Genomic DNA, 57671 nt, shown 5'->3' with positions numbered 1-57671 from the left:
TTTCTTTTTTCCGTGGTCATCCGCATGGGGTTTTAAAAATAACGCACATAACGCCGGACTTAAGGTTAATGCATTGATTGCAGATAAGATAATTGAGATCGCAAGTGTTAAACCGAACTGTTTATAAAATACACCTGAAGATCCCTGGATAAAACTCACCGGGATAAATACCGCGGCCATAACTAAAGTGATCGAAATAATCGCACCACTGATGTCGTCCATCGCATCTATGGTTGCTTTTTTGGCATCGGTATAACCCTCATCCAGTTTAGCATGCACCGCTTCCACTACCACAATCGCATCATCCACCACAATACCAATGGCGAGTACGAGGGCAAATAAGGTTAATAAGTTAATCGTAAAACCGAATAGACTTAAGAAAAAGAAGGTACCAATAATTGCTACCGGAACACTGATTGCCGGTATTAAGGTTGAACGGAAATCCTGTAAGAAAATAAATACAACCAGGAATACGAGGATAAATGCTTCGATTAAAGTATGAATAACCTTTTCGATTGATGCATCTAAGAAGTCATTAACGTTTACCAGTGTTGAATAATGAACGCCTTTTGGAAAAGATTTTTGGGCTTCATCCAGCGTTTTAATAGAGTTTTCGATTACTTCTTTTGCATTTGAACCTGCCGTTTGATTAATGGCGATACCCAATGCCGGCTTACCATTAAAATTCACCGCACTGGCATAGCTTTGTGCACCTAACTCAATTCGGGCAATATCTTTTAACCGAAGGATTTGTCCGTTAGCTGCTGTTTTGATAATGATGTTACCAAACTGCGCTTCATCTTTTAACCTGCCGGTATATTTTAAGGTATATTGAAATGCCTGATCGCCCTGCTCTCCAAACTGGCCTGGAGCAGCCTCCACGTTCTGATCTGCAAGGGCCGTATTCACGTCACTTGGCACTAAACCATAAGTAGCCATCACATCAGGCTTTAACCAAAGGCGCATGGTATAATCAAGCGTTCCGAAGGCACTTGCATCACCTACACCATTAATACGCTTAATTTGCGGGATGATATTGATGTTGGCATAATTTTGCAAGAATTTTTGATCATAAGATGGGTCATCACTATAAAGACCAAAGATCAATACGTTACTGGCCTGTCTTTTGGCCGTAATTACACCAGATTTTGTAACCTCTGCAGGTAGTAAACTGGTGGCGCGCGCCACCCTGTTTTGAACGTTTACTGCAGCCAGATCGGGGTTGGTTCCCAGTTTAAAGTTGATGGTAATGGCTGCTGTTCCATCATTACTTGCGGTCGAAGTCATGTAAGTCATGTCTTCCACTCCATTGATTTGTTCTTCCAGCGGCACAACCACGCTGTTCATCACCACGTCGGCATTTGCGCCCTGATATGACGTGGAAACCTGCACCGTTGGTGGCGCAATTTCGGGATATTGTGAAACCGGTAGGGTAGCTAAACCTAAAACACCGAGAATAACGATGATAATGGATATAACCGTTGATAAAACCGGCCTTTCTATGAATTTCTTAAACATAATTAATATTGATTACACTGATGATCGTGTGATTGCACTGATGATATTACTATTACTTAATCTCCGCGTAAACTGAATCGGCACTTGTTTCCTGTGGTTTAATTTTAACGCCGTCTTTTAACGATTGGAAACCTTCCAGTACGATTTTATCTCCGGCCTTTAGTCCTTTGGTTACCACATAAAATTTATCTTTCGCTAAATCCATGATCTGAATTTCGGTGCTGACAATTTTAGCTGAATCGCCTAAAACATACACGAATTTTTTACCCTGCAAATCAATAGTTGATTTCTGAGGAACTAAAATGGCATTTTCTACTTTCTGAGGAATCCTTACCGATGCACTTCCACCGGATTTTAATAAGGCGATCGGGTTGGGGAAAGTTGCTCTTAAGCTGGCCGAACCTGTATTGGTATTAATCTGACTATTAATGGATTCAATTTTACCATTTTGAGCGTAAACTGTTCCATCAGCCAATACCAGGCTTACTGCCGGGATATTCGCCATTTGTTGGGCCAGGGTATTTCCCTTATAAGTTTTAGAGAAATCTAATAGCTGTTTCTCATTTAAAGAAAAGTAGGCATAAACTTTGGATGTGTTGGCAATGGTTGTCAAGGGTTCTGTGCTGGAGCTGCTTACTAAGCTTCCATTTCTAAATGGAATGCTACCTACGATCCCATTAACAGGACTGGTAATGGATGTATAGCCTAAGTTTACCTGTGCGTTTGCTAAGGTAGCTCTTGCCTGTGCTAAAGCTGCTTTTCTGCTTTGAAGTGTCAGTTGAGCAGCATCTAGGTCATATTTACTGATGATATCTTTTTCGACCAGCGGTTTAGTTTTGTTCACCTGCAATTGAGCGGCATGTACATCCGCTTCTGCACTGCTGATGGCAGCTCTCGCTGTTCTAACTTCCTGTTCATATTGTGGTGCCATGATCGTAAAAAGCAACTGGCCCTTTTTAACCACAGCGCCTTCATCAACCAATATTTTATCAATAAAACCATCAACCTTAGGGCGGATATCAATATTCTGAATGCCTTCGATTGTTGCGGGGTAATCAGAGTTTAATTCTGTAGTTTGCGATTTAACGGCAAAAACAGGATAGGCCTGAGGGCCGGCCGCTGCAGCCGCAGCTGCTTTTTTGGCATCATCATTATTTCCGCAGGATGCCAAAAGCATTCCCATGCTCAAACTGAAGAAGAGAGTTGTTCCTTTTCTCATGGAGTATTCGTGTGTGTGTTTAATATTAAATTTCCGGGTTGAAGCTTTGTCAAAATATAGATTTTGAATTTGCAACTGATGCCCAAAAATAGCGCCTAAAAAAGAATAAATCTGTCCAATTTCTGTCATTTAATCAATCGATTGATTTATTTTTGAGCCTAAATCTGTTTCTGATTGGTCTAAATCGCTGTCAGAAGCCTGTTTAAGTCATTATTTGAACTTAAATAAATGCTGTGTAATTATGTTGAGACAGATGTTAAATAGTGTATATTTTATGATTTCCCAGCGAATCATGTAGCTGAATTGGCCACCAATATACACTACAATAGTGTATATTGTACACACTTATTTATTCATGTAATAATTTGATTATTTATGGTCAATCCGGTAAAAGAATAAGGTACTGATCTGACCACCTCAGCATCATCAGTTTAAAAGTGATTAATTTATATTGATTGATCTGTTTCTCCTTCAAAAACCAATTTTGCCGGACCACATAAAAATACGTTCGTAAATTTTTGTCCATCATAATCGAAGTCGATTTTAATATCTCCACCTAAAACTTTAATGTTGGTTTCAATATGTCCGCGCTGATTTTTATGTTTGGCCATAGCCATGGCTACGGCAGTTACACCAGTGCCACAGGCATACGTTTCATCTTCTACGCCACGCTCATAAGTACGAACAAACAAGTAATTGCCAAAATCTTCTACAAAATTTATATTGATGCCCTTCTCGCTATAAATTTCATTGTAGCGAATATTTCTACCTTCATTAAATACATCGAAATTTTTTAGATTTTCCTGTATTTTCACAAAATGTGGGGATCCGGTATTCAAAACATAGGCATCACCATCACGCATGATCATCTCTACATCAATCATTTGAAGATCAATCCACGCGCCGCTTTCTGAAATTCTGGCATAATGCGGACCATCCACTGCCAAAAAGTTAGTTTCCTTATTGATGATCCCCAGGTGTTTAGCAAAAGCTACGATACATCTTCCGCCATTGCCACACATACTTCCCAATTGGCCATCCGCATTGAAGTAGTGCATTTCAAAATCATAATCATCGTGCTTTGTTATAAACATTAACCCATCTGCCCCAATACCAAATCTGCGGTGGCAAAGCTGTTTAATCAGGTCGTTATCAATATTTTTTAAAGGACTGTCCGTATGGTTAATTAAAATAAAATCGTTTCCGGCACCCTGATATTTAAAGAAATTAATTTTCATTGGATCTTCATTTTTTAATGCAATATTTGAGTTGCAGATGCTAAAAGTAATCTGGTGTAAATCATTTTAACATTTTTTAACACCGATGTCAATGCTTTAGTGATGCAAATATCGTTGATATGGTATTAAATTTGAATAAACTTACAAAAGAAAATTTAGGCAGATAAATAACTGCTGGAGCGTTCTGCTTAAACAAAGAAAATACAGCGCTCTTGTCAAACATTAAAGCACAAGTGGTTATAGGTAAACCAAACAATTTGCCGGCAATGGAACTTATAATCAGTTGTGAGGAGTAAGAAACAATATACACACTCATGAAACCATTAAAAGCTTTTGGATAGGATTCAGAAGGCAGCTTTTGATAGCTTCATGGCCATTAAAAACAATATATAAACACATGAAAAAAATATTAGGCATTACCGTGTTAGCTGCTTTTATAGGTGGGGCAGCAGCAATTGGAGGTTATAAGCTATTTGAGCGTAACCAAACCGGAAATACGATTTCAGAAAAACAGAATCTATATTTTGCAAACAATCCGCTTAAGGTCACTTCGGCCGGTGCTACTGATTTTACGCAGGCTGCCGCAGCGGTTGCTCCGGGTGTGGTTCACATTAAGACCACCTATTCAGCCTCCGGCAAAAGTGAGGGAAGTTCTTCGCCGTTTGATATGATGGAAGATTTCTTTGGCGGTGGTGGCCGTCAGATGCAGCGTCAACCCAGAGCCGCTTCAGGATCAGGTGTAATTATCAGTCAGGACGGTTACATCGTTACGAACAATCACGTGGTTGAAAATGCAGAGAAAGTGGAGGTGGTTTTAACCGATCGGCGTAAAGTTGAGGCAAAGGTGATTGGTCGCGATCCGAATACAGATTTAGCATTAATCAAGGTAAACGCTACTGGTTTGCCTGTTGTTAAAATGGGTAATTCTGATAATGTTCAGGTGGGTGAGTGGGTTTTGGCCGTTGGTTTCCCACTGGATTTACAGACGACAGTAACAGCCGGTATTGTAAGTGCAAAAAACCGTAGTATTGGTATCATAGGAAGAGAACAACAGGGAAACGAGATTACTGAAGAAGAATACAGGGAATATCAGCGTACAGGTAAAAGGCCAGAACGTCCGGCAAACACCAGTATTGAGTCCTTTATTCAAACTGATGCAGCCATTAATCCGGGTAACAGTGGCGGGGCATTGGTGAATACTAATGGTGAACTGGTAGGTATCAATTCTGCAATTGCCTCTCAAAGTGGTTACAACCAGGGTTATGGTTTTGCTATTCCGGTTAACCTGGCACGTAAAATTGTAGATGATTTTATGAAGTATGGTTCGGTTAAACGTGGTTATATAGGTGTAAACTTCGTTCCGCTTAGCGGTGATGATAAACCAGAAGGTATCAAAACGAGCGAAGTTAGCGGCCTATATGTAAACGATGTGGTAGCAAAAGGTGCTGCAGAGGCTGCTGGTTTAAAACCTGGTGATGTAATTAAAAAGGTTGATGGTATTGTAATCAATGATTCTCCTGATTTACAGGAAAGGGTTGGTCGTCTGAATCCGGGTGATAAAGTTAAATTAACGGTATTGAGAGATGGTTCACTAAAAGACTATACGGTAACCTTAAAAGGGGAGTCGAGTATAAACCCTAATGCCAATACTGCTGCAACAAAATCTGTAGAGGTATCAAAACTGGGCGCAACGTTTGCACCTGCAACTCCGGCTCAGAAATCTAAACTGGGCATTAATAGCGGGGTAGTTGTTACTTCGGTTACTACGGGAAAAGCATTTGATAACATTGGTGTAGAGAAAGGCTTAATCATTACTAAAGTAAACGGACAAGCTGTAAACAGCGTGACCGATGTTCAGAAAGCCTTGCCTCAAACCAGAAATGGAATGGTTTACATGTCTGGTGTAACCGGTCAGGGTACATTTAACTTTAGCTTTCCGGCACAGTAGTTAGAAACTTAATTAGCATAAAAAAAAGATCCTGATTCGCGTCAGGATCTTTTTTTTGCTTTTTAATTTTTAATCTCGTTGGACAGCTTCATGAGTCATATTGGATATACCAGCTTAACTGTTCATGATATCTTCAATTTCTTCCGCTTCCAGCGGGATGTCAGCCATTAAGTCAATATTGCCATTTGCTGTTATTAGGATGTTATTTTCCAGACGAATGCCTAATCCTTCTTCGGGAATATAAATTCCGGGTTCAACAGTTAAAATGTTTCCATCAGCAAATGGGGTGTATCTGCCAGCAAAATCATGAACATCTATACCCAGGTGATGGGAGGTTCCATGCATAAAGTATTTTTTGTAGGCCGGGTAAGCGGGATTTTGATTTTTAACATCACCGGCAGAGATTAATTTTAAATTAATTAAGTGTTCTGTCATCAGTTCGCCCACTTCTTCATGATAGGTATTCCATACGGTACCGGCAGTTAATAAGTTGGTGGCTGCTTTCATCACCTGTAATACCGCATTGTAAACTTCTTTCTGCCGCGCTGTGAAACGTCCGCTAACCGGAATTGACCGGCTCATATCTGCGTTATAGTTGGCATACTCCGCACCAAAATCAAAAAGAATGACATCGCCTGCATTGCAGGTTTGGTTATTATCATTATAGTGCAGGATGTTGGCATTATGCCCCGATGCAATAATAGGCGTATAGGCATGTCCTGTTGCTCCCTGGCGAATAAATTCATGAATGATTTCTGCTTCTATTTCATATTCTTTTACGCCGGGCTTCGTAAACTTTAATACTTTAATAAAGGCATCCCTTGTTATGGCACAGGCCTTTTTAGTCAGTTCAATTTCCACATCAGATTTAACGGCCCGTAAATGACGCATAATCGGTGCGGATCGTTCGTAGCGATGTAAAGGATATTTAGAACGCATTTGATCAATAAACCTCAGGTCACGATGTGGCACCGTATGGGCATAGCGATCATTTTCATTAGAATTAAGATAAATATGGTCTGCATAATGTACAATGCTGTGCAATATATTATCAAAATCTTCCAGCCAGTAAATATTGGTGATGCCTGATGCCGATTTAGCCTGTTCTTTGGTATATTTATAGCCTTCCCAAACTTTGATGTGATCGTTGGTCTGTCTTAAAAACAGGACTTCTCTATACAAAGGATTAGGACAATCAGGATAAATGAGTAGTATAGTTTGCTCCTGATCGATTCCTGATAAATAAAATAAGTCGGGATTTTGTTTAAAGATAAAGTTCTGATCGCCACTTCTGGGGAATTCATCATTGGCATTAAATATAGCTAATGAATTGTCTTTTAGTTGTTTGATAAAGTTTTTCCTGTTTAAAATGAAAAGCGACTGATCAATTTGTGGATATTTCATAAATGGTGCATTAAGAATTGTAAAGAGATCAAATGTAATAAAATCCCTATTTCTCCTGAAGTTTGGAACGGAGTTTGTGTAAATGTTTGAAAATTTAAAAATTTGTTTAATTTTGCGATTACAAAAAATTAATCAATTAAATTGTTTAACCCTTAAAAAAGAAAAAAGATTATGAATTATTCTACTTTAAAGAAAAGTGTTGCACTTTCTTTAGTGGCATTAACAGGAGTTGCTTCTCTTGCTGTCGCTCAGGATGCTCCTGCAACTACTTCTTCTACCAAGGTATTTGGTGGAAGAGGACAGTACAGAACTTGGTCAATTGGTGTTAACGCTGGTGTATTAGCTCCGGTTGTTGCCATTGGTGGTTCGAATGACTTTAACAAATGGGACGTTAACTTAGGTTATGGTTTAAATATCCGTAAACAATTAGGTCACTCTTTCGCATTAGAATTAGCTGGTGTACGTGGTAAAGTTTCTGGTTCAAATGATGCAACTGCAGGTCCAGTAGCTTCAACTGCTAGTGATTTTGAAACTCAGTTACAATATGCTGTTGATTTACGTGGTGTGGTTAACTTAGGTTCTATCGATTTCTTACGTCGTGAGAATTCAGTAGGTTTCTTCTTAACAGCTGGTGCTGGTTATTTAGCTTATGCTCCAAAAGTAACTACAGGTGGTCAAACTATTGACTGGAAAGGTAATGCTATCGGTCCAGTAGGTGACAGACACGAAGCTAAAGACTATGTAAAAGGTTTCTACATTCCAGTTGGTGCCGGTGTTAAATTCAAAGTTTCTGAGCGTGTTAACTTTAACTTAGGTTACACAATGAACTTTGTTGACGCTGATAACTTTGATGGAGTTTATGCAAAAGGTACTACTAAAGATAAATTCTCTTACGGTTATGCTGGTTTAGAGTTCTCTTTAGGTTCTTCTGCAAAACCAAGCTTAGAGTGGTCTAACCCATTAGCTACAATGTATGATGAATTAAAAGATCCAACTTTACGTCAAGAAGTTGAAGCATTGAAAAACCGTGTATCTAACGTAGAAAAATCTGTTGAAGATTTGAAAAAAGATACTGATGGTGATGGTGTTGCTGATCAATTCGACAAATGCCCAGGAACTCCTGCAGGTACTGCTGTTGATGGTTCAGGATGTCCACTTCCTAAATTCACTGCTGATTCAACTAACACTAACGTAACAGGTTTCGAAAAAATCGGTTTCGATTTTAACTCATCTGTATTAAAAACTGAATCTTATCCAACTTTAGATAAATTATCTTCAGTGTTACGTGAAAACGGTGGTAAAGTAACTGTAAACGGTTACGCTTCAAGCGAAGGTACTGCTGCATATAACATGAAGTTATCTAAAGACAGAGCAAATTCTGTTAAAACTTACTTAGTAAACTCTGGTGTTAACGCTAGTCAAGTTGCTACTAAAGGTTTAGGCGAAGCTAATCCAATTGCTTCTAACGATACTGAAGAAGGTCGTATCCAAAACCGTCGTGTTGAAACAGCTAGAAACTAGTCTTTCAATATAAAGTTTAAAAAAAAGTCCCGATTTGCATCGGGACTTTTTTTGTGCCTTTTAGTTTTTGATGTTAGGCTTTTTAATTAAGTTTGTGTGATGTACTTCTTCCGTAAAAAAGATCCAAACCGACCTGATAATATTAACATCAGGATTATGCATTTTATTAATGCATTGGCCATTATCATCTTTCTTGCAGGGATCATCTACAAGCTTATACAATGGCTTGCTAAATAAATCTATTTTATGAAACAAATTATTACCACAACTAATGCGCCTGCACCAATCGGGCCATACAGCCAGGCCGTAAAAGCAGGAAACTTTCTCTTTGTTTCCGGCCAGGTTGCCATTAACCCTGAAAACGGTGAATTAAACATTGGAAATATGGAGGAGGAAACCCATCAGGTCATGCGGAATCTTAAAGCTGTTTTATTAGAAGCAGGATTAACTTTCGATCATGTAGTTAAATCAACCATCTTCTTAAGTGATATGGGTACCTTTGCACAGGTAAACGAAATTTATGGTCAATATTTTACAGCAGATTTTCCTGCGCGTGAAACGGTACAGGTATCGGTATTGCCTAAAAATGTAAATGTAGAAATCTCAGTCATTGCCATCGCAGGATAATTGGAAAAAGGCAAAAGCAGATTTTTTATAGCAGGTATTGTTCCTTATATCATATGGGGAACAATGTCTATTCCACTTCGCAACCTGAAAGCATTTCCTCCGCAGGAAATCTTATACTACAGGATATTTGTATCTGTCATTGTAGTATGGGCCAGTATTTTACTTTTTAGACGAGAAAACCTGCAAAAAGATTACTTGCATTTCAAAGCGCTGCCATCTGCTAAACAACGCAGATTATTACTCTTGACCGTTCTTTCTGCTGTGCTCATTACCGGTAATTGGTTTACTTATATTTATGCAGTAAACAGCGTAAGCTTAAAGGCAGCCGCATTTGCCTATATGGTTTGCCCGCTTATTACAGCACTTTGTGGTTTTATCCTGCTAAAGGAGCAACTCAGCAGAATTAAGGTGATTGCACTTGGAGTTGCGCTGATCAGCATCATCCTGTTGGCAACAGGCTCTGTTCATGAAGTTTTATGGGCCATATTAATTGCCTCATTTTATGTCTTTTATATTATCTTGCTGAAAGTGATTAAGGATGTAGATAAGTTTAATTTATTAGGCATCCAGCTGATCTTATCAGGTCTGATCATTTTACCGCTATATTTCACAAGTTCAGCTCCTTTTCCGGTTGCAACATCTTTTTGGTTACATATCTTTCTTATTGCAATCGTATTTACCATTATCCCGCTGTTTTTGAATGCCTATGCACTTGTGGGGATGCCATCGTCTGCGCTTGGTATTTTAATCTATCTTAATCCCATCGTTGCGTTTGCTGTGGCATTTGCTTATTTTAAAGAAGATATTGATGTTCACCAGCTCTTTGCCTATTTGCTTTTACTCTTATCGATTGTTATTTTTAATGCACATTTGTTAAAGGGCATGATGGCTAAAAAAGTATAAAAGTTTTGTCGAATCCGATTTTAGATACACCTGTTGAGTTTATAAAAGGCGTAGGGCCTAGTCGGGCAGATGTTTTGAAAAAAGACCTGGGTCTGTTTACTTTTCGGGACATGCTGTCGCACTATCCTTTTCGCTACATTGACCGTACCAAGTATTTTAAAATCAATCAGCTTAGCCCCGACTCATCCTATATTCAGATTATTGGTCGGGTGATTCATAAAAAGGTAATTGGTGATAAACGGGCCAAACGGATTGTGGCAGCCTTTAAAGATGAAACCGGGATTATGGAACTGGTTTGGTTTCAGAGTTTAAAATGGGTAGATGAAAATATTATAGTGGGTACAGCTTATGTTGCTTTCGGCAAGCCAACTCTCTTCAATGGAACATTCAGCATTTCGCATCCCGAAATGGAGCTGTATCAGCATAAACCTGCCGGAAGAGGCAATCTGACTTTACAACCCGTTTATCACTCTACGGAAAAGCTCAAAAAATTCACACTTGACTCTAAAGGTATCCAAAGGCTGATTGCCGGACTGCTGGATCAGGTGATCCCTCAGGTTCAGGAAAACTTACCGGCATATATCATCGATAAATATCAACTGACTGATAAAAAAAGGGCATTGCTGAATATCCATTTCCCCAAAAACCAGCAGGAATTAAATGATGCGGAAAGGCGGTTAAAGTTTGAGGAATTATTTTTTATCCAGCTCCAGTTATTGCATAATAAGCAACTTCGGCAGTTGAAATTTAAGGGTGCCCGTTTTGATAAAGTTGGAGAAAAGGTAAACCGGTTTTATAAAGAGTTTTTGCCTTTTGAACTTACCAATGCGCAAAAAAGAGTAGTTAAAGAGATTCGCTTAGATACGCAAAGGGCCGTTCAGATGAACCGGCTTGTTCAGGGCGATGTGGGCAGCGGAAAAACCGCTGTTGCACTGATGAGCATGCTTCTGGCAAATGATAATGGTTATCAGGCCTGTATGATGGCGCCAACAGAAATCCTCGCCCGTCAGCATTATGCATCTGTTACCGAACTGGTAACAGATGATCTGGTTAAGGTGGCTATCCTCACCGGAAATACCAGAAAGAAAGAGCGAACCATTCTACATGAGCAGCTGGAAAATGGCGAAATTGATATCTTAATTGGTACACATGCTTTAATTGAAGACAAGGTTAAGTTCAGTAATTTAGGCTTAGTGGTGATTGATGAGCAGCATCGTTTCGGGGTAGAACAACGCGCTAAACTTTGGCGTAAGAATGTTATCCCACCACATATTTTAGTGATGACGGCTACGCCTATACCGCGTACGCTGGCCATGACCTTATACGGCGACCTGGATGTTTCGATTATTGACGAGCTTCCGGCGGGTAGAAAACCTATAGAAACAAGGCATTTGTTTGAAGGGCAGCGGCTCCGCATGTTTGGATTTATGAAGCAGGAGATTGCAAAGGGCCGGCAGGTATATATTGTTTACCCGCTGATTAAAGAAAGTGAAAAACTTGATTTGTTACATCTGGAAGCCGGGATCGAGCAATTAAGTTATCAGTTTCCGCGTCCGGATTACCAGATTAGCATTGTACACGGGCAAATGCCCAATGCCGACAAGCAATTTGAGATGCAGCAATTTATTGAGGGTAAAAGTCAGATCATGGTCGCTACTACAGTTATCGAAGTAGGTGTGAATGTACCAAATGCATCGGTTATGGTAATTGAAAATGCGGAGCGCTTCGGGCTTTCTCAGTTGCATCAGTTGCGTGGCCGTGTAGGACGCGGTGCGGAGCAATCTTTCTGTATTTTAATGAGTGGTAATAAACTCAGTAAAGAAGGTAAGGTCAGGTTGGAAACCATGGTGAGAACCAATAATGGTTTCGAAATTTCAGAAATTGATTTACAACTTCGGGGACCTGGTGATATTACCGGTACGCAGCAAAGTGGCGTACTCGATCTGAAACTGGCTGATCTGGCAACCGATCAAGTTATATTAGCCGAAGCCAGAAATACCGTAATCGAAATTTTTGAAGCTGATCCAAAACTGGAAAAGCCAGAAAATGCTATTCTGAAAACTCACCTGAATAAGTTGGAAAAGGGCATTTCTTTTGATAAGATTAGTTGATCAGTTATTAATACTTATCATCATTTCTTAAGGCTTTATACATAATTAAAAGTCTGTGTATGATTAGTTTGGCAGTTGAATGAAAGTATCTTTCAATCTCATTTTTTTCGCAAAATAGTTACGCTTACTTTTCCGATTTAATATATAATATGTTTACCTTGCGTTAAAACCAGATATGAACTATTAGTCGGGAATATGATACAGTTGCTTCGGTATGTATCAGTTTTTCTACCCAAATACAGTGTAAAGCTGTCTGCAAATAAATCATATGGTTGAATGATGATTGATATAATTCTATAAGGGGGCTTATTTTTTTGGTGGTGTGGTGTAAGTAATTATATCAATTAGTCATGAATGGCATTTGCTTATTAACAAATCATTCATATTAGATTGCATTGTAACTATTCCCTAACCAAATAAATCAAATCCCATGAAAAAAAATCTATGGAAGAATTTTGCCAGAAAAAGCATGTTTCTTGCGTATGGTAGCTGTTTCGTTTTTTCACCATTTATGACTTTTTCTGCTGAGACATTACCGGAAAAAAAACGTCTCTACCTTTACAAGCCTTTACTACAGGATATTGTAGTGAAAGGGCAGGTGAATGATGCCAAAGGACCTATCCCAGGTGTAAGTGTCAAACTAAAGGGAGGTACAGCAGCTACGGTAACAGATGGCACCGGTAAATTTAGTATAAAAGTTCCTGAAGATGCTACCTTGATCTTTAGCTACGTAGGTTATACCGATCAGGAAGTGCAGGTTAAAAATCAAACCAGTATTACCGTTCGTTTACTGGAAAATAATCAGAACTTATCCGAAGTAATTGTAGTAGGTTACGGCACACAAAAGAAAGCTGTTGTTTCCGGTGCTGTGGCATCTGTAAAAGGTACAGAACTGGCCAAATCATCGTCTGTAAATTTATCTAATTCATTGGCCGGACGTTTACCCGGTGTAACGGCTCTGCAAGGTAGTGGTGAGCCTGGTTACGACGGATCCACGATCCGGATTCGTGGTATTAATTCCCTTGGGAATAACAATGCCCTGATTGTAATTGATGGAATTCCTAACCGTGCGGGTGGAATTGAAAGGATTAATCCAAACGATATTGAAAGTGTATCCGTGTTGAAGGATGCTTCTGCCGCTATTTATGGTTCACAGGCAGCAAATGGGGTAATCCTCATCACCACCAGGTTAGGGAAATCAGGGAAACCTCAGTTTTCTTATGATTTTAGCTATGGCCTGCAACAGCCTACACGGATTCCAAAAATGGCCAATTCCACTCAATATGCTGAAATACTAAATGAACTCAATATTTTTGGTTCTGACCTTAATCCAAATGAATGGTCGGCGGCCTGGAATAGTTTTAAATCAACGGGTACTTATCAATCAACTGCAGGGAAAACCATCAATGCTACGTATAAGCCTGATGAGATCCGAAAATTTGGTGATGGTTCAGATCCATTACGTTACCCAAATACTGATTGGTTTGATACTACATTTCAAAAATGGTCTCCGCAACAAAGGCATAATGTTCAGATCAACGGCGGTACTGAAAATGTAAAATACCTGGTTTCCTTAGGTTATCTTAATCAGGATGGCTATTATAAGAATTCTGCCACAGGTTATAAGCAATACGATATGCGTTTTAACCTGGAAGCAAAATTGAATAAATACATTACTACTACATTAGGTGTAACTGCCAGAGAGGAAGACCGTAATTTTCCAACAGTTGGTGCGGGAGATATCTTTAGATTTTTAATGCGGGGAAGGCCAACTGAAATTGCCATATGGCCAAACGGATTACCGGGCAGAGATATTGAGTATGGCTATAACCCGGTGGTTTCTACTACCGATTTAACCGGTTACAACAAGGATGTGAGAGATTACTTCCAGACTACCGGTAAGGTAGAGGTTAAAATACCTGGAGTAGAGGGCTTAAAAGTAACCGGAACGGCTGCCATTGATAAATATTCCGGACGGCAGAAAAACTGGCAATTGCCATGGACCCTTTATGATTGGGATAAGAAAACATTCGAGGCAGATGGGGTAACACCGGTTTTAACCGGATCGGTACGTTCTCAGTATACCGATCCAAGGCTTAGAGAAACCGCAGGTGGGCAGCTGGCGACTAACTTAACCGGAATGATTAACTATGATAAAAAAATAGGCGAACATACCATTGGTTTAATGGCTGGTACCACAAGAGAACAAGTTGCTAATGATGGTTTTACAGCTTTCAGAAGATATTTTCTATCATCAGCTATTGAGCAATTATTAGGCGGCGATGAGAGAGAGCAATCATTGGGTAACAACCCTGGTGATCCTAATAATTTATATAACAGGGCACGTTTAAGTTATTTTGGAAGAGCGGGATACAACTATAAAGAAAAATACCTGGCTGAGTTTCTTTGGCGCGTAGATGGTTCTTATATTTTTCCAACCAACAGGCGGTTTGGTTTCTTTCCTGGCGTATCAGTGGGCTGGCGTTTATCAGAAGAAGATTTTTTTAAAAACAATGTCAGCTTCATTAACAACTTAAAAATAAGGGCTTCATATGGTCAGATGGGTGCGGAAGCCTATTTTGGTGATGTACTGCAAGAGTATCAGTATTTAAGTTTAATGAACTTTGGAAGTTATATTTTAAATGATGCAGTAACCAAATCCATTTATGAAGGTAAGGTTCCGAATTTAAATTTTGGATGGGAAGTTGCGAATAACACCAACATTGGTTTAGACGCCTCTTTCTTGGATAATAAATTAGCACTGGAGTTTGACTATTTCTACAACAAAAGAACAAATATTTTAATTAGTCGTGGTAGCTCCGTTCCAGAAAGTTCGGGGATTACGGATCAGTTGCCTCCTGTAAATTTAGGGAAGGTAAATAATAAAGGTTTCGAATTTAAATTAAGTTACAATGATCAGGTAGGTGACTTAAATTTTGGTGTAAGTGTAAACGGAGGTTATGCCAAAAACAAAATTATTTTCTGGGATGAAACACCAGGTGCTCCGGAATGGCAACGCACTACAGGTAGGGTAACCAATGCCTGGCTGGTATATGATTATGACGGTGTATTTAGAGATCAGGCGGAAATTAACGCGAATACGCTTAATTATAGTGCATTAACCAATAATCTGCGTCCGGGAGATATGAAATTCAAAGATATTAACGGAGATGGAAAAATTAATGCTGATGATAAAATTCGTTTAGATAAGAATGGGACGCCTACGTTTACTGGTGGTTTTAATTTAAACCTTCAATATAAAGGGTTCGACTTATCGATGCTCATTCAGGGAGCTACCGGTGGGATGCAAATTGTAGGCGTAACAGAATCTGGTGATATTGGAAATTTCTTAGAATGGTCATACCAGAACCGTTGGAGTATTGATCACCCAAGTTCAGTAGATCCACGTTTATCAAACAGAGGATCCAGCTATTATACAGATAGTAATAATGCCTTAAACAATACCTATTGGTTAAGAAGCAATAATTACATCAGGCTTAAAAATGTAGAACTGGGTTATACTTTACCAAACAAGCTGGTAGAAAAAATTGGATTAAATGCCGTAAGGGTGTATGCAAACGGACTTAACCTGGCTACTCTTGATAAGGTTAAAGTCTGGGATCCAGAATCAACAAACTCTAGTGGACAGTATTATCCTCAGGCAAGGGTAATTAACATGGGTATTAAAGCCTCTTTTTAGCTATACTGTTTATCATTAATCATTAAAAATATGAAAGCAATAATTCAATATAAAACTTTATATATATTAGTTTTGATCACCTTTTTTGCAATGTCTTGTAAAAAAGATTTTATGGATGTTACACCACCGGATAAAATATCTGCTGATCTGGTTTGGAGAGATCCGGCGCTTGCGCAGGCCTTTGTCAATGATATCTACAATGGTTTAAGTAATGGTGGCTTTTCTGAGCAAATGCTGGCATCGGTATCAGATGAAGCCCTGTTTACACACCCCACCCGTGGTATTGATCTGGTTAATAATGCAACCATAAACCCTTCTACTTTAGGGTGGGTAGATGATACCTGGGGGTATAAACAAATGTACAATAGAATAAGGGCCTGCAATATCACCATTGAAAGAATTACTGGCGGAGATAACGGGTTGAGCAGCCAAAGTTTAAAAGATCAGCTATTGGGTGAAGCTTACTTTTTAAGGGCTTATTTTTACCAGCAACTCTTACGTTATTATGGTTCAGTAGCCATTATTACAAAAACCTACGGTTTGAGCGATGATTTTAATGTTAAACGTAATACCTATGAAGAGTGTGTTAATTTCATTGTTAAAGATTGTGATGAAGCCAGTAAATTACTTACCGGCAAAACATTAGATAAGGGCCGTACAAATGCTTTAGCCGCGCTGGCACTAAAATCAAGGGTCTTAATCTATGCGGCCAGCGACCTTCATGACCGGGCAAAAATTACAGCAAAAATCAGCGGAATACCAGCACAGAAATTAGATTTTCTGTCTTATGCTTCCGGTAATCAAACAGAGCGTTATCGTTTGGCTCAAACAGCTGCAAAAGCAGTGTTGGATGCGGGTACAGGTTATAAGCTAACACTTTCTGCACCGGCTGCTGACGGGCAATTAAACTTTAAAAGCATCGCCATGGGCGGAGGTAGTAAGGCACCAGGTATTGATGCATCAGCCGCTTCAGAGTTGATTTTTGGAAGATATTTCATCACCCTGAGCAATAACAGGCATGCACAGCAGAATGGCCCCAACGGTTACCATAACTGGGCCGGTAATACCCCGATTGGTTTGCTGGTTGATGATTATGAAATGAGCGACGGAAGTAAATTCAGCTGGAACAATGCGGCACAGAAGGCAAACCCTTATCAAAACAGGGATCCACGCTTTTATGCCACCATTTTATATGATGGCGCTGGCTGGAAACCACGCGATAAAGCATCAGGTAATGTAGATCCGGCCAATCAGATTCAAACCGGCGTATATGATTTGGTGAGCAACGGCAGCGTCATCGATTTTAAAGGTTTAGATACCAGGGCCAGTTCAATTGAAAACTGGAATGGCAGCTGGACAGGTTATTACTACCATAAATTTATTGATCCGGATCCGAATATTGTAGATGCTTCTGCACCTCAAACCATTCCATGGCCATTTTTCAGGTACACCGAAGCCGTATTTAATTATATTGAAGCGAGTATAGAACTTGGAGAATTAACCAATGCTACTACCTGGTTAAATAGAATCCGTTTCAGGGCAGGGATGCCGGCTGTAACTGCAACCAGTCAGGCAGATCTTCGTACAGCTTACCGTCACGAACGCCGTATTGAGATGGCTTATGAGGAACAACGTTATCACGATACCCGCCGTTGGTTAATTGCAGAAGAAACATTAGGCAGAAAAGTTACTTATATTAAGGTTACCGGTAAATTTAAGGCAGGTAAAACCATGTCGGCACCTTACCATTATGATGCTACGGTATACGACTATACTTATACCCCAATTACCGAAAATGCACAGGAAAATCGCAGTTGGGACAATAAGCTTTATTTCAGGCCATTTAGCCGTGATGAGGTGAATAAAAATAATTTACTTGAACAAAATCCTGGATACTAAGATTCTCATCTAAAATTCGACCCGATGGATAGTTGTAAGGCTATTCATCGGGTTTTTTTATTCAGGTAAGGCGGGAATTTAGTAAGGTTGCATGTTTATGCATTTAATTTACCGGCTAACCTGTGCTACGCCTCACGAACTTATCTGCAAAATAATCTATTTTCAGTATTTATCTATTCCAATAATTCCATTTCAAAGCTTAATTTTGCAGATAAACTCTTCTCCGTGTCAGATTCAAATTCTAACTCCGTAATCGTTAAACCAGATCCATTCGCCGCATTGCGTTATAAAGAATTTCGGTCCTTTCTGGGGATGCGATTTTTTTTTACACTGGCTTACCAGATGCAGGCAGTTGTTATCGGTTATCATATTTATGATTTAACTCATGATCCGCTAAAGTTGGGGTTGGTAGGACTATGTGAAGCTATTCCTGCTATCGGAATTGCACTTTATGGCGGTTACATTGCTGATAAAAGTGAAAAGCGTGGCTTACTGATTAAAATTTTCTCTGGTGTTTGGCTGGCTTCGGTTTTAATGCTGATCATTACCAGCCGGTACCTTCACCTTAAAGAAGATTTGATCGTACTCGTGATGTATAGCCTAGTCTTTTGTATTGGTATCGCACGAGGTTTTTTTGGTCCGGCAACATTCTCATTAATGGCCGAAATTGTACCTAAGGAATTATACCCCAATTCCAGTACCTGGAGCAGTAGTACCTGGCAGTTAGCCACCATTATCGGCCCTTTAACAGGAGGTCTGGTCAATTGGTTATGGGGTATTACTGCAGCTTATAGTGTGATTGTTATCCTGGTTTCTATCTCCTTAATTTGCATCTTCACATTAAAAAAACACCCTTCAAAATATGTTCCAAAGGAAAATATCTTTCATAGTTTAAAAGAAGGAATTCAATTTGTATTTAAAACCAAGATGATGGTCTGGGCAATGAGCCTTGACCTCTTCTCTGTATTTTTTGGTGGTGCTGTAGCACTATTGCCCATCTTTGCAAAAGATGTATTTCATTTGGGATCATTTGGTTTAGGGATGATGCGTGGTGCGGCATCTTCAGGTGCTGTAATCACCATGCTGCTGATGACCAGATTTTCGCCTATGGGAAAACCCTGGCGTAATTTATTAATTGCAGTTACCGGATTTGGGCTCAGTATTATTTGTTATGGGCTTTCAAGAAACTTTTACTTCACCCTATTCTTCTTGTTTTTGGAAGGATCATTTGATAGCGTTAGTGTGATCATCCGTCAAACCATCATGCAATTGCTTACACCTGATGAAATGCGTGGGCGGGTTTCTGCCGTAAACAGTATGTTTATTGGTTCATCTAATGAAATTGGAGAGTTTGAATCAGGTTTGTCTGCTAAATTATTAACCCTGGTTCCAGCAGTTGTTTTTGGTGGCAGCATGACGATTGGAATTGCATTTGTTACCTGGTTAAAAACTAAATCATTAACGAAGCTAAGCTTGCAGGATATTAATGAACAAACTGCGAATGCGGTTTAGTTTTTGAAAGGCTGTATTCTATCTAGACTTGTCATGTTGAGGGTTAATTTATTCAGCAATTACGTCAATGATAGCCTGTCAAAATACTGTTATAAGTTCTTCAACAGGCCCGGTATAACATTTCAATTAATAATACCAGCCTCTTAAAATCAATTGCAAAAAAAGTTTAAAACTTTCTATTCTTACCCCAAACTAAATAAGCGATTGATCCTATAAACGGGGCGAACAGGATAATAATAAACCAAAGTGCTTTAACCGGAAAAAGCATATTGGTATTTCTTGATAAGTGATATAAGGTTATGATTATAAATGCCAGCCATAGTATTGCGGCAATAATGATAATGATCGCTATTTGATTGCTTTCTACTTGTGCTAATAACATATGACGAAGATTTATTAAGCTTCAACAATCCTTTCGCCAATTTGTTGGCGCCACATGGCCTGATACAAACCATTTTGGGCAATTAAGGCTTCATGTTTGCCTTGTTCAATGATATGGCCTTTCTCCAAAACGTAAATCACATCAGCATGTTTAATGGTTGATAAACGATGTGCAATTAAAATAGTGATATGATCAGTTAAATTCGAAACGGAACGAATGGTTTTGGTTATTTCCTCTTCTGTAATAGAATCCAATGAAGAAGTGGCTTCATCAAAAACTAAAATATCGGGTTGGCGCAACAATGCTCTGGCAATTGATAAACGTTGTTTTTCACCACCGGAAACCTTCACGCCACCTTCACCAATTAATGAATCTAAGCCTTTGTCAGCCCTGGCCAGTAAAGTTTGACAAGCTGCCTGATTCAATACCTGAAAACATTGTTCGTCTGTTGCATTCGGATTTACAAAAAGTAAGTTCTCCCTGATGGTGCCTGAGAACAGTTGTGTGTCTTGCGTTACAAAACCGATTTTCTCACGCAAAGCGTCAAGATCAATCTCTTTGCTTGGTATTCCGTTATATAAAATTTCTCCTTCTTTGGGCTGATATAAACCTACTAAAAGTTTTACTAAAGTTGTTTTTCCCGAACCCGAAGGACCAACAAAGGCTATGGTTTGACCGTTATGGGTTTTGAAGGAAATATTTTCCAAAGCATTTCTATTAGCCGTTTGATGTTTAAAACCGACAGTGCTAAATGTTAAATCTTTAATTTTTTGAATGGAGATCGGGTTTTCAGGTTTTTTATCAATTGGCGTGCTCAGAATTTTTTTAAAGTTTCCTAAAGACACTTCCGCCTCGCGCCAGGCTAAAATCACATTTCCGAGCTCCTGCAGTGGTCCGAAAAGGAAGAAAGAGTAAAAAAGGAATGTTAAATACTGGCCAGCAGTGATAGCATTATCGAAAATAAGTAGTAGCAGGACCAGAATCATGGTGCTTCTAACCAGGTTAACTGTGGTACCCTGAACAAAACTCATACTGCGGACATATTTCACTTTTTTGAGTTCAAGGCCTAAAATTTTATAAGTGGTTTTGTTTAACCGTTCAATTTCCTGGTTGGCCAGGCCCAAACTTTTAACCAGTTCAATATTTCTTAATGATTCTGTAGTAGAACCTGCCAAAGCGGTTGTTTCACCAACAATAGAACGTTGAATGGTTTTAATTTTCCGACTTAAAAACCAGCTGACAAAACTAATAATTGGGATAGCTGTAAAATAAACCAAAGTAACCTTATAACTGATAGAAACGGAATAAACGATTACAAAGATCATCCCGATTAAGCTTACAAATAAGATACTGATGAAAGAGGTGATAAACTTTTCAGAATCTAAGCGGACTTTCTGTAAAATGCCCAAAGTTTCGCCACTGCGCTGATCTTCAAAAACCTGGTAAGGTAATTTTAAAGAGTGCTGCAAACCGTCAGCATACATTTTAGCACCCACTTTCTGTACAATTACGCTTGTAAAGTAATCCTGAAAGTTCTTGGCTATTCTTGAAACCATGGCTGCACCAATGGCTAAACCAATTAAGCCCAGCGAGCCCCAAAGGTATTGGGCATAGGTTAATTTGTCTTTTTGATTGATGAAACGGTCCAGAATTCTTCCGGTGATATATGGATCTAAAAGTGAAAAGCCAATATTGAAACCCGCCAGCAATAAAGCCAAAGCCACAATCCACTTGTGGTTTTTCAGGTAGTCTAATAATAATCCCATTAAAGTTTTGTTGTTTATTGTACAAACATAAAAAAAGGGAATGGATTAAAATCCATTCCCTTTTTTTATGACTTTTTGGAAAGATACAGGGTATCTTTCAGTGACTAAAATCCGTATCTCAAACCGATTTGCGCCTGCCAAGGGTTACCGGACGGCGTTACAATACCGGTGTTGTTGATGCGGTAGTTAAACTGACGTTTAGTTGTATCATAATTGGTTAACGCAGGTGTAATAACATTGCCTGCATTATCTTTTACTTCTGCTACACCTAAACCGTAGATGGCTTGTGTGCCTAAGGTTTCTGAAGTACCCCAGGTTTTCTTAAATAAGTTGGCTACGTTAAATAAATCTCCAGAAACTTCAAGTGTCTGTTTTTTCTTGTTGCCAAATTTAATCTGGTAAGCTAGTCTTAAATCAATCGTACCATAGAAGCCATTAATACCGCCATTACGCTCAGCAAATGTACCTTCATATTTTAGTATATAATCTTTTAAGCTTTGGCTTGCAGCAGGGTTATCTAACAAGGCTTGTATACCATTGCGAACGTTAGCTGGCACATTAGGATTGTTTCTGTCAAAAATAAAAGCTAAGTCATTCGTTGAAACAAAATCACCGTTAGTGTTACCGCCTGAAAGTAAACTATATCTGGTACCCCCAATTGCAGAATAACGTATACCTGCTTTAATGCCATAGAATGATGGTAATGTACCGTAAACCACTACTTTATTACGGAACTGACCATTTGAATAGGTCATTTTGCTTAAGTTTCTTGGATCATCAACCACTGGTAAAGAAAGTGTTGCTGAATTGGCTACGTTACCATTATATGAGGTATTATCTTTAGCATCGTTCCAAGTATAACTTGCTGAGATTTCGCCATCATCAGAGTATCTCCAGGTTCCATCAATAACTACAGCAAACTGATTTACCTTGCCTTTACTGTTTAGCTCTAATACGCGACCAAATGTATTGGTAGTTAATCTTCCGGTTTTCCAGTCTGCAACTCCATTTGATGGAATAGACGGTACAAATACACCTCTGTTTCCTTCATTTGCTAAGGTGAAATATGGTGTTGCAGCCATGTTTCTATCCACATACATGTAATTATTACGAGCTAATGTTGCATAGCCCGTAATGCCAATACGTATTTTATCATTTATTAATTTGTTGTATGATAGGTTGGCTTTATATACCACTGGTAGCTTGGCGTCATCAGCATAGGTATTTATAGTTTGAACTTGTGCTGATGGTAGTGTTGGTGCGCTAACTGTACCGTTTCTGTAGCCGGCAAAATTAGGTGTAGGTATGTTGGTGGTTACATCAACAGTTCCAAAATGTTGTCCATCAAAAGTTAAATTGTTAATGGTAACATAGTTGTTTACATCAGATCCGAAAATACCTGCTCCTAAACGTACATAATCAGTATGTTTTTCATTAACATCCCAATTTAACTGAATACGTGGTTGAATTAAAAATTGCTTTAATTTATGATCAGTTCTCACACCTATTGCATCAAACAATTGTTGATTCAGGGGCGATGTTGGGTATCTGCTATAATCTAAACGCAATCCTCCTGTAAAATCTAAACCTTTACCCAGTTTGGTTTGCATTTGGCCGTAAATGGCTGAGTTTAATAAATTTCCATTAACCGTAGGATCTGCAACTAGTGGCACTTCTCTGTAATAGCGGTTAGGGATTAAATTATTGAAATTTTCTACAGAGTTTTGAAAATTCCCTGCTGCTGTTGTACCCGAATTGGTAAATTCAAACCTTCCATTTACTTCACTGCCATACAATGATTTTGCACGGGTGTACATAATATCCACGCCAAAAGTGTATTTAATCTTATCAGTATTGTAATAGATATTATCTACCAACTGGAAAACGTTATTGGTAAAGCCTTCCTGTCCGAAACGGTGTCCGCCAATTTGGATTGCGGTAGTTACATTGCTACCATTTGATAAAGTTGAAGGAACATTATTGACAACAGCTCTTGGAATGGCATAAGATAATTCATCATTCTGTGTACTGGCCTGATAGGTATACAAATGCTGTACTTTTAACTCGTTGGTTACTTTACTGTTGATGGTTGAACGCAAAGTGGCTAACAAGCTATTGTCAACATTTTTATCATTTCCGTAGCTTTCGTAAAAATTTATAGCTGTATTATCTGCTAAACCAAGTGGATTTCTATCATTGGTGTAATTATCTCTAACCGTTAATAAGTTCTTATCATCAATTTGCCAATCTAAACGTAAGAAACCGGCATCAGTTCCTCTTTTTTTGTCGAAAGAACCATACTGAGGCGTATTCGCTACACCGTATTTATTTCTGGCAACCGTTAAAAAGTTATTTAATGATGCATTGGTAACATTGAAACGGGCTTCATCTGCTGGTGAATTGATATCAGCAATAATCAATGGACGGGAATCTCTCTGATGATCCCAAACGGCAAAATAGTGCAATTTATCTTTTATGATTGGCCCACCTAAGCTAAATCCATATTGATAAGTAGAGAAATCGTTAACTCTTTTGTTTCCTCTGATATCATATTTGCTTGCTAAGAAATCAGCCCTATTATATGCAAATGCACTACCTGTAACTTCATTCGTTCCGGATTTTGTTACTGCACTGATGGTACCACCACCTGAACGACCTAAACTTACGTCGTACTGGTTGGTTACCACTTTAAACTCACGCACACTTTCGATAGAGATCGAGTATGGTGCACCGCTCCTGCTGGTTGTACTACCAGCAGATGTAGGGTTTTTGGCCGTCATACCATCAATAGTAAAGTTGGTAGAAGAACCCAATTGACCAGCAATCCCGGCAGGCCCTGCTAAAGGCGATAAATCTGTTAAGCTGGAGAAGTTACGGCCGTTTACAGGTAAAATATTCATCGTTTTTGATGAAATTTCTGTTGAAGCCCCAAATTGCTGAACTTTATTTCTTAATGAAGAACCGTTGATTTCTACACCATCTAGGTTTTGAGCAGTCTCTTGCATGTTAATCGCTACCGACACTGCATCACCTTGATTAAGCATGTAGCCTGTTCTGTTTTGCTCTGCATAACCGATATAAATAGCTTTAACTGTATAAGGCCCGCCCAAAGGAAGTTCTTTAAATGTATATTCTCCCTGGGCATTGGTAGATGTTCTGGTGGTAAAACCAGTAGAGTTGTTTTTAATTTGTACAGAAACGCCTGGGATTGGTTTCTTTTGTTCATCCGTCACAATTCCGGAAATTGATGCTTGTGTGGTTTGTGCCATTACCGAGTTCGTGGTATAGCATAGAAACAGCATCACTGCAATTAGTAAATTTTTAATCATGATCAGTTTTTTGATTTGTTATCTGACCGCAAAGGTGTTATTGTAGTGTTAAGCTGATGATGATTTTATATTATGAAATGGTTTAGAAATTATTCAATTTTTGAATAGATGTTAAATTAAAGATTTCTGATTTATCAATATTTTTCTTGATATCTTACGAACATGTAGGTAGATATTTCTGGTGGTGTCTCACGAATGGGGAGTTGGATGTTTCGGTTGGTGAGACACCAACCGATAGGGGAATGGTCGCCCAAAACCATACCGGAGAAATTACCATCGGCGATTCGCATGAGTATGGCCTGGTTTATGATCCTTTCGACAAGGATTTTATCAACCAGCTGATTATAAAATATTTGAAAACCTTTACTCATTTTAAAGATAACAGCATCATCCAAACCTGGAATGGCATTTATCCGAAAATGAAAAACGGCGAAACCGAACTGGTTATAGCGATAGCACCGGGTGTAACCATCATTAATGGTTTAGGTGGTAACGGCATGACTTTATCTTTTGGATTGTGTGAGCAGGTAATCGGTGCACGGTTTAGTTCACAAACCTTGTAGGTTTTATAATCTGTAAGGTTTACTTGATTTACCCTTTCCGTTGTTTTCTGACATCTGGATATTTAGGGATGGCAATTTCAAAATTCAATACTTCAGCTGGCTGAACTTCAAGTGCCTTGCATACGGCAAACAAGCCACTAACTGAAATATTGTTTTAGCCTATCGGTTGGTGTCTCACCAACCGAAACCCGACACCGCTTCAATTAATCTCTAAAATGAGTAAGTATTTTAAAATTATCAATCCCGTTTTCATAAAAACCAGCACTACTCCAGGTATAATCTTCTATAGATTCGCATAAATTCCATTTTTCCTTAGTTGGATTTTCATGTATATAATCTAATTTCTGAATTAATATACCTTCAGAACTTAAGGGGATAGCCAAAGGGTCTCGCTTCCAAAACTGGTAGTTACGGTCTTCTTTTATTGATCTATATTTCTTAAGTAAATTTGGTGAATGAGTTATTAAATGTTTTCTAAATTGATGGGCGGTAAATTTTGTGAAACTTGCTGCAGGACTTTCTTTCCCATTTAGCTTTAACATATTCCAGATGAGATGGATATGATTAGGCATAATAACATAACCATAAATCTCTATTAATTTCTGTTGAGTTAGATACTGAAGAGAATTAATAACAATCATCTTAAAATGATCATCTGCCAGTAAGTGATCAAAATGGCAGATAGTGTCTGTGTAGAAATAAGGATAATTATAATCCATTTGTCCCTGTCTTTTGTGAAAAATACTCATAATACTTTTTTTAGATTAGAGGGACAATAAAAGCAATATAGGATTTTTCAGGTTAATATTTCGGTTGGTGAGACACCAACCGATAGGGGAATGGCCGTCCAAAAACATACCGGAGAAATTACCATTGGCGATTCGCATGAGTATGGCCTGGTTCATGATCCTTTCGACAAGGATTTTATCAACCAGCTGATTATAAAATATTTGAAAACCTTTACCCATTTTAAAGATAACAGCCTCATCCAAACCTGGAATGGCATGTATCCGAAAATGAAAAATGGCGAAACCGAACTGGTAATGGCAGTAGCACCAGGTATAACCATTATTAATGGTTTAGGCGGTAACGGCATGACTTTATCTTTTGGATTGTGTGAGCAGGTAATCGGTGCACGGTTTAGTTCACAAACCTTATAGGTTTTATAATCGATAGGGTTTACTTAATTTACCCTTTCCGTTGTTTTCTGACATCTGGATATTTAGGGATGGCAATTTCAAAATTAAATACTTCAGCTGGCTGAACTTCAAGGGCTTTGCATACGGCAAACAAGCCACTAACTGAAATATTGTTTTCTCCCCGCACAATACGGTAAACCTGGCTATAGCTGAAGCCAGTCCGATCCTGAATATCTTCCAAAGTAATTTTTTTCGACTGAGAAATTTCCCAAAGCCTTGCCCTGATGAGTACTAAAATCTCCTTATCAATATACTGTTCAGCCATTATTGACAAAAAGACTTTAATAATTAAATATTTATTATTCCAAATTTGGAATAATAAATAATGAAAGCTATATTCGTGTATTATAACTAGGTATTAATAAAAGTCTTGCAACTACAGAATCTGACGCCGTTGAAGCAAGACAGCAGTTTAATACCCATATCTATGTGTAGTTGTATATATTTGTACATCGAAATAGATGTGGGGCTGCTGTAAATCCATTTCAATGTAAGGCGTCAGAAACTTTAATGTAGTGATGGTTTGCGGCCTCACATGTATTGTGAAAGCTGATTTGTCAAGGCTTGTATTTGATCAATATAAGTATGAACCCACAGGTAAAACAAGTACAGTTAAATTCCCCGCTTCATCCCGGCGCGGCACTTGGTTTTACGTTCAGCTTTATGTTTAAACATCCCATGTATGGTCATCATCCCCAAAAATGTCCTTTCAATTATTTGTTTGCTTTGAAACCAAAAAATCCTGTTTAGTTTAGAGCACAATCCCTGCGCTGCTTTCACATGCTGATTTAGAGGTATAACAGCGGTGAAGCAGCCGGGTTTTGTGAAACTTGAAACAAAACCAGGTAATTTATTAAAACAGCATCAGGCGCTGGCGGTATCTGCTATTTTCTTAACAGGACATACAGGTACATCAATCATTTGGAAAAATGCAGGCATTTAAAATTTAAGGGCGAACCCTAAATATGTGTTTATCCTGCGCTTATTGCAGGGTAACACATTTTAGGTTATGCATCATGCTGCATAAATAACAGATACAGCCATTTAGCATACCACCGGCGACATGCCTGTTGTAATAACCTAAGGTAATACCAAACCACAAACTAATCTTTCAGCACATTAAAACTGCGATAATTAAAACCTGCTGGTTTCTTTCTTTAAAAAACAGATCGTGCAGGGAAAATTAACCAGGCTTTACCGGCTGAATTAAAACAAACCATTATGATTCAAAAAATAACGGCAATAGCCGTAAGGGCATGGCTATGCCTTAAAAATTTCAGAAAAGAAAGCATTAAACGCATAGCTGCGGATGCCATTTCAGACCAGATTACCAGGCATCAGGCACCCATCATCTTCAGCAAGAAAATAGCCCGGGGGCAGAAACGTTCTATACGCTCACGTGAATTGAGTTTGCTGGCCGAACTCTCTTTTGCAGAAATTAAACTGGAATGGATTAAACGAAGCAAAGAAATCACTATCATACTGCTTTTTTTCTGCTGCTGCGTTACTATTCCTACAAATGCACAAAAGATGGCAGCGGAGATTAAGCCACAGCAGGTTGGCAGCAAATTACCAGAAAGCTTCTGGACACAGGAGCACCTGGTGTATGCAAAAGGAAAAACCACCCGGCAAAGCCTGCTCCGGTATAAAAACCGGTTATTGATTCTCGATTTCTGGGCAACATGGTGCAGCAGCTGTACCCATAAGTTTAAATACATGGATAGCCTGCAGAAAGAATACGAAGGGCAGGCCATAGTACTGCTGGTAAACGCCAAAAGCACCCGTGATACACCTGAAAAGATTGCTGCCACCATGAAGCGCTTTAATGATCAGCTGGTAACAGTTATGGCTGATACTACATTGAGCAGATATTTTGTGCACGGCACCGTACCACATTATATCTGGATAGCCGGCGGATATATCCTGGCCGCAAGTGGAAGTGAATTTATGCAGAAGGGAAACTTTAATGCCATTCTCGATCGCCAGCAACGCTTAAAAGGAATCACTCCATAAACCATCAAAATTTCAACTAAACCAAACAAATTATGAAATCTTATATTATCGCCCTCCTGATTTTCTTTTGTAGCATTGCAAATTCAAGGGCGCAACAGCGGTTTACAGGAAGCATTGTGAGCAGGGCTGATGGAAGTGCGTTGCCAAATGCCACCATCATTATTGATCAGGGGAAATTAAATGTACAAAGTGACCGTAACGGACAGTTTTCTTTAGGTTTAAGCAGCGGGCCTCACCATTTTAAAATCAGCCTGCTTAATTACAGCACGTTAGATACGGTTATTCGTTTCGCTGGCCAATCTGTTCGTTTTGAATTGATACCGGCTATACATCAGCTAGAAGAAGTAACCGTAAATACTGGTTACCAAAAAGTGGGTAAGGAAAAATTAACGGGCGCTTACCAGCAAATTAGTGGCGCTGTACTAAATGAACAAGTGGGCAGTAATATTATGCGCAGGTTGGAAGCCGTGGGTAACGGATTAAGTGTAGACCGTGAAAGCTTTAATCGGGAGCGCATTAATATCCGCGGTGTAAGCACATTCAGTGGACCAGGAAATGTACTCGTAGTTTTGGATAACTTCCCTTACGAAGGCAGTCTGGATAACCTGAATCCGAATGATGTGGAGAGTATCAGCATCTTAAAGGATGCAGCAGCTACTTCTATATGGGGCAGCCGTGCAGGTAACGGTGTCATTGTCATTCAAACTAAAAAAGGTAAATACAATCAGCCACTCAGCATCAGTGCCAATTTAAATCAAAGCTTTAAGCAGGCACCTGATCTTTACCGGTTGCCGCAAATGAGCAGCAGCGATTTTATTGATGTAGAACTGAACCTTTTTCAAAAAGGGTTTTATCTGGCCAATTATAATAGTCCAAACAAGCCGGTACTCTCTCCGGTGGTAGAATTAATGTATAATAATACCATTAGCCAGGCAGATAAAGATTTCCGTATTGCGGAATACCGAAAAAAGGATGTAAGGGATGATTTTACAAAATACTTTTATCAAAACGGTTATACACAACAATACTATGTGCAGGCTGCATCAGGCGGGAAGGGTTTCGGGTGGACCACCTCGGCAGGTTATGACCATAGCCGTTCTGAATTAAATGTAAAGAGCGATCGCCTCAGCCTGCGCTATGGCCTTAATTTTGACCTGCTGCAAAACCTTAAGCTTGATTTAAGCCTGCTATACACCGGAAGCAATACCTTAACGGGCAAAACAGGTTATGGCAGTATTACCTCTGCTACCGGCAGCCTTTATCCGTATGCCAGCTTTGCAGATGAAAACGGTAATGCCCTGCCAGTAGCTAAAAATTATAGCCTGAATTATATCAATAGTTTAAACGGATTAAAATTGCTGGACTGGCATTATTATCCGCTTAATGATGATGCCTATCAGCAAACTAAAGGCCATTTTGATGATTTAAATATCAATACAGGGTTAAACTATAAATGGAACGGTCTCTCGGCTACACTCCTTTACCGCTTACAAAGGCAATCGGGCAATAGCAACCTGTTGCAGGAAATGGGCAGCTTTACCACACGTAATTTGATTAATGCATTTACGCAATTGAGCAATACCGGCACAGCAGTTTACAAGGTTCCGCTAGGCAGCATTAATGATCGTTCTGCATCTTTACTCCGGGCGCAGGATTTAAGGGCACAGTTAAACTATACTAAAAAATTTGCTGCTCATGGTATTGATGTAATGCTTGGTGCAGAACGAAGAGAACAAATAAATAATGGAGATCATTTCAGAAGTTATGGTTTAAATACCAATACACTAAGCATTACACAGGTAGATTATACCACCGCCTTTCCGAATTATGTTACTGGTAGCAGTTCCTATATTCCTGATCGGCAGGGCATCAGTCAAACACAAAACCGTTATGTAAGTGCATATGGCAATATCAGTTACGATTACCGTGAACAATATTTGCTGTATGGAAGTGCACGCAGGGATGCCACAAATTTTTTCGGGATAAATACCAACGATAAATGGAAGCCATTATGGTCGGCCGGTATCGGATGGATCATTTCAAAGGCTGGGTTTTACCATTTGAAAGCCATCGATTTTATGAAACTAAGATTAAGTTATGGCTTTAGTGGCAATGCCGATCCGAACCAGGCTGGGCTTACCACTATACAATATGTAGGTACATCGGTTTATTCACAGGCACCATACGCCATTATTGACAAAAAAGCCAATCCGGATTTGAAATGGGAAACCGTACAAACGATTAACCTTGGCCTGGATTTTAATGCGCTGAGCGGTCGCTTATCGGGCAGTATTGACGGCTACCTCAAACGGGGGAAAGATCTTTTGGGGGTTTATCCGGTAGATTATACTACCGGAGTGGGTAACTTTATTACTAAAAATGTCGCTTCAATGGAAGGAAGGGGCATTGATCTTCAGTTAAACAGCCTCAACACCCAAGGATTACTAAAGTGGCAAAGTACCTTAAACCTCAGTGCCAATAAAACAAAGGTAACTGATTATTACCTGCTTAGTAATAGTGCTTCCGATTGGGTGGGCAGCACAACAGCCAACATTAGTGGTATTGTGGGCAGCCCGGTTTACAGTATCTATGCCTTTAAAAGTCCGGGGCTTGATGCTGCCGGTGATCCTATAGCCTTTCTTAAGGGGGAGGTTAGTAAAGATTATAGCAAGATTACGCAAACCGGTACTTCGCTGGATGAACTTAAATTATTTGGTTCTGCACTGCCAACGGTTTTCGGCAATTTGCAAAACCGCTTTAGCTATAAAGGTTTTAGTTTACAGCTCAGCCTAAGCTTTAAACTGGGATATTATTTCAGGCGTCAAAGCATCAATTACAGCAGATTAGTGAATAGTGGCGTTGGCCATAATGATTATGGCTTGCGCTGGCAGAAGGCTGGTGATGAGCTAATTACCGATGTTCCGGCTTTTATTTATCCGAATAATTCAGCACGTGATGCTTTTTATGCTGGTTCTGAAGCTTTGGTAGAACGGGGTGATCACATCCGTTTCCAATATGCCAACCTGGGTTACAAATTACCCGGGAAATGGCTTGGAAAGGCCATTCGTGATGCTGAATTTTATTTGAATACCACCAACCTCGGCATGCTCTGGCAGGCCAATAAAAAAGGAATCGATCCGGATTATGCCGGTCCGACCATACTACGCCCTGCCAAAACCATATCTGCCGGATGCAGAATTAACTTCTAAAGGAATAAAAGATGAAAAGATATCAAAAAACAATGTTCTACCCGATTATGGGATTTTTAATTCTTCTATGCTTTTCTGGCTGTAAAAAATATCTGGATGAAAAGCCCGATCAGCAGCTGGCTACGATTGAAACAACGGAAGATATGCAGGCGCTGCTGGATTACTATCTTAAAATGAACTTTAATGATCCGGGCGTAGCCAATTCATGTACGGATGATTATTATGTAACAAATGAGGTATTCAATGCCCGTACTGAACAAGACCGGAATCTTTACCTGTGGAAGGCGGAAAATAATTTTGCACCTTTATCCCTGCATTGGGCATCCTCTTTTGAGGAGATTTATATCTGCAATGCTATATTGGATGCCATTGCGCGAAATGGTAATCGCATTACGCCTGTTGATAAAGTGAAACACATCGCAGCCCAATCCCGTTTTCACCGGGCAAGGGCTTTTCTGAATGTAATTGGCATCTGGACAAAAGCTTATGACCCGACTTCGGCGCCATCCGATCTGGGGATCCCGCTGCGGCTTGATGCAGATTTTAATAAAATATCTTTCAGGGCCAGCCTGGCCGAAAGTTATAATCAGGTATTGAACGATCTCAAAGCTACAATCGCAGATTTGCCTGTTAAAGATATTTCTGCCATCAGGCCATCTAAAGGAGCAGCTTATGGTTTATTGAGCAGAACTTATCTTCAGATGAGAGATTATGTGCAAGCTGGCCGATATGCTGATAGTGCCTTGCAAATTCAGAAAACATTAATGGATTTTAATACCTTAAATGCATCTGCAAACTTCCCTGTTGCACAGCAAAATGCCGAGGTTCTTTTCGATAGCCAGGCAGTAGCCACTGCAACGGGAAGCCAGGCCAGGGCATTGATTAATCCGGAACTTTATAACCTGTATGCCGCTAATGACCTCCGTAAAACTATATTTTTCAGAACAAATGGAAATGCTTATATTTTTAAGGGTTATTATGCCGGTGCGGCATCTATTTTTAATGGCGTGGCCACTGATGAACTTTTGTTAACCAGGGCTGAGTGTTTGGTAAGACAAAACAGGATCACCGAAGCACTGGCAGATTTAAATCTTCTGTTGCTTAACCGATACCGGAAAGGAACTTTTTCTCCATACACCGGCCTTACACAAGCGGCTTTACTGGCTTTAATTAAAGTTGAGCGGAGAAAGGAGTTGCTTTTCAGAACCCTGCGCTGGGGAGATATTAAACGCTGGAATGCGGAGGGTGATGGTATTGTACTAAGCCGAACCGTAAATGGCGAGAAGACTATTCTAGAACCTAACAGCTTACGATATGCTTTACCGTTGCCTGAAGATGTAATTGCTTTATCAGGGATGCAGCAAAATCCAAAATAAACCAGTCCTATAGGTTTTCTCAAAAACCTATAGGACTTCATGTTTACATTTTATTCGGCTTCTTTTTTATAAATGGCCGCGTTGGTAATATCAGCAGAAGAGGGAAACATTGAAGTATTATGAAGGTAAGTATCCAGCTCATCCTTTGTATTGATGCTTTCATCAACTCTTAACACGCAAGGAAGATCTAAGCCATTTGCACAGGGTGATTCGTTAGGTTCGCTAATCTGCGTATAGCTGGCGCCATTGCGGATATCGTTTAAGCTTCCTGATTCATACTGCCAGTAGGTATAACTTTTTTTTGAAGCTGAAGTAAAAGCGTTTAATGTGATTAAAAGGCCGAACCCCATCAGGGCTACAAGGCCTAAACTTAATTTTTTTAAATTCATGGCATGTTTAATTTTAGTTTAAAGTTTTAATCCTGATCGATGTACATTGGCCTGGCCATGCCACATCAGTTGTTTAGTTTTTTTTGGTTTCCTCCTTTCTGTTTGATTCGCAATTCTTTAAAACCAACAATTCTTTCCAGACACAATGAACATTATTGTGCATGTCGATTGCTATACTAAATTCGCTGTTTTCTCTATAAAAAATTCGGCTGTTTATTTCAAATGGGTTATTACAGGTACCATAATAGGTATTGTATTTCTGAAAGCTGAGAATAGAAGTACCTATCTTTATTAAACTGAGCTTTTAAGGGCCAATATGTAAGCTTCTCTGCAGCTTTTTCTTGGCAATCCATATTTTCCAAACAGCTTTTTTTGGAAAATATGGTTTAATTTTTAAATTTATAAAACCATTATGTACCTCTGTTTTAAGGAATATGAAGTGATGATGGGTTCCCTGTTTTTTATCCGAAACGCTTTCAATTTTCCTTATTCATGGACGAAAAATTACAATGTATTGTTGTTGATGACGATCTTGAGGCGATCAATATACTTTCTGCACTTCTGCAGGATCATCAGTGGTTCATCCTCCAAAAAAGCTATACTGATCCGCAACTTGCCCTCAGGGATATACTGCTACAAAACGAGGTTATTGACATCGCTTTTTTAGATATTGATATGCCGCTACTCTCCGGGCTGGAACTGGCTAAACGGATTCAGGGAAAAGTTCGGTTTATCGTTTTCGTAACTGCCTTTCGCGAATATTCCTTAGATGCATTTGAAGTAAATGCGATGCAATATTTCATTAAGCCTGTTACGGCAATTAATCTGATTGATACCTTCACTCAGATTAATCAACTTCAGCATTTTCATCAAAAAGATGTGCGCTTAATAGCTGATGTAACGGATGACGGACTATACGTATTGACAGGTGTAAAAGGTCAATACCTCAGGTTAGATATAGCCAGCATCATTTTATTTAGTGCAGAGAAAAATCAGGTTCATGTTTTTACAACAAAAGCTGATTATGTAGTGAGCGCCGGGATTGGCAGGGTTATGAACGACCTTAAAGGTGACAAGCGGTTTATGAGAATACATAAGTCGCATATCATTAGGTTAAATGCCATCAAGAATGTATCCGCTAACCTTGTTTATCTTCAAAATGATTATATGGCGTCAATTAGTCCGCAATACCGAACTGCTTTTTTCAATTATATTCAGCAAAAAATACTCAAAAACCGGCCATAACCGGTTTTCAAATCGTAACCATAAATAACAATACTAAACTTTAATGCGTGGTGAGTACGCTCGTGGTAATACTGGTGTCTGTAGATGGTTTGTTTGTTTCCTTCTTTCTTGATTTAAAAACAAAAACTGTTTTTGCGCCTAAATTGCATTTTGCTTTTTTCATATAGATCTGAATAAATAATAGAAATGGAAATAAATACTGCAAATGGTTTCTATTTCCGCTGCGAACTTAATTGGATGGTGGAATAAAAAAGATAAATTATGACCAGATGGCATATTGATCATACGAAACTGAATATGAGGGTAATCAGGAAATTATTGAGATTGGTAAAAAATTATCGTATTCATATAGTCTGCTGGATAGTTTTTATACTATATGAAAACTTATTGCTCATCGGGATGGAACTTCAAATGCCTGATTTAAAAGCTTTAGTTTTTCATTCGGCCGCAAATGTTACTTTTTTTTACGTTTTTGCCAGGGTGATTTTAAACTGGGCATGGCGATCTGATTTCCATGACTGGTGGCGAATTCCTTTTGGTGTAGCTGTTAGTTTAATCGCTTTTATGTTGCTGAAATTTTTGTTAGATGATGTAATATTAATTCAATATGAGGTAAAGCAAAGTTCAGCGCGTAGCAACATCAAAATATTTTCAGGTTACCTGTACCGTGGTGTGTTTTTTATGCTTTGTGCATTAGGCTACTGTTATTTATTCAGGTTTATTAAAGAACGTCAGCAAAGGCAGATGTTACTGGAGTCTTATTTTAATGAGCTTACCTTGTCATCCAATGGCAAGAGCCCCTTGCAACAACGGCTTCCCGGCTTATTGTATACACATCAAAATATGCATCACCTGTTTAGTTGTTTAAATTTTATTTATTTAAAGCTGGCGGATAAAGATCCTGATCTTGCCCTTTTCTCTTATTTTTCTACAGATTTAGTGCGCTATTATATTGATCCGGATACGGCGAAGAGCACTAAGCTGGAGAAAGAATTAGTTCTGGTTAGCAACCTGATTAAAATGGATCAGATCATGTTTCCCGAAAAAATGCCGTTGCGTTTAAAAATCGAAAAGGGAATAAAAGATATGGATGTTTCCGCTACGGCATTAATTCCGCTGACGATACTTTTGCTCCGCTTTTCAACTGCCAAGATCAAAAGCCAAAGCAACAGAGGTGAGTTTTCTATTTTGATGTTAGATGGACAATTGTGTTCAAGAGGGAGTGATATTCAGTGTATTGAGGATTCGGGTAGTTTAAAGGTAGCATTTGAACAATTAAAGGTTCAAATGCTTACTTACAAAAAAGAGATGGTAAGGTTTGAATATGAAATTATTCATGATACCTTAAATTTTGAGGCTGTATTTTAGCATCAGCAAGCAGTATAATTAAATTTGCGGGTTTAAATACATTCATTTAATCTGCAATGAAATAGCCCATGGTTTATTCTAAAAGTTACCCCTGCCTTATCTCGTTTTAATCTGCTTGATGGACATTTAAAATAACCCAAGCTTATGCTAGCAGAGGACATCATATTTTATTGAGGTTGCCAGGAATAAATTTATAAAACTTACGGTACATTTACAGCAGGATTTTAAATACAATTTTTGTAAATATTTTTTTTATTTCTATAATAAAGTTTGTATCTATGTGTAACAAATCTGTTTTGTAAATAAACCAAACGCTCAAACTCAATGCAATACGCTCATTCTTTATCTGCTTTCGTTATCCTTACGCGCCGTTTTTTTGTCAACGCCACTTAACGTTTTGTTTTTAAGGGGTTATGCCTTTTATTTATAAATATTAGCCTTTTAGTCAGGATTTATAATCACTTCACGTTTAATAATAAGCTGCTTTCGTTTATCAATTTCAGATAAAATTAAGATCATCTCATTATATAGTCATCTAAATTTTTATTTCTAATTTAACTCAATCAATTGTGAAAAATCTATTATCAATTATCCTTCCGGTGCTTGAAGGAATGGAGGAATCTCCGTTGAAACAACAACTGCTTACTTATTTTCCGCAACAGGAAGAACATTTTACGACCATCGAAGAAAGTTTTACCAAACTGACGGCAATCCCGCATGACAGGGACCATCTTAAACCCTTTTTCCATAGCTGGAGCCAAACCAACAACAGTGCTGTTACTGTTGCCGGATTAAGTAACCGCATGACGATGCTGATCCATAAAAATGCACCTGTAGCCGATGAGGCTCAACTTTTCAAATCAGTGGCCAATTTAAACAGAATTGTGGATGAAGACCTTGCTGTAGTAGGAAAGGTATTACATTCTGATTTGTTTTATACGATGGCTACCAATACATGTGGTGATGATGGCTGGTTATTAAGGCAATACCTGGATCCAAGTGCCCGTGCTTTTAAATACTGGAAAGACCAGAACTCGTTGCGCAACAAAGATTTAATGATTGGCTTATTAACCACGCTTGTACATGAAATTTACACACACGGCGAAGTAGAATTTATATTGCCTAAGTTTACACGCTGGCTGGAAGATGATTTTGGTTTCGATAAAGATACGTTAAAACATACCCTGGCCTGGATATCCGTACACTGCGGCCCAACAGAGAAAAACCATTTCTTTTATGCCGTGAATGCCATCAATCACTATGTAAAAGCGATGAATGTAAGCCTGGCTAATTATGACCTCCGTGAAATTGTTGCCGATTATTTAAGTAAAAAAGCAGCCGTAATGGAAACCATCAGTGCCAGTTTAGAACCGGTGATGGAAGAAATTGCTTAAGGAATGACAGGCGAACTTATAGCAGGACACACCATTTGTAGCAGGGATTTCCTGAATGAAATGCTGATCAAATACCTGGGTGAAATACCATGTAACGGGGCTGATTCTTTTTCGCCGGTGCCTGTTGCGGTAGAACGCAGGGAAATTATGCGGATGGAACAGTTATGCCGGATTTTGAACAAGGCATTAACAGGTATTGTAAATGCCTACTTTGAAGATGAAAGGATCCGTGCCATTTATAACTTCGATGAAGACCTGAACCGTATTTTGCAAATGGCACAAGCACAACCTTATGAAGTGGGTATGTACCGTCCTGATTTTCTACAGGCAGAAGATGGCGGCATTAAAATTTGTGAAATAGGTGCCAGGTATCCCATTAACGGATGGATGATCAGTTATTACCTTAATATCATTACTGAAGCTGGTACAAAAGGTCAGCTGCCATCGCTGGAAGCTGTTCCTGCCCAGCAGGATTTTATAGCAAGCATTTTTGATCAATTTAACAGCAGTACGCCTATTGTGTTGGTGCACGACCGTGAAAAGGGGACTGAAGTATTTTACCTGCTGGATGAGTTAGGTAAGCAGGGGCTGGATTACCTTTCTGCAAACCCCTCGCAACTGACGCATCAAAACGGAATCGTCATGTTAAATGGCCGGCCTGTGAGTCAGTTTATTTTTGAAATGGATAGGGAGGAACTGCGCAATTTCGATCCGGAAGTGTTGAAACTGATTATCAATCAGGGCAACTACTTTAATGATGTGCGTACGCTGATTCTAGTGCATGACAAGCGCATCCTGGCGGTTTTGTATGATGAAGCCATGATGTCGGATCATCTGTCGGAAGAAGAATACCGGTTTTTAAGGTCTTTTCTGATCCCGACATACAACCTGCATAGCGCTGAGAAAAGGGCAGAAGTAAGCCATTCACCGCTAAACTGGGTACTGAAACGCAATAGCGGAGGCCGTGGGATTGATATGTTTGTAAAAAATGACTGCGATGCCGGGGTTTGGACAGCTATTATCGATAACCAATGGCCGGAATATATGGTGCAACAATATGTGCCGCAACGCTGGTTTAAGTATGGTAGTGGTTCAGAGCAGACTATGATCAATCTGGTGGGGATGTTATTGTGTTATAATGGCCACTCTTTTGGCCCGGGCCTGTTTCGTGGTTCAGCAGAGCATGTAGTTAATGTTCACCAGGGCAGGGGCGTAATTTTCCCGGCCATGATGTCTGAATCATCTGTATGACGCATGCTGTAATCATTCCCTTATTTAATAAAGCGGCCTACATTGCTCAAACGCTGCAATCACTCCTCCGCCAGCACAAACTGCCGGAGGAGTTGATTATTGTGGATGATGCCAGTACAGACCATGGTCTTTCCATTACCCGTGAGTTTTTGCATCATCATACAACTAAATTTGGCGCTTGCCGGATACAAATAATTGAGCTGCCAGAAAATAAGGGACCAGGCCATGCACGCAATGTTGGTTTTGCGGCCAGCAGCAGTACACTGATCAGTTTTTTGGATGCAGATGATGAATACCATCCGCGCTTGCTTGAAATGGCCGCGGAGGCATTCAGCAGACATGAACTCGATTTTATGGTACTCAACATCACCTTTATGCCCGGCAGGGAAATATACCCTGATCTGGATCCCTTAAAACAATACATTGAACCCATTGCACCGGATCTTTATCTGATTCAGGACCCTTTAAGGGCAGTAAGTTCGCCACACTTTATTATGGGGGTGGGGAGCAATGTCATCACCAGAAGAAAATGGATTAATGGTCACTACTATAGTGCTGAAGCACAATTAAATGAAGGTATTGATTTCTGGTACCGGGTGCTCAAAGGAATTGTGAACAAGGTGCCGGGAAAAATTGCCCTGCAAACCGGAGCTTATCTTTATGTGAATGAAGTGCCGGGTAGCTTATCGCGCAAAAACTATACGCATTTTAAGCAGGTTGAACTGCCACCGGTAATTTCAAGGTATATCAACAGCAATGATAAGCATGATCGCTTATTGATGGGTATGATTGGTGAACGCTGGTATAAACATGCCTTGCAAAATTTGACATCCAACCATCAGAAAATGTGCTTTGTATGGTATCACCGTTGGTTTTTGAAACCATACCTGGGCTATCTGCTGCTTAAAATGAATTTTAAATCATGAATAATACTCTTCTTCAAGCGCACTATCAGCTTGTGCGCCGGTCTGAACTGTTCAAATCCCACTACCAGGATTATGAGGCCTATCAAAAGGCCCCGCTAATCGGGAAAAAAGAACTGATCAGGCAGTTACATGAAAACTTTGATCTGCATCAGGAGGACAAAGGTGTTTACCTGGTGCGCTCTGGTGGTTCTACGCAGAAGCCGTTGGTTTTTCCTGTAGACATTGCCGAAAACCTGGAGCAGCGGGCTGTACTGGCCAAAGTCTTAAACCAGGCTGGGGTATTTACGCCGAAAACCATTGCGCTCAATCTGTTTGGCTACATGGATATGTACCGCACGGCCGCCATTATGGATGACCTGCTGGAAAGGTGCAATTCAACCACCCTGGTGGCCAGTGCCAGCCTGCCCTATGAAGATGTCTATCATATGGCGCGGCATTTTAAACCCAATTTATTGCTGGGTACGCCTTCCAAACTATTTCTTTTTGCCCAATACCTGAAAAAAAATCAGCTTCATTTATCCATAGAAAATCTTTTGTTCGGGGGAGAATTCCTGCCGCCATCGCATATTGGGGTTTTTGAACAGGTCTTCGGCACCCGGCAAATTTACTCACTGTACGGTTCAGCAGAAACAGGCATCTGGGCCTGGTGCAATTACAGCCGCTCTCCGTCGTTATTCCGGATGATTGACGGCCTGGTAGTTGAAGTACATGCGCCTGATGCTGATGGTTATGGCAATTTGCTGGTGAGCAATTTGTTCCGGAAGCGTTTCCCTATTTTTAGATACAATACCGGTGATACGGGCAAATGGATTGATATTAACGGACAACCTTACCTGGAGTTAAAAGGTCGGGAGCATCAATCGTTTATGTTTAACGAGTGCAATTATGACCTGGATGATTTTAAGGCTGTTTTAGCGGATGTGGAAAGGTTCCAGATCCAGATTGTTCCTGGTGAAGGGCATACGGGCATAAAATTTTTGCTGGTAACCGATTTTATGGATATGGCCAAAGCAGAATATATGGAACTAAAACGTCAGCAGCTCTATGAAATATTTGGTTACCAGGTGAAAAATTTAGAAGTTTTAGTAAGCAATGATCTACAGCTTTATACCAATGAAACCACGGGTAAAACCCCTGTGATTGTGGATCACAGGGATTGATTGCAACAGCATCTTGACTACTAATTTTATCTCTATTCCAATGCCTAATAAAAATTCGATGTTTGCGGGATTTCGACCTGGGGATCATGATCCTTTACCACGATGTTCGCAAACGGCGCTGTTTGCCTGAAAGCCACCGTATCTGCTGGCGTATTGGCTACAAAAACGGCTAATTTTCCGTTGGTAAAACTGTCATTGTGGATGGTAGAGGGTTTAATGGCCAGTGCTGATCCATCAGCAGGAATCCTGAATGTGGTAAACCTGATCTGAGGATCACTTTTCCCTGCAGCTTCAACCTTACGGCCCAGTGTAACTTTCGCCTCACAAAAAACTTCTCCGTTTATAGTTGGTTTGGGCAGAAAAATATGCGGGAAGGGATGGTGTTCCACAAACAGGCCACCACCACCAATAGGTGAGAGGGCATAGTTACGGATGTAGTCAGGTAAAGAGGTGTCGTATTCCATGCCAAATAAGGTATCTTCAAAACCCAGATAAAATGCTTCTTGTGGCTTCAGCAATTTTGCGCCGTAAAAGGCAAGTGTTTCCTCATAATCAGGATGGGTCACATCAAGCACCGGGAAAATGACTGCATTTTCATTCACATACAGTGAGCCGGTGGCGCCAAATACGTTCGCTGAGGGATCAAGATTGGGTAGCTTCCCGCCATCTTCACTGCTGACCCAATTGGAATGAACTAAAACTGCATTACCGTCTTTAACGTGCTGATGGTTAGCTGCAAGGGTTTCCAGCTGTTCAATCAGGCTGACTTCAGGCGGGTTCGTGGAGATAACCTTTACTCCGGTACCTTCATTCGGCGTTAAAACCACCTGATCGCCTTTTTTAATGGGACCATAAATTCCTGTGGTAGTCATGAGTGGAACACCCTCCCGGCTTTCTCTGATCACAACAGCATCGTTCAAAAAAAGGATATTATCCTTGAGGTCTTGATGGGAGATTTTAATCTCCACGGTTTGCCATTTTCGTTGGGCGAGGATTTCTTTTAATTTATCGTCGGTCACGGGTTTTACATCCGGTGCATAGGATGTTCTGAATACGGAGCTCATGAGTGGCGTTTTAGATGAGAGTTTGAGGTGTTAATTTAAATGGTTAGATCAGCGTAATGATGCCTGATGTTTTCTGAATAAAATTAAACTTTAAAATGTAATTATTCAAGATCAGAGACATAATTATTTCAGGAAATGGGATGTCCGGTCAGCTATTTTATGGACTTAAAAGCAAAAATCCCGCTCTACTTATCGTAAAGCGGGATCGTAGCCCGTAGGGGAATCGAACCCCTGTTTCCAGAATGAAAATCTGGCGTCCTCACCCCTAGACGAACGGGCCATTTTTTAAGTGCTGAGTCTTATAGTTCTTCGTCTTGAGTCAGCTGACTTTGGACTTGGTACTGATGACTTCAGACTACTTTTAGTAGCGGGGACACGACTCGAACGTGCGACCTTCGGGTTATGAGCCCGACGAGCTACCAACTGCTCCACCCCGCACTCTATAGCTTCAAATTTTCTTTGTTTGAAGGAGTGCAAAGGTATACAATATTTTTGCTTTTCAAAAGGCTTAGCTAAATTTTATTCGATATTTAAATTATCTGCTTGATTTTTAGTGGATTATTTTTGTACTGATTTGTGTTGGCCTTGCAAACGACAATACAAAAAGAATTTGCTCATCTACATGGATCATCAGTCTTGGTGTCGCCGGAAATAATTTGGATTTCACATCTCCCGCAAAGTGTTTCCCTGGTAAGCCCTAGCTTGCGCGCAACGTCATTAAATAGGCTTTTATTCATAGAATTATCGTGATGTAATTAATCACATACATGCTACTAACTTATGTGTATTTAAAATTATTTAAGCGGTGATGGGTGTAGTTAATCTTTGTTGAACATTTGAACTGCTAATTTAATAATTATTACCCTAAACTAAAATGATAAGCCTATACATTTGAACTGCTAATCAATAGTTAAATTGGTTTTTAGTGCCCTTTTAGCATAAGATTAAATGTCTATACCAGCTAAAAATGTATAATTGAATTTTGAATATATTCAATTTTGAAATGAATAAAAATGTAGGATTTATATTTTAAAATATGTAGGATAAAAAATTATTAAATGTAGTTGTTCTATAAATTCATTTTTGGGTAAATGAGTATTTAAGCCAATACATGCAAAAAACAAAAAGTGTATTTCTTGATAAGTACTGCAATTATACAGCAATTTGAATCTGTCCTTTATGATTTGGTATAACATGATGTTTGATGTTGCATTTTTATAGCATTACAATAAAATAAAAGGAAGTATTTACAGTTGTATCGTTAATGATTTTATATAAGCTTAATTGATGTTGTAGTGAAAAATTTTTAAGAGGCTGGTAATTGCAAATAAATAGGATGATGAATAATTATAAATATCCGCATGCATATTGCCAATTGTGGCCCAGCAGAAATATCTGTCAAAATATATTGTACTCAACAAATTCAGACACTAAAAGAAAGGAGGGGCATTCAAGTAAGTAACCTTATACGATTTTTCAACATTAGCGACTATCTATCTTAAACAAAACCTTAATCGAGCAATTATGAAATTTAAAATTTGTGTTATCGCTATTGCGGTATTTTTACTACACGGCTGTTCAAAAGAAAAGCAGCAAAGTGTAGAAAATGTTGAACCGCAGTTAAAAGGACTGGCATCCATTGATGGCAATACCTATTATCAAACCATTGACGGGCTGGGCTTTTCCAGTGCATGGTGTGGTACGCTTACGGCTGCCAAAAATGATGCACTTTATAATACACTGGGCTTTTCTTTGTTAAGGGTTCGTTTCGACCAGAATAATGCATGGGCCGATGAAACGAACAATGCTGCTGCGGCACACGCCCGGGGCGCTAAAGTATTAGGCTGCCCCTGGAAAATACCTGACGCTTACCGCTCAGGCAATACCATTCCGTCTAGCCAGTATGTTAATTTCTGCAACTGGCTGGGTAGTGCTGCTTCAGCCATCAATTGTGATTTCGTATCCATCAAAAATGAGCCTGATGGTTCTTCGGAAGATGGCAATTTGGATGGATACCAGATACGTGACATTATCAAAGCAGGCGGATCAAATATTGGCAAACCCATTGCCTGTGCTGATGCCATTAATTTTAATGATACCTATACTGATCCAACATTGAACGATGCCGCCGCTGCTGCTAAAATTTCTTATGTTTCCGGGCATCTTTATGGTGGTGGGAATAATGTACACCAAAATGCGCTAAATAAGGGAAAACGTATTTGGATGACAGAATACTATGTGGCCAATAGCCGTGATAATATGGATAACTGTTTAGTTTTAGCTAAAAACATTAATGATTGTATGAACAACCAATTTAGTGCTTACTATTTTTGGTGGGTAAATGATAATGATGCAAGCGTTAACCTGGTTAATCAAAGCGGTACAATTTACAAAGCCGGCTACACTGGCGGTCAGTTTGCCAAATGGATAAGGCCGGGAAAACAAAGAATAGCCTGTACCTATAATCCTACCCCTAATGTTTATTTAACGGCCTACCGTGGAGGTGGATTGGTAATAGTAGCTGTTAATACAGGTGCTTCTGCAGTAAGCCAGTCTTTTTCGGTTGCTAACGTTAGTGGTATTGGTTCACTGAATGTTCATCGCACATCGAGTAATGAAAACATGTCTTCGATAGGATCAGTTCCTGTTTCAGGTAATGCATTTACGTATACACTTCCTGCAAAAAGTATTACTACCTTTCACCAATTTTAGCCGGCAGTACGTTTTATTGTAATAAGCAATAAAAATGCCGGATACTACCTTCAACGGCATGGAACATTATCGTTTCATGCCGTTGATATTTCCAAAAAATGAAGAAAAAGCAGATTTCTATTTTAACAGTATATGCAGCGGATTTGTTTATCTTAATGTGTTTATGAAGTTTATCCGCCATTGTTTTGTAGTCCTGTTGTCAATACTGGCATGCAGTTATTGTACGGTTGCACAAACTTATAATGATGCCATCCCTATGAGCATTGCCGCCGGAATTACGCCTTTAAAAAATTACGAAACCTTAAGCGGCAGTAGCAAAGGAAAGGCGGAGTTATTGAGTCATAATGCATTACAAGATGCGGCGGGTATAAAATCTTATCAGTTTGCAGAACGCGTAAACGTTAACCTTAACCCTGAAAATTCTGGCCATTGGGATCAAACCACACAGGGCAGGGTTTGGCGCTTAGGCATACATGGCGTCAATGCATATTCCATTTACCTGACTTTTAATTCACTGAAGCTATCAAAAGGTGTCACGCTGTTTGTATACAACAAAGGTTTAAGGCAGTTAAGAAAGTATCATCAAAAAAGCAGTGTAAACAGTCACATCTCATTGGCTCCCGTTTCCGGAGATACAATCATGCTGGAACTGAATATACCTCATCAGGTAACTGATTATGGAAACATTCAATTATCGAAAGTATATTTAGATAGAACCGGCATTTTTAAAGCGGGAACCAAAAATGTTTCTGTCTCTTGCAATCAAAATATAAATTGCGAAAATGGTATTAACTGGTTAACCGACAAAAGGGCCGTATGTAAAATTATTACTGATGGTAACCTAAGCTCAGGTACACTTATCGGCAATACTGCAAAAGACAAACAACCGTATCTGCTAACATCTTTTCATACCATTTTCGATGAAAGTCATGCAGAAGAATCTGTGTTTATATTTAATTATGAATATGATTGCGAACAATCATCAATTAGCGACGACAAGACCATTTCGGGCGCCAAACTTGTGGCCGCAGCTGATCAACTTGACTTTTCCCTGCTCAAGCTCAATGAAGTACCTCCGGCCTCTTTTCGTCCTTATTATGCAGGTTGGGATGTAAGGGATATTCAACCAGAAGCCGGTGTTTGCATCCATCATCCTGGTGGCAGGTATAAGCAAATTGCAATAGATTATAATCAACTTCATTCGGCAACATTCAATACCGATTATATCACCAATTCTTCGTGGCAGGTTGTGAAATGGGATATTGGCGCTACTGCGCCTGGTTCTTCAGGAGCACCGCTTTACAACCCACAACATAGGCTGGTGGGCAGTTTAACAGGCGGGTATTCTTCCTGCAATTCACAAGGCAGCGATTATTTTAATAAGTTAAGTGTCTCTTACACTTCCGTTGCAAAAATAGGAAATAGGCTGATCGAATTGCTTGATCCCTTACAGCGGGGGGCAAGCTTTATGGATGGCTACGACCCTTATGGGTTTAACGCTGAACAATGTGATACGGTTTCTCATATCAGGGTTAACGAAAAAACAGCTTACAACCTGACTGAAAAGCCTTCCGATTACTTATCGGCAACCTCTTCTGTCATGTTTGCCGAGAAATTCACCCTACCTGGCTATTTGCTTTTGCCAGGCTTTTATTTAAATGTTGCACAGTTAGGAGCTTTTAGTCAAACATCCAGTATAAAAATAAAGATATGGGAAGATGGAAGCTTGCCCGGGCAGGAGATTTACACCAAGAGTATTTTTTTGAAAGAACTAAAAGCGGGGGCGGTCAATCACATTTTGCTTGATTCTGTTTTAAAATTAACCTCAGGTTTTTATATTGGCTACCAGTTAATGGATGATAACAAAGATGGGTTTGCAGTATATCATTCTGCAAATCGTGGTAAAACAGGTCCGTCGACCATGTATGTTTATGATGGTGCCTGGCATAATATTAATTCAATTGACAAAATGAATTACTCCGCTTCCATGTCAATTGGCATCGTGGAGTGTTATGGCAAAACAGATGAATTGCAGCCGGATGCTTTATTGCTGTTTCCTAATCCTTGCAGTCAATATATAAATATTAAGGTGCCGCTGGCATTTACGATTGAAGGAATTGACTGCTATGATATAAGTGGCCGCAGGCATGCTGTAAACTATCAACCCTCAGAGGTATCTAAACGTATTTATTTCAATCTTTCACCAGGGTTATATATCTTGGTTGTAAAGGGCTCGGGCATGCAGCTGTCATCCAAATTTGTGGTGGCTAACTAATCCAAGCCTTGCATAACAACGGCTCAATTATAGCCTTATTCAACAGGACTTAAGTATGCAAAACCTACCATCCTGAACTTTTTATCTTCTTTGGTGCTTTGGGTGCTGTATTCGTATCTGGTTCAAAATAATGTTTCGAACAAATCAATTGTACGGATGTTAATAGTTTCATATGGAAAAACCAGCTGGCTTAAGTTTGCGAGGTACAACAATATCTGAGTTAATGGAATTTCGGTATGATACTGTCATTCATGAGCAGCAGTTCTTTCAAATTACTTTTAAGCGCTTTTTATTAAATTCACTACCTGATCTTGATTTAAATGAGCCCGAAAGTTTAAACAATACGCCTATTACGCTTCACTTTAAATCCGCATCTGGCAAAATTAAGCAAGTTACAGCGAACATCATTGTCCTGAAATGCATAGATAAACCTGGCCATTCACCTGAAGTTAGTATCTCAGGAACTTTTTACAGTCCTGAAGGTAAGTTCCCAAAGCTTAATCGCTTGGTGTTATTTGCGATTGTATTACCTATTTTTTTGACAGGACTTGTATTCCTTTATGTTGACCATCTGCGCCATGAACTGGTAGAAAAAAAGGGCACCGTTGGGTCTTATGGTATAGCTTCTTCTTATAAGGGAAGGAGAAATTATAATTTCAAAATCATTCCTTTCAAGGCTAGCTTTAATCGTGGCTATTACCAGTCGGTTTTTGATACCCCATCGGAGCACATCAATGAACTCTTTACGGTCGATAATGATGGTGATCGTGCCAACGGTACTGGTCAGCCTGTACGGTTTTACGTATTTGAAACTGATGTTGACAAACTATCCGACAAGGCCGAAACGATCACCTTTTTCAATCTGCAGCATGCCAAAAGCTCCTACTCCGGTGTAGATCAATTCCTTGATGTATTATATTATGTTAAAGGTCATCTATGGCGCTACCTGATACTGATCATTTATGCATTTATGGAAATGGCTGCTATTGGATTTGTTTTTTATTATTATAAGATGTTCGCTTTTTATCACGACGGAAGAAAAAGGATTCTTTTCTGGAGCTTTATAGCTTTGGTCGCAATCCTTAACATGCCAATTATTTTAATTTTCCTTTTATAGTTTCCGTCATATATTAGATCAGGGAAATCGTTTTAAAAGTATGATTTTTTGGTAAAATGCCATATTTATAATTAATTAGGGTGAAATGGCCTATTCAAATTCCGACGATATCCTAAACTGCTTTATTAACAGATCTACAAATGCATCTGCAGCGTCTTTCGATGCAAAGATCAAAGCTTTCAGCGCAACATCAAGAGGGGATAATGAATAATTTCTTCTTATTCAGATGATCAAAAGTATATACCTGGAATTAATCCCCAAAAAATCTTATACTTTTTAACATATTTGTAAAACATAAAAGGCTGAAAATCATTGATTTTCAGCCTTTTAAAAACTTTGATGATAATAAGTGTAGCCCGTAGGGGAATCGAACCCCTGTTTCCAGAATGAAAATCTGGCGTCCTCACCCCTAGACGAACGGGCCATTTTTTAAGTCTTGAGTCCTATAGTTCTTAGTCTGGAGTCAGATATACTTTAGACTTGGTACTGATGACTTTAGACTGCCTTTTAGTAGCGGGGACACGACTCGAACGTGCGACCTTCGGGTTATGAGCCCGACGAGCTACCAACTGCTCCACCCCGCATTATATACAACTCGTTTTTTCTTTGAATTAAATCCTTAACGCTATTTCCGAATTGGAATGCAAAGATATAATTCGTTTCTTTGTGCTGCAAATTTTTTTTAAAAAATATTTCAATGGCGCATAAAGCAGGTTTTGTTAGTATAATAGGTAAACCGAATGTAGGTAAATCCACCCTCATGAATGTGCTTGTAGGCGAGCGACTTAGCATTATTACACCTAAAGCGCAAACCACAAGGCACCGTATCCTGGGTATTGTAAATGAAGAAGAATATCAGATTGTTTTTTCTGATACTCCCGGTATCATTAAACCAAAATACAGTTTGCAGGAAAGTATGATGAGCTTTGTAAACGGCTCATTAACTGATGCAGATGTACTTTTGTTTGTAACCGATATCAATGAAACACATGATGAAGATGATGTGCTGGATAAAATCCTCAACAGGGATATCCCAACCATTGTACTCATTAATAAAATAGATAAAGCATTACAGGAGCAGGTAGATGAAAAGATTGCGTATTGGCAGGAGAAGCTGAATCCGGTTTCCATTTATGCCATATCGGCCCTGCATAAGCACAATGTTGCTGGCTTACTGGATCGTGTTTTGGAAATGCTGCCTGAGCACCCGCCTTATTATGATAAAGAAGATTTGACTGATCGTTCAGAGCGTTTCTTCGTTTCGGAAATCGTTCGCGAAAAAATCTTCCTGAATTACCAGAAGGAAATTCCTTACAGTACAGAGGTGATTGTGAAGAGCTTTAAAGATGAGGCACTCAAAAACGGAAAAGGCCAGATGGTGAGAATCAGTGCTGAAATTGTAGTCGAACGCGATTCACAAAAAAATATTCTGATCGGTACCGGCGGCAGTATGCTGAAAAAGGTAGGTACAGAAGCACGGATAGAAATCGAGAAATTTTTAGATTCCAAAGTGTTTCTGGAGCTGTTTGTAAAAGTAATTCCGGATTGGAGAAGTAAAAAGAACTACTTAAAAAGCTTTGGTTACGATAATTAACCGTACCTTTGCAGCCCGAAATGAATCGGTTAGTAGTTGATAGTCAATGGCTGATAGCCAAATAGTTTAAGCAGCTTGCTTAAGCACCACGACCGTTAACTATAAGCCATTAACTATCAATAGAACACCCATGAGTAATATTATCGCCATCGTAGGCAGGCCAAACGTAGGCAAAAGTACCCTTTTTAACAGATTAACCGAAAGTCGTAAAGCCATCGTTGATGATGTGAGCGGTGTAACCCGCGACAGGCATTATGGCGTAGGGGAGTGGACCAACAGACAATTTACCGTAATTGATACTGGTGGTTATGTGGCCAACTCCGAAGATGTTTATGAAGCAGCGATCCGTGAGCAGGTAATGATTGCCATTGAAGAGGCCAGCGTGCTGGTTTTTATGGTAGACGTTACCACTGGCATTACTGATCTGGATGATGATATTGCGCAAGTACTTCGCCGCAGTAATAAACCCGTATTTGTTTGTGCCAATAAGGTGGATAATACGGCCTTATATAGTGAAATCAGTACTTTTTATGGATTCGGATTGGGCGAGATTTATCCCCTTTCTTCCATGACCGGTTCCGGAACAGGAGAGTTATTGGATGATGTGGTTAAACATTTTGAAGATATTCCGGAAGAAGAAAATCAATTGCCAAAAATTACCATTGCAGGCAGGCCGAATGTAGGTAAATCGTCTTTGGTTAATGCGCTGATTGGTAAAGAAAGAAATATTGTAACAGCGAATGCAGGCACCACCCGCGATTCCATCAAAATTCATTATAACCAGTTTGGCCATGAATTTATGTTGATCGATACAGCTGGTTTACGTAAAAAAACCAAGGTTAAGGAAAATCTGGAATTTTATTCGGTCATGCGTACCATCAAAGCTTTGGAAGAAGCCGATGTGGTGGTGTTAATGATCGATGCCCAGGAAGGAATTGAAAGCCAGGATATCAATATTTTCCACCTGGCCGAAAAAAATAAAAAAGGTATCGTAATCCTGGTAAACAAATGGGATCTGATTGAAAAAAATACGCAGACGATGAAAGCTTTTGAAGAGCAGATTCATGAGCGTATCCGTCCATTTACTGATGTGCCGATCGTGTTTACATCGGTATTGAATAAGCAAAGAATCTTTAAAGCCATTGAAGCTGCTTTGGAAGTGGCTAAAAACAGGGGTAAAAAAATTCCGACATCAAAATTAAATGATGTGATGTTACCACTGATTGAAAAATTCCCGCCACCAGCATTAAAAGGGAAACACATCAAGATTAAATACATCACACAGATCAATGGCACATCTCCTATGTTTGCGTTTTTCTGTAACCTGCCTCAATATATTAAAGATCCGTACAAACGTTTCATTGAGAATAAATTAAGGGAGAACTTTAATTTCTCCGGTGCACCAATTCAGATCTTCTTCAGGCAGAAATAAGCTGTTTAAAAGCTGAAAGTATATTTAAAAATAATAGAAAAGCAGGGACAGCATTCCATAGGGCGTTGCAGCCCTGCTTTTTGTTTCAATCTTTTTGCGAATGTCAGCCCTGAAAATGATGAGGATGAATAGCAAAAAGTATTTCCACGTCAATCAGGTTTAAACAATTAAGTCTGAATTCCATATCTTCGCTGCCATGCAAATCGAAGTCAAAAACAGCCTTTTATCAGATTTTGACACGATATTTAAATTTTATGATATCGCTGTTGCCCATCAGAAAAAGGTATTTCATAAACATTGGCAGGGATTCAGTGCAGAACTGGTGGAAACGGAAATTGCTGAAAACCGACAGTATAAAATACTGGTGGATGGTGTAGTGGCTTGTGTTTTTGCAGTTACGTTTAATGATCAGCTGATTTGGGGTGACCGGGATCATGAAGCCATCTATATCCACAGGATTGTAAGTCATCCCGATTTCCGTGGGCAATCCTTTGTGAAAAAAATCATTAGCTGGGCCAAACAATATGCCACAGCACACCAGATTAAATATATCCGCATGGATACCTGGGCAGATAATAAAAAACTATTGGATTACTATACCAGTTGTGGTTTTGATGATGTTGGTGTAGTGACGATGGCAAAAACGGATGGTTTACCCAGGCATTATGAAGGCATAAGTTTGAGTTTGTTCGAAATCGAAGTATAAGATCAATATCCAGCTAATCTTTGAATCATAAAATTGGCCTGCTTTTGAAACCTGTCTGTGATTTACTGAAGATTGGTTAAAGCCTGTCTTACCGCATTATCCGTTTGATTAACAGATCGGTAGTAGCCCACGTCTCCCAGATAGTAGCGGCAGAGCAGGGCTTTTAAATCGTTCAGGATAATTGATTTTGCAGCATAAAGCTGAAAGCGGTCTATAGTTACATTTTTTCTTTGCAAGTAGCCTATAAAATCTTTAAACTCATTATCACTCAGGGCAAAATTATTAATATTTTGTTCTACAAAAGCAGCACTATAGCGGTTGGTCAATACATTAAAAACATAATCAGACAGCACTTTTTTGCTCACCAGGTTAGCGTAAAACTTGTTATATCCGGTAGTATCCAGTTTTACAAAAATGTCTGGCTGAATCCCGCCAACAGTTTTAGCCCTTTTATGTTGCTGCATATTAACACCCTCACTTTTTTCTATCGAATCCTGAAAGGAGGTGTGATCACCGGTTAACTCCCCGTCAAGCATCCTTTCATCAAGCTCATGTTTGTACGCATCATATCCTTTTTTATATGATTTCTGAATGCTTCGCCCAGATGGCGTATAATAGCGGGCAATAGTTAAATTTAAGGCAGAGCCATCTCCAAAAGCAAACTGTTCCTGAACGAGTCCTTTTCCGAAAGACCGCCGACCTACAATTATTCCACGGCCCAGATCCTGAATGGCACCTGCAACGATTTCACTTGCTGATGCGGTGTTTTCATTGATTAGGATGGCAAGCTTCCCATTTTGAAAGGCTCCTGTCCCGGTCGAATAATAATCTGTGCGGGGTTCGTGCTTACCCTGGGTGTATACAATTAATTTATTTTCAGGCAGAAACTGATCGGCCAGGCCTGTAGCTGCAGAAAAGTAACCGCCGCCATTATCACGTAAATCAAGGATCAGCTTTTTCATTCCTTTTGCCTTTAGGTTTGCGGCCGCGGCTGCGAAATCACCGTCTGTATTGGCACCGAATTTACTAATCCTCACGTACCCGGTTTCCGGGTTCATCATGTAGGCAGCGTCAATGCTGCTGATATTCACTTTACCCCGGGTAACCATCAGCCGGCTTTGTACCTGTGTGCCGCTGCGCAATAAGGTAACGCCCACGCCGCTACCAGCCTTTCCCCTGAATCTTCCTGTTAATTGTTCTTTTGGTAAATTTCTGCCACTAACCATAGTGGTATCGATCACCAGGATTTTATCACCCAGCTTAATGCCCGCCTGATATGCAGGTCCATCTTTCACCACGCCTGTTACCATCATGGTGTCGTTCAGCATATAGTATTCAATGCCAACACCCTCAAAATTCCCTTCCAGGTTATTGGTCATGTCTTGCGCATCGGTAGGAGGCAAATATACACTGTGTGGATCCAGCTGGTGGAGTACACTATCAATAGGTAAGTTTTGCAGCGAATCTGTATTGATATCATCTACATAGTTTTTATTGATGATATGCAGAATTTCTTCCAGTTTTTCATCACTATTGCTGGCCAGTTGAGGTCTTCTGGTAACGCCAAATCCCTGATCTTTAATAAACTTAATACCCAAATACATTCCTGCTATCAAAATCACAGAATAGCTGATGGCAATCAGTATGTTTTTTCGGGTATTCTTTTTCATTGGCGTTAGGCAAATTTATGAAAATAAGCGGGTTGATATATTTTTAACTGCAATTTCTTGTCTTTTGTTTATAATATTTCACATAAATTAACAGTATAACATCTGCTCTATCAGGTGGCAATCTATATTTTTAAATTTTTAGGGTAGATTTTAGAAAGAATTTACCGAATTTTATCAAAAATAAATTTATGAATAGAGTTACCGAGCAAGAATCAAATTATAACCACATTGATGAAATGTCGGTAATGGAAGTTTTGCAGGGGATTAACAATGAAGACAAAACCGTAGCCTTTGCTGTTGAAAAATCTTTGCCTCAGATTGAGAAATTAACTTCGGCCGTTGCCGAGAGAATGAAAAAGGGCGGTCGGCTTTTTTATATAGGAGCAGGTACCAGCGGCCGCTTAGGTGTGGTAGATGCGTCCGAATGTCCACCAACTTATGGTGTTCCTTTCGATACTGTAGTTGGTATTATTGCCGGCGGGGATTCTGCCATCAGAAAGGCTGTAGAATTTGCTGAAGATGACAGCCTGCAGGCCTGGAAAGATTTACAGGCATTTCATATTAATGAAAAGGATTGCCTGGTGGGTTTAGCTGCATCCGGCACCACACCATATGTGGTTGGAGGTTTAAATACAGCACGCCAGCATGGAGTTTTAACAGGTTGCATTGTCTGCAATACTGATGGACCCATTGCTGCAGCGTCTGATTTTCCGGTAGAAGTGGTCGTTGGACCTGAATTTATTACCGGTTCTACGCGAATGAAATCGGGCACAGCACAAAAATTGGTTTTAAATATGCTGAGTACCACCGTAATGGTGCAATTGGGGCGTGTGGTTGGAAACAAAATGGTAGATATGCAGTTAACTAATCATAAACTGGTTGATCGCGGAACGCAAATGGTAGCTGATGAATTAAATGTGAGCTATGAAATAGCTGCAGATTTGCTGAGTAAACATGGAAGTGTGCGTAAAGCGGTAGAAGCAGGACACTGAGAAATGTTAGAATGAGAGAAGGATGGAATGATTGAATTTGGAAGTAATTGTAGCATTCTCTCATTCAAAATTCACTCATTCAATAATTAAAAAAACATGCACGAGATAGAGCCGTATTACCAGTGGAGAGATGATTATATCTCGGCAGAGGATGAGCGATCGCCATTCTACAATACCGAATACTCTGAACTGTACTTTGATAAGCAGATCTATAATTTTCTGTTGCACCCGCAATGGGATGAGTTTGGTTCCAATACCTTGTACATGAAAGTATTGTATGCGGATTATGATAGAGGTTACGCGATTATTGAGTTTATCGGCGAATGGAATGATGCCATCAACAACGACATCATGTTGCTGAAACGCGATATTTTGGAACTCATGATGGATGAAGGCATTAATAAGTTTGTATTAATCGGAGAAAATGTATTGAACTTTCATTCATCAGACGATAGTTATTATGAAGAATGGTTTCAGGAAGTGGAAGATGGCTGGATTGTTGGGGTAAATTTCCAGGAACATGTTGTCAGGGAGTTTAAAGATAACAACATTGATTATTACATTAATTTTGGAGGTGCTTTCGATCACCTGCCCTGGCGTACACTAAAACCGTTACAGTTCTTCAAAAAAGTTGAAGAATTGCTGACAAAAAGACTGAATTAAAGTATTATTTTTATAATTATTTAAATACACAAATAAAAATGGAACAACAAAATTATCAATATCAGGGCAATAGCGTGTTCGTGCAGGAAAACACAGTGTCTAAAAAATTCTTTGCCAGCGTATTCTTATGGATGTTCGTTGCTTTGTTAATATCAAGTGCTTCTGCATTTGTATTGGCAAATTCGCCAGGAATTTTATCTTATTTAGTAGCTGAAAAAGGATTTACCGTATTTGGATACATTGCCATCTTTGCACCACTGGGTTTAGTGATGTTGATGGGTGCCGCTATGCAAAGATTATCCTTCCCGGCATTAGTGGGTATTTTTCTGTTGTATTCTTTACTAACAGGTGTGATGTTGGGCTTTATTCTTTTAATTTACACAACAACATCTATTGCCATTTGCTTCGTTGCAGCAGCCGTTATTTTTGCTGTAATGGCCATCATGGGATACACTACAGATGTTGATTTAAGTAAATTCGGACCAATACTAATGGCTGGCGTAATCGGTTTGGTTATCGTAAGTCTGATCAACTTCTTTATCGGCAGCGAAACGCTGAACTACATTTTAGGCTTTGTTGGTGTGGCTATTTTTACTGCGCTTACCGCTTACAAGGTTCAGGAAATTAAAAGAATTGGTGAAGGTTTGGATGAAAGCGGAAATGAAATTGCATTGGCTGACAGCAAAAAATTAGCAATAATGGGTGCCTTGTCACTTTATATCACATTCATTAACTTATTTGTTTCTTTACTACGTCTCTTCGGTAGCAGAAGATAATTCACTAAATTCTGACCGCTGGATTTATCTGGTTTCAGGTTAATGACAAAACAATATTTTAAAGGCCGTGCATATTTGCATGGCCTTTGTAATTTTATTTGGCAGCGAAGCGATAAATTTTGGAAATGATGTTGCTTTGTTGCATTTTTGTATGCTTATTAAGAAAGACGGAGGGATTAGACCCAACGAAGTCTTAGCAACCTGTGCCAACAAGGTGCTACATTCTAATCTCGGTTAACCGGGAGAAAGATAAGTTAAGGAAGTACGATCCATGTGCCAACTTTTTGAATAAGCTTTTTTGAGATTTGAGAAATTAGATTTGAGATTTGAGGCCAATTATAAATGTCTTAATTTCTCAGATCACTCCTCTCGTCTCTCACATCTAATAACAGAATGAGCATAAGAGAAGAATTAGAAAAACGTATTTTAGTCATCGATGGTGCGATGGGCACGATGATTCAACGTTATACGCTTACCGAAGAAGATTTTAGAGGGGAACGGTTTAAGGATCATCCTTGCGATGTGAAAGGCAATAATGATTTGCTGAACATCACCCGTCCGGATATTATCAAAGCCATACATCTAGAATATTTAGCCGCTGGCGCAGATATTATCGAAACCAATACCTTTAGTACGCAAAGAATCTCCATGGCGGATTACCAGATGGAAGATTTGTCGTATGAATTGAGTTATGAAGGTGCTAAAGTGGCAAAAGAAGCGGCAGATGAGTTTATGGCTGCTAATCCAGATCGTAAGTGTTTCGTTGCCGGTGCCATTGGCCCAACCAATAGAACGCTTTCCATGTCGCCCAATGTAAATGATCCGGGTTACCGGGCGGTTTACTTTGATGAATTGGAGACCGCTTATTACGAGCAGGTACGTGGTTTGGTAGATGGTGGATCAGATGTATTGCTGATTGAAACCATTTTCGATACGCTGAATGCCAAAGTGGCTATTGTGGCCATCAAAAAATATGAAGAAGTTATTGGCCGTAAATTGGAGATTATGATTTCCGGTACGATTACCGATGCTTCTGGTCGGACCCTATCCGGACAAACTGCCGAGGCTTTTTTAAACTCAGTGATGCACGCAAAACCTTTAAGTATAGGTTTCAACTGTGCGTTGGGTGCGAAAGAAATGCGTCCGCATATTGAAGAGTTAGCCGCAAAAGCGGGATGTTACGTTTCTGCCTATCCAAATGCAGGTTTGCCCAATGAATTTGGTGCTTATGATGAGCAACCGCATGAGACAGCACACTTAGTAGATGACTTTATCGCTTCTGGCTTTGTTAATATTGTAGGAGGTTGCTGTGGTACCACGCCCGAACATATCGGCTGTATCGCGGCGAATGCCAGAAAAGCATCACCAAGAAAAATTCCGGAAATTCAGCCGTTTATGCGGTTAAGTGGCCTGGAGCCCGTAACCATTACGCCTGAAAGTATTTTCGTAAATGTTGGGGAAAGAACCAATATTACCGGTTCGCCTAAATTTTCGAAGCTG

Annotated in this window: 43 protein-coding genes, 4 tRNA genes and 1 riboswitch (2 of these 48 running past the window's edge); of the genes, 30 read left to right on the top strand and 17 right to left on the bottom strand. The window is 39.5% G+C overall.

All coding sequences use genetic code 11. The annotated features are described in order from the left end of the window. The 3 genes from CBW18_RS01885 to dapF form a co-directional block, all read right to left on the bottom strand. Positions 1–1518: the 5' end (the start) of an efflux RND transporter permease subunit gene (locus tag CBW18_RS01885; protein ID WP_088299551.1), read on the bottom strand. 1665 nt of this gene lie to the left of the window's left edge; only the first 1518 of its 3183 coding nucleotides appear in the window; it begins with the start codon at positions 1516–1518; the stop codon falls past the left edge of the window. A gap of 52 nt (positions 1519–1570) precedes the next feature. Continuing rightward, the gene (locus CBW18_RS01880) at positions 1571–2866 is read right to left on the bottom strand and encodes an efflux RND transporter periplasmic adaptor subunit (protein ID WP_253248934.1); all 1296 of its coding nucleotides are present in this window, start codon (positions 2864–2866) and stop codon (positions 1571–1573) included. 317 nt (positions 2867–3183) lie between these two features. Continuing rightward, positions 3184–3975 carry a diaminopimelate epimerase gene (gene dapF, locus CBW18_RS01875; RefSeq protein WP_088299550.1) on the bottom strand — a complete coding sequence of 264 codons (792 nt, stop codon included), beginning with the start codon at positions 3973–3975 and terminating at the stop codon, positions 3184–3186. A 397-nt stretch (positions 3976–4372) separates the two neighbouring features. Here dapF and CBW18_RS01865 point away from each other — a divergent pair, with 397 nt between their 5' ends. Further along, on the top strand, positions 4373–5923 hold the full coding sequence (locus CBW18_RS01865; protein ID WP_172406417.1) for a trypsin-like peptidase domain-containing protein: 1551 nt from the start codon (positions 4373–4375) through the stop codon (positions 5921–5923). Between the two features lie 114 nt (positions 5924–6037). Here the strand turns inward: CBW18_RS01865 and CBW18_RS01860 are convergent, their stop codons facing one another. Then, on the bottom strand, positions 6038–7327 hold the full coding sequence (locus CBW18_RS01860) for an aminopeptidase P family protein (RefSeq protein WP_088299548.1): 1290 nt from the start codon (positions 7325–7327) through the stop codon (positions 6038–6040). Positions 7328–7498: 171 nt separating this feature from the next. Between CBW18_RS01860 and CBW18_RS01855 the strand changes: the two genes are divergently transcribed. The 8 genes from CBW18_RS01855 (at position 7499) to CBW18_RS01825 (ending at position 19600) form a co-directional block, all read left to right on the top strand. Then, positions 7499–8848 (top strand): OmpA family protein, encoded by a 1350-nt coding sequence (locus CBW18_RS01855; RefSeq protein ID WP_088299547.1) that lies wholly within the window; start codon positions 7499–7501, stop codon positions 8846–8848. 99 nt (positions 8849–8947) lie between these two features. Continuing rightward, positions 8948–9085 (top strand): DUF6728 family protein, encoded by a 138-nt coding sequence (locus CBW18_RS21795; RefSeq protein ID WP_308424134.1) that lies wholly within the window; start codon positions 8948–8950, stop codon positions 9083–9085. Positions 9086–9094: 9 nt separating this feature from the next. Beyond that, the gene (locus CBW18_RS01850; protein ID WP_088299546.1) at positions 9095–9475 is read left to right on the top strand and encodes a RidA family protein; all 381 of its coding nucleotides are present in this window, start codon (positions 9095–9097) and stop codon (positions 9473–9475) included. Next, on the top strand, positions 9476–10378 hold the full coding sequence (locus CBW18_RS01845; protein ID WP_088299545.1) for an EamA family transporter: 903 nt from the start codon (positions 9476–9478) through the stop codon (positions 10376–10378). 5 nt (positions 10379–10383) lie between these two features. Continuing rightward, entirely contained in the window at positions 10384–12489 is a 2106-nt protein-coding gene (gene recG, locus CBW18_RS01840) for an ATP-dependent DNA helicase RecG (protein ID WP_088299544.1), read from the top strand. 430 nt (positions 12490–12919) lie between these two features. Next, positions 12920–16189 carry a TonB-dependent receptor gene (locus tag CBW18_RS01835; protein ID WP_216359180.1) on the top strand — a complete coding sequence of 1090 codons (3270 nt, stop codon included), beginning with the start codon at positions 12920–12922 and terminating at the stop codon, positions 16187–16189. Between the two features lie 111 nt (positions 16190–16300). Then, the gene (locus tag CBW18_RS01830; protein WP_253248932.1) at positions 16301–18088 is read left to right on the top strand and encodes a RagB/SusD family nutrient uptake outer membrane protein; all 1788 of its coding nucleotides are present in this window, start codon (positions 16301–16303) and stop codon (positions 18086–18088) included. 225 nt (positions 18089–18313) lie between these two features. Continuing rightward, on the top strand, positions 18314–19600 hold the full coding sequence (locus tag CBW18_RS01825; protein WP_088299926.1) for an MFS transporter: 1287 nt from the start codon (positions 18314–18316) through the stop codon (positions 19598–19600). A gap of 166 nt (positions 19601–19766) precedes the next feature. Here the strand turns inward: CBW18_RS01825 and CBW18_RS01820 are convergent, their stop codons facing one another. From CBW18_RS01820 to CBW18_RS01810, 3 genes are all read right to left on the bottom strand, one after another. After that, complete coding sequence (locus CBW18_RS01820) at positions 19767–19982, bottom strand: PLDc N-terminal domain-containing protein (protein ID WP_088299542.1); 216 nt, start codon at positions 19980–19982, stop codon at positions 19767–19769. Between the two features lie 14 nt (positions 19983–19996). Then, the gene (locus tag CBW18_RS01815) at positions 19997–21748 is read right to left on the bottom strand and encodes an ABC transporter ATP-binding protein (RefSeq protein WP_088299541.1); all 1752 of its coding nucleotides are present in this window, start codon (positions 21746–21748) and stop codon (positions 19997–19999) included. A gap of 104 nt (positions 21749–21852) precedes the next feature. Continuing rightward, positions 21853–25077, bottom strand: coding sequence for a TonB-dependent receptor (locus CBW18_RS01810; RefSeq protein WP_088299540.1), 3225 nt, complete (start codon positions 25075–25077; stop codon positions 21853–21855). Between the two features lie 146 nt (positions 25078–25223). On the opposite strand from CBW18_RS01810, the gene CBW18_RS01805 reads away from it, so the two are divergent. Continuing rightward, complete coding sequence (locus CBW18_RS01805; RefSeq protein ID WP_172406416.1) at positions 25224–25640, top strand: FAD-dependent oxidoreductase; 417 nt, start codon at positions 25224–25226, stop codon at positions 25638–25640. A gap of 203 nt (positions 25641–25843) precedes the next feature. Here the strand turns inward: CBW18_RS01805 and CBW18_RS01800 are convergent, their stop codons facing one another. After that, positions 25844–26389: a transposase gene (locus CBW18_RS01800; protein WP_088299538.1), complete on the bottom strand. Its 546-nt coding sequence runs from the start codon at positions 26387–26389 to the stop codon at positions 25844–25846. A 42-nt stretch (positions 26390–26431) separates the two neighbouring features. Between CBW18_RS01800 and CBW18_RS01795 the strand changes: the two genes are divergently transcribed. After that, the gene (locus CBW18_RS01795; RefSeq protein ID WP_371566196.1) at positions 26432–26800 is read left to right on the top strand and encodes an FAD-dependent oxidoreductase; all 369 of its coding nucleotides are present in this window, start codon (positions 26432–26434) and stop codon (positions 26798–26800) included. Positions 26801–26828: 28 nt separating this feature from the next. Here the strand turns inward: CBW18_RS01795 and CBW18_RS01790 are convergent, their stop codons facing one another. Next, positions 26829–27104 carry a helix-turn-helix transcriptional regulator gene (locus tag CBW18_RS01790; protein WP_088299537.1) on the bottom strand — a complete coding sequence of 92 codons (276 nt, stop codon included), beginning with the start codon at positions 27102–27104 and terminating at the stop codon, positions 26829–26831. Between the two features lie 956 nt (positions 27105–28060). On the opposite strand from CBW18_RS01790, the gene CBW18_RS01785 reads away from it, so the two are divergent. The 3 genes from CBW18_RS01785 to CBW18_RS01775 are packed head-to-tail and all read left to right on the top strand — an operon-like array spanning position 28061 to position 33437. Then, positions 28061–28852, top strand: coding sequence for a TlpA disulfide reductase family protein (locus tag CBW18_RS01785; protein WP_088299536.1), 792 nt, complete (start codon positions 28061–28063; stop codon positions 28850–28852). A 32-nt stretch (positions 28853–28884) separates the two neighbouring features. Next, on the top strand, positions 28885–32061 hold the full coding sequence (locus tag CBW18_RS01780) for a SusC/RagA family TonB-linked outer membrane protein (protein ID WP_088299535.1): 3177 nt from the start codon (positions 28885–28887) through the stop codon (positions 32059–32061). 11 nt (positions 32062–32072) lie between these two features. Beyond that, positions 32073–33437, top strand: coding sequence for a RagB/SusD family nutrient uptake outer membrane protein (locus tag CBW18_RS01775; protein WP_088299534.1), 1365 nt, complete (start codon positions 32073–32075; stop codon positions 33435–33437). A gap of 50 nt (positions 33438–33487) precedes the next feature. Here CBW18_RS01775 and CBW18_RS01770 read toward each other — a convergent pair whose 3' ends face one another. Beyond that, positions 33488–33826: a hypothetical protein gene (locus CBW18_RS01770; RefSeq protein WP_088299533.1), complete on the bottom strand. Its 339-nt coding sequence runs from the start codon at positions 33824–33826 to the stop codon at positions 33488–33490. A gap of 492 nt (positions 33827–34318) precedes the next feature. Between CBW18_RS01770 and CBW18_RS01765 the strand changes: the two genes are divergently transcribed. Then, positions 34319–35071 carry a LytTR family DNA-binding domain-containing protein gene (locus CBW18_RS01765; RefSeq protein ID WP_088299532.1) on the top strand — a complete coding sequence of 251 codons (753 nt, stop codon included), beginning with the start codon at positions 34319–34321 and terminating at the stop codon, positions 35069–35071. A 40-nt stretch (positions 35072–35111) separates the two neighbouring features. Here CBW18_RS01765 and CBW18_RS21720 read toward each other — a convergent pair whose 3' ends face one another. Next, entirely contained in the window at positions 35112–35234 is a 123-nt protein-coding gene (locus CBW18_RS21720; RefSeq protein ID WP_256387648.1) for a hypothetical protein, read from the bottom strand. Between the two features lie 236 nt (positions 35235–35470). Here CBW18_RS21720 and CBW18_RS01760 point away from each other — a divergent pair, with 236 nt between their 5' ends. From CBW18_RS01760 to CBW18_RS01740, 5 genes are all read left to right on the top strand, one after another. Next, entirely contained in the window at positions 35471–36439 is a 969-nt protein-coding gene (locus CBW18_RS01760) for a hypothetical protein (protein ID WP_088299531.1), read from the top strand. A gap of 569 nt (positions 36440–37008) precedes the next feature. Beyond that, the gene (locus CBW18_RS01755; RefSeq protein ID WP_216359179.1) at positions 37009–37833 is read left to right on the top strand and encodes a hypothetical protein; all 825 of its coding nucleotides are present in this window, start codon (positions 37009–37011) and stop codon (positions 37831–37833) included. 3 nt (positions 37834–37836) lie between these two features. Further along, entirely contained in the window at positions 37837–39084 is a 1248-nt protein-coding gene (locus CBW18_RS01750) for a hypothetical protein (protein WP_088299529.1), read from the top strand. Continuing rightward, a complete protein-coding gene (locus CBW18_RS01745; RefSeq protein ID WP_088299528.1) occupies positions 39081–40010 on the top strand; it encodes a glycosyltransferase family 2 protein in 930 nt (309 codons plus the stop codon). Before CBW18_RS01750 ends, CBW18_RS01745 begins: the two co-directional genes overlap by 4 nt. Then, positions 40007–41170 (top strand): AMP-binding protein, encoded by a 1164-nt coding sequence (locus tag CBW18_RS01740; RefSeq protein WP_088299527.1) that lies wholly within the window; start codon positions 40007–40009, stop codon positions 41168–41170. The genes CBW18_RS01745 and CBW18_RS01740 overlap by 4 nt, the downstream gene beginning before the upstream one ends. Before the next feature lie 44 nt (positions 41171–41214). Here the strand turns inward: CBW18_RS01740 and CBW18_RS01735 are convergent, their stop codons facing one another. The 3 genes from CBW18_RS01735 to CBW18_RS01725 all read right to left on the bottom strand — a co-directional run bounded on the left by CBW18_RS01735 (position 41215) and on the right by CBW18_RS01725 (position 42672). Then, entirely contained in the window at positions 41215–42234 is a 1020-nt protein-coding gene (locus tag CBW18_RS01735; RefSeq protein WP_088299526.1) for a hypothetical protein, read from the bottom strand. Between the two features lie 208 nt (positions 42235–42442). Continuing rightward, positions 42443–42514, bottom strand: a tRNA-Glu gene (locus tag CBW18_RS01730). Between the two features lie 85 nt (positions 42515–42599). Beyond that, positions 42600–42672: transfer RNA gene (locus tag CBW18_RS01725), tRNA-Met, on the bottom strand. 1086 nt (positions 42673–43758) lie between these two features. Here CBW18_RS01725 and CBW18_RS01720 point away from each other — a divergent pair. The 3 genes from CBW18_RS01720 (at position 43759) to CBW18_RS01710 (ending at position 48338) form a co-directional block, all read left to right on the top strand. Continuing rightward, on the top strand, positions 43759–44946 hold the full coding sequence (locus CBW18_RS01720; protein ID WP_088299525.1) for a glycoside hydrolase family 30 beta sandwich domain-containing protein: 1188 nt from the start codon (positions 43759–43761) through the stop codon (positions 44944–44946). A 34-nt stretch (positions 44947–44980) separates the two neighbouring features. Next, positions 44981–47221: a trypsin-like peptidase domain-containing protein gene (locus CBW18_RS01715; RefSeq protein WP_088299524.1), complete on the top strand. Its 2241-nt coding sequence runs from the start codon at positions 44981–44983 to the stop codon at positions 47219–47221. Positions 47222–47393: 172 nt separating this feature from the next. Beyond that, entirely contained in the window at positions 47394–48338 is a 945-nt protein-coding gene (locus CBW18_RS01710) for a hypothetical protein (RefSeq protein ID WP_140418616.1), read from the top strand. 352 nt (positions 48339–48690) lie between these two features. Here the strand turns inward: CBW18_RS01710 and CBW18_RS01705 are convergent. Together CBW18_RS01705 and CBW18_RS01700 are read right to left on the bottom strand one after the other, a co-directional pair. Further along, positions 48691–48762 (bottom strand) — tRNA-Glu (locus CBW18_RS01705). 87 nt (positions 48763–48849) lie between these two features. Then, positions 48850–48922, bottom strand: a tRNA-Met gene (locus CBW18_RS01700). Between the two features lie 113 nt (positions 48923–49035). Between CBW18_RS01700 and era the strand changes: the two genes are divergently transcribed. From era to CBW18_RS01685, 3 genes are all read left to right on the top strand, one after another. Further along, positions 49036–49932, top strand: a complete 897-nt coding sequence (era, locus tag CBW18_RS01695) for a GTPase Era (protein ID WP_088299522.1) — start codon at positions 49036–49038, stop codon at positions 49930–49932. 130 nt (positions 49933–50062) lie between these two features. Beyond that, positions 50063–51364 carry a ribosome biogenesis GTPase Der gene (gene der, locus CBW18_RS01690; protein ID WP_088299521.1) on the top strand — a complete coding sequence of 434 codons (1302 nt, stop codon included), beginning with the start codon at positions 50063–50065 and terminating at the stop codon, positions 51362–51364. Between the two features lie 196 nt (positions 51365–51560). Further along, positions 51561–52070, top strand: a complete 510-nt coding sequence (locus CBW18_RS01685; protein ID WP_216359178.1) for an N-acetyltransferase — start codon at positions 51561–51563, stop codon at positions 52068–52070. A gap of 62 nt (positions 52071–52132) precedes the next feature. Here the strand turns inward: CBW18_RS01685 and CBW18_RS01680 are convergent, their stop codons facing one another. After that, positions 52133–53740 carry a S41 family peptidase gene (locus CBW18_RS01680; protein WP_088299520.1) on the bottom strand — a complete coding sequence of 536 codons (1608 nt, stop codon included), beginning with the start codon at positions 53738–53740 and terminating at the stop codon, positions 52133–52135. Positions 53741–53928: 188 nt separating this feature from the next. Between CBW18_RS01680 and murQ the strand changes: the two genes are divergently transcribed. From murQ to metH, 4 genes are all read left to right on the top strand, one after another. Next, a complete protein-coding gene (gene murQ / locus CBW18_RS01675) occupies positions 53929–54732 on the top strand; it encodes an N-acetylmuramic acid 6-phosphate etherase (RefSeq protein ID WP_088299519.1) in 804 nt (267 codons plus the stop codon). A gap of 96 nt (positions 54733–54828) precedes the next feature. Further along, positions 54829–55395 carry a hypothetical protein gene (locus CBW18_RS01670; RefSeq protein ID WP_088299518.1) on the top strand — a complete coding sequence of 189 codons (567 nt, stop codon included), beginning with the start codon at positions 54829–54831 and terminating at the stop codon, positions 55393–55395. A gap of 38 nt (positions 55396–55433) precedes the next feature. Further along, a complete protein-coding gene (locus CBW18_RS01665; protein ID WP_088299517.1) occupies positions 55434–56171 on the top strand; it encodes a Bax inhibitor-1/YccA family protein in 738 nt (245 codons plus the stop codon). A gap of 152 nt (positions 56172–56323) precedes the next feature. Further along, positions 56324–56427, top strand: a riboswitch (SAM riboswitch). A 137-nt stretch (positions 56428–56564) separates the two neighbouring features. Further along, positions 56565–57671, top strand: the start of a protein-coding gene (metH, locus tag CBW18_RS01660; RefSeq protein WP_088299516.1) for a methionine synthase. The gene runs 2592 nt beyond the window's last position; 1107 of the gene's 3699 nt are visible here — the first part of the coding sequence; it begins with the start codon at positions 56565–56567; the stop codon falls past the right edge of the window.

This window comes from Pedobacter sp. AJM (assembly GCF_002197755.1).
Lineage (GTDB): Bacteria > Bacteroidota > Bacteroidia > Sphingobacteriales > Sphingobacteriaceae > Pedobacter.
The sequence above is the reverse complement of the archived record's forward strand: the minus strand, read 5'-3'. Positions and strand labels throughout refer to the sequence as shown.

Excerpts from the sequence above, each read along its gene's own strand:
- dapF (WP_088299550.1), bottom strand. The coding sequence starts at position 3,975 with ATGAAAATTAATTTCTTTAAATATCAGGGTGCCGGAAACGATTTTATT.
- CBW18_RS01780 (WP_088299535.1), top strand. The coding sequence starts at position 28,885 with ATGAAATCTTATATTATCGCCCTCCTGATTTTCTTTTGTAGCATTGCA.
- CBW18_RS01760 (WP_088299531.1), top strand. The coding sequence starts at position 35,471 with ATGGAACTTCAAATGCCTGATTTAAAAGCTTTAGTTTTTCATTCGGCC.
- CBW18_RS01665 (WP_088299517.1), top strand. The coding sequence starts at position 55,434 with ATGGAACAACAAAATTATCAATATCAGGGCAATAGCGTGTTCGTGCAG.
- CBW18_RS21795 (WP_308424134.1), top strand. The coding sequence starts at position 8,948 with ATGTACTTCTTCCGTAAAAAAGATCCAAACCGACCTGATAATATTAAC.
- murQ (WP_088299519.1), top strand. The coding sequence starts at position 53,929 with ATGAATAGAGTTACCGAGCAAGAATCAAATTATAACCACATTGATGAA.
- CBW18_RS01820 (WP_088299542.1), bottom strand. The coding sequence starts at position 19,982 with ATGTTATTAGCACAAGTAGAAAGCAATCAAATAGCGATCATTATCATT.
- CBW18_RS01765 (WP_088299532.1), top strand. The coding sequence starts at position 34,319 with ATGGACGAAAAATTACAATGTATTGTTGTTGATGACGATCTTGAGGCG.
- era (WP_088299522.1), top strand. The coding sequence starts at position 49,036 with ATGGCGCATAAAGCAGGTTTTGTTAGTATAATAGGTAAACCGAATGTA.
- CBW18_RS01680 (WP_088299520.1), bottom strand. The coding sequence starts at position 53,740 with ATGAAAAAGAATACCCGAAAAAACATACTGATTGCCATCAGCTATTCT.
- CBW18_RS01810 (WP_088299540.1), bottom strand. The coding sequence starts at position 25,077 with ATGATTAAAAATTTACTAATTGCAGTGATGCTGTTTCTATGCTATACC.
- CBW18_RS01670 (WP_088299518.1), top strand. The coding sequence starts at position 54,829 with ATGCACGAGATAGAGCCGTATTACCAGTGGAGAGATGATTATATCTCG.
- CBW18_RS01865 (WP_172406417.1), top strand. The coding sequence starts at position 4,373 with ATGAAAAAAATATTAGGCATTACCGTGTTAGCTGCTTTTATAGGTGGG.
- CBW18_RS01715 (WP_088299524.1), top strand. The coding sequence starts at position 44,981 with ATGCCGGATACTACCTTCAACGGCATGGAACATTATCGTTTCATGCCG.
- CBW18_RS01815 (WP_088299541.1), bottom strand. The coding sequence starts at position 21,748 with ATGGGATTATTATTAGACTACCTGAAAAACCACAAGTGGATTGTGGCT.
- CBW18_RS01775 (WP_088299534.1), top strand. The coding sequence starts at position 32,073 with ATGAAAAGATATCAAAAAACAATGTTCTACCCGATTATGGGATTTTTA.
- der (WP_088299521.1), top strand. The coding sequence starts at position 50,063 with ATGAGTAATATTATCGCCATCGTAGGCAGGCCAAACGTAGGCAAAAGT.
- CBW18_RS01880 (WP_253248934.1), bottom strand. The coding sequence starts at position 2,866 with ATGACAGAAATTGGACAGATTTATTCTTTTTTAGGCGCTATTTTTGGG.
- CBW18_RS01850 (WP_088299546.1), top strand. The coding sequence starts at position 9,095 with ATGAAACAAATTATTACCACAACTAATGCGCCTGCACCAATCGGGCCA.
- CBW18_RS01735 (WP_088299526.1), bottom strand. The coding sequence starts at position 42,234 with ATGAGCTCCGTATTCAGAACATCCTATGCACCGGATGTAAAACCCGTG.
- CBW18_RS01800 (WP_088299538.1), bottom strand. The coding sequence starts at position 26,389 with ATGAGTATTTTTCACAAAAGACAGGGACAAATGGATTATAATTATCCT.
- CBW18_RS01770 (WP_088299533.1), bottom strand. The coding sequence starts at position 33,826 with ATGAATTTAAAAAAATTAAGTTTAGGCCTTGTAGCCCTGATGGGGTTC.
- CBW18_RS01750 (WP_088299529.1), top strand. The coding sequence starts at position 37,837 with ATGACAGGCGAACTTATAGCAGGACACACCATTTGTAGCAGGGATTTC.
- CBW18_RS01745 (WP_088299528.1), top strand. The coding sequence starts at position 39,081 with ATGACGCATGCTGTAATCATTCCCTTATTTAATAAAGCGGCCTACATT.
- CBW18_RS01860 (WP_088299548.1), bottom strand. The coding sequence starts at position 7,327 with ATGAAATATCCACAAATTGATCAGTCGCTTTTCATTTTAAACAGGAAA.
- CBW18_RS01830 (WP_253248932.1), top strand. The coding sequence starts at position 16,301 with ATGGATGTTACACCACCGGATAAAATATCTGCTGATCTGGTTTGGAGA.
- CBW18_RS01790 (WP_088299537.1), bottom strand. The coding sequence starts at position 27,104 with ATGGCTGAACAGTATATTGATAAGGAGATTTTAGTACTCATCAGGGCA.
- CBW18_RS01740 (WP_088299527.1), top strand. The coding sequence starts at position 40,007 with ATGAATAATACTCTTCTTCAAGCGCACTATCAGCTTGTGCGCCGGTCT.
- CBW18_RS01710 (WP_140418616.1), top strand. The coding sequence starts at position 47,394 with ATGGAAAAACCAGCTGGCTTAAGTTTGCGAGGTACAACAATATCTGAG.
- CBW18_RS01785 (WP_088299536.1), top strand. The coding sequence starts at position 28,061 with ATGATTCAAAAAATAACGGCAATAGCCGTAAGGGCATGGCTATGCCTT.
- CBW18_RS01720 (WP_088299525.1), top strand. The coding sequence starts at position 43,759 with ATGAAATTTAAAATTTGTGTTATCGCTATTGCGGTATTTTTACTACAC.
- CBW18_RS01855 (WP_088299547.1), top strand. The coding sequence starts at position 7,499 with ATGAATTATTCTACTTTAAAGAAAAGTGTTGCACTTTCTTTAGTGGCA.
- CBW18_RS21720 (WP_256387648.1), bottom strand. The coding sequence starts at position 35,234 with ATGAAAAAAGCAAAATGCAATTTAGGCGCAAAAACAGTTTTTGTTTTT.
- CBW18_RS01685 (WP_216359178.1), top strand. The coding sequence starts at position 51,561 with ATGCAAATCGAAGTCAAAAACAGCCTTTTATCAGATTTTGACACGATA.
- CBW18_RS01835 (WP_216359180.1), top strand. The coding sequence starts at position 12,920 with ATGAAAAAAAATCTATGGAAGAATTTTGCCAGAAAAAGCATGTTTCTT.